Below are 46,073 nucleotides of genomic sequence, written 5' to 3'. Positions count from 1 at the left end.
GATGAACCCCGGCCCCGCCCCCCGCCGCAGGAAGACCCGCGCCCTGCTCGCCGCCGTGGCCGTCACCGTCGCCCTCGCAGCGGCCGGCACCACGGTCGCCCTGCTCAGAGACTCGGACGGCACGGACCCGGGTGACCGGACCGACGCTGCCCGAGTGGATGCCGCGGACTCCGCGTCCGAGTCCGGACGTACCGACGACGGCTCGAACGCTCCCAGGCCCGAAGGCAAGGGCGACGAGAAAGGCAAGGCCCCGTCGAAGAAGCCCCGGGACAAGGAGCCGGAGCCCACCGGCCGGGCGACCACCCCCGCCCCCGCCAAGTCCGCCGGCGGCACCACCGGCGACACGAGCGGTGGACGCGGCGCCACCACCGGCGGCGCCACCAGTGGCGGTTCCGGCGACGGCGGCACGGCAGGCGGCGGAACCACCACGCCCGCACCGGTCTGCCACGCCATCGGCGGCGGCAAGTACAACTGCCAGGTCTGGAAGACTGCCGCGTCGTACACCGCCTCCGGCGCCGAGGCCGGCGTCCTCAAGGCCGGCACCAACTACTTCTACTGCCAGCAGAACCTCGGCCGGCGAGAGACCGACGGCCGGTGGACCAACGTCTGGTGGGCCAGGACCGACGACGACAGCGGCAACACGGACGTCTGGGTCAGCGACGTCTACATCAAGGGCGGCGACAACGACGCGCCCGTCCCCGGGCTCCCGGTCTGCTGAGCGCGCAGCGACACCGCCGCGTACCGCTCCAGCCCGGACGCCGTCACCAGCTTCTCCTCGACGAACAGCCGCGTGCCCCGCTCGCACAGCCGCCGGTCGGAGCGGGCCCGTACGCAGAACTCCTCGGGCACCACACCGAACAGCTCCCGGAAGCGCGGCAGGCCGACGAGCAGCTCGGTGAGCAGCACCCGCTGGCCCGGGTGGGTGCGCGGCACGCCGGTGCCGTCGTGCAGGACGCCGTGCCGGTTGACGTACGCGTAGGCGCCGGGCAGGCGGGTGCCGTCCGCGAGGTCGATGCGCACGTCGGGCGAGGGAAGCCAGGCGCGGTCGTAGTTGCCGGCCGGCAGCGGCACGCCCTCGCTCGCGTCGATCACGGCGAGCTGCTCGGCGTCGAGCCAGATGACGAACAACTCCCGCACGGTGTCCGGGGCGCTGACCGGCGAGGCCGACACATACCCCATGCGGCTCACATGCGCCGACACACCGGCGTCGACACCCGTCACCCGGGCCTTCACCATCGGGATCGGCGACATGATCCCGAACTCCACCATCTTGTGCCGCAGTTGCCCGGGGCAGGCGTTGGAGCCGATGGCGAGAACCGGGGCGCGGTCCTCGAACACGAGCCGGTCCAGCGGCAGGAAGCGGTCCCCGTCGAGGAGCCCGGAATCGGCGGGCCACGCGCCCGGGTAAAGCAGGGGATGCTCGCGCGGGGCCTCGGCCAGGCCGAGTGCTCGCAGCGTGCGATCGGCCAGGTGCTCCATAGGCTCCGTATGTTCCGTGTGGTCTGTATGTTCAGTATGTTCCGTGGGATGGTCCATGGGCCGCTCAGTCCGCCGGGGGCAGCTCGCCCGAGCCGCGGGTGATCAGCCGGGTCGGCAGCTCGATGCGTTCGGGGGCGACGAGAGTGCCGTCCAGCTGCCGGAAGAGGCGTTCCGCGGCGGTCCGGCCGATGGCCGCCGCGTCCTGGGCGACGACGGTGACACCCGGCTGGAGCAGGTCGGCCAGCTCGATGTCGTCGAAGCCGACCAGGGCGACCCGGCGGGCCTGCTCGGCGAGCACGCGGATCACGGTGACGGTCACCCGGTTGTTGGCGGCGAAGATCGCGGTGACGGGGTCCCGGCCGGTCAGCATCTCCTCGGCCGCCCCGCGCACCCGCTCGGGGTCGGTGACACCGAGGGACATCCAGGAGTCCGCCACCGGTATGCCGGCGTCCTCCATCGCGGCCCGGTAGCCGCGCAGCCGCTCGGCGGCGGTGTGGATACGGGGCATGTCGCCGATGAAGCCGATCCGGCGGTGCCCGTGGGCGATGAGGTGGGCGACGCCGTCCCGGGCGCCGCCGAAGTTGTCCGACAGCACCACGTCGGCGTCGATGTGCCCGGCCGGCCGGTCCACGAACACCGTGGCGACACCCGCCTTGAGCTCCGGCTCCAGATACCGGTGGTCGTCACCGGCCGGGATCACCACCAGCCCGTCCACCCGCCGCGCGCACAGGGCCAGCACCAGCTCCTGCTCGCGGTCCGGGTCCTCCGCGCTGGAGCCGTTGATCAGCAGGGCGCCGTGCGCGCGGGCCACCTCCTCGACCGACCGGCTCAGCGGCCCGTAGAACGGGTCCGCGAGGTCCTCCAGGACCAGGCCGATGCTCGCCGTCCGGCCCTTGCGCAGCACCCGCGCGCTGTCGTTGCGGCGAAAACCGAGTGCCTCGATCGACTCCTGGACACGCCGCTCCGTCTCCGGGGTCACGCCCGGCTCCCCGTTCACGACGCGGGAGACCGTCTTCAGCCCGACCCCGGCACGGGCCGCGACGTCCTTCATGGTCGGCCGGGTGCCGTAGCGCGCTGCGGAGCGGAGGTTGGTCTGGGGCACGGTGCGGTGTCCTGTCCTGTCGTCCACGGGGGTGCGTCGGTCCTGGGTTTGTATGAGGATGTGGCGTCGAGCATAGAGCCTGGACAACGTTGTCAGGCTCGGGGGAGACTGTCCACCGCAATCTCCGGACCGTGCTCCGCCGCTGGCCGGCCAGTCCTTTCACCGTAGACGGGGAGTCCCGACACTCATGCACACCGACCTCGTGGCCGCGCTCGACATCGGCGGCACCAAGATCGCCGGCGCTCTGGTGGACGGCCAGGGACGGATCCTCGTCCGCGCCCAGCGGCCGACGCCCGCCCGGGAGGACGGTGACACCGTGATGCGGGCCGTGGAGCAGGTGCTCGGTGAACTCACCGGGGCGCCGCTCTGGGCGCGCGTCACGGCCGTGGGGATCGGCAGCGCCGGCCCTGTCGATCGGTCGGCGGGCACGGTGAGCCCGGTGAACGTGCCCGGCTGGCGCGACTACCCGCTCGTCGGGCGCGTGCGGGCCGCGGCCGGGGACCTGCCCGTCGAGCTGATCGGCGACGGTGTGGCGATCACGGCGGCCGAACACTGGCAGGGTGCCGCCCGTGGCCATGACAACGCGCTGTGCATGGTCGTCTCCACGGGCGTCGGCGGCGGCCTGGTGCTCGGCGGCCGGCTGCACGCCGGGCCCACCGGGAACGCCGGCCACATCGGCCACATCAGCGTGGACCTCGACGGCGATCTGTGCCCGTGCGGCTCGCGCGGCTGCGTGGAGCGCATCGCGAGCGGCCCGAACATCGCCCGGCGCGCCCTGGAGAATGGCTGGCGGCCCGGTCCCGACGGCGACCCGTCCGCCGCCGCGGTGGCCGCCGCGGCCCGGGCCGGCGACCCGGTCGCCGTCGCCTCCTTCGAGCGTGCCGCCCAGGCTCTGGCCGCCGGGATCGCCGCGACCGCGACCCTCGTGGAGATCGACATCGCCGTGATCGGCGGGGGAGTGGGCAAGGCGGGCGACGTCCTGTTCGCCCCCCTGCGCAAGGCCCTGAGCACCTACGCGACGCTGTCCTTCGTCCGGCACCTGACCGTGGCTCCGGCCCAGATGGGCACCGACGCCGGTCTGGTGGGCGCGGCGGCGGCAGCGTTGGCCAGGCGGACGGACGCGGCCGCGGCGGGGGTGTGAGAGGTAGGAACGTCGAGGCGGGGCAGGTCCTCGACATGTACCGCACCTGACGCGCTGCACCGGGGGCGCCGGTCCGGGATACCGGGTTTTCCCCCGGAAAGCGACCGAATGTCAGTGCGATGTGGCACGATCGCGCATGTGAGCAGCAGACCCGCCCCCGCGCAGCGCCTGCGCGATCTCGCCCTCCTGCGCCAGGTCAAGGACCGGATCGACCGGGAGTACGCACGGCCGCTGGACGTCGAGGCGCTGGCCCGGGGTGTGCACATGTCGGCCGGGCATCTCAGCCGCGCGTTCAAGTCGGCGTACGGCGAGTCGCCGTACAGCTATCTCATGACGCGCCGCATCGAGCGCGCCATGGCGCTGCTGCGCCGTGGGGACCTCAGCGTGACCGACGTGTGTTTCGAAGTCGGGTGCTCGTCGCTGGGCACGTTCAGCACCCGCTTCACCGAACTGGTCGGCATGCCGCCCAGCGCCTACCGGCGCCAGGCGGTCCTCGCCACCGCGGGCATTCCGTCGTGCGTGGCGAAACAGGTGACCAGACCGATCAGGAATCGAGAAGCGCCCACCCCGGACCGAAACTAGCGTGAAGGCCATGGACCTCACCATTCACGCCAGCTTCCTTCCGCACGACGACCCGGACGCCGCCCTGGCGTTCTACCGCGACACCCTCGGTTTCGAAGTCCGCAACGACGTCGGATACCAGGGCATGCGCTGGATCACGGTCGGCCCCGTCGGCCAGCCCGGCACGAACATCGTGCTGCATCCGCCGGCCGCCGACCCCGGCATCACCGAGGACGAGCGCAAGACCATCGCCGAGATGATGGCCAAGGGCACGTACGGCAGCATCCTGCTGGCCACCCGCGATGTCGACGCCGTATTCGAACAGGTGCAGGCGGGCGACGCCGAGGTGGTCCAGGAGCCCGTGGACCAGCCGTACGGCGTTCGCGACTGTGCCTTCCGCGACCCCGCGGGCAACATGGTCCGCATCCAGCAGCTCAAGCCGTGACGGCCCGGTAGCAGCCGGCCCACCGATCCGCACTCCACACGCAACACCCCCGTGCCGCGCCTCAGGGCCGGCGCGGGGACCCAGATCGTCCGACCGCGGCAGCCCCGCCCGACAGATGGAGACCGATGAGCATGGCCACGAGGACGGACAGACAGTCGTCCGGACCGCACGTCGCCGACAGCCACGATGTGATCCGTGTGCACGGCGCGCGCGAGAACAACCTCAAGGACGTCAGCATCGAGATCCCCAAGCGCCGGCTGACGGTGTTCACCGGCGTCTCCGGCTCGGGCAAGAGCTCGCTCGTGTTCGACACGATCGCCGCGGAGTCGCAGCGGCTGATCAACGAGACCTACAGCGCCTTCCTCCAGGGCTTCATGTCCAACCGGGCCCGGCCCGAGGTCGACGTGCTCGACGGGCTGACGACCGCGATCGCCGTGGACCAGCAGCGGATGGGCGGCGACCCCCGCTCCACGGTCGGTACCGCCACCGACGCCAACGCGATGCTGCGCATCCTCTTCAGCCGGCTCGGCAAGCCGCACATCGGCCCGCCCAGCGCGTACTCCTTCAACACCGCCTCGGTCCGGGCGAGCGGCGCGATCACCGTCGAGCGCGGCGCCAAGACCAAGGCGCAGAAGGCGACCTACGAGCGCACCGGCGGCATGTGCAACCGCTGCGAGGGCCGCGGCAAGGTCTCCGACATCGACCTCACCCAGCTCTACGACGACTCCAAGTCGCTGTCCGAGGGCGCGTTCACCATCCCCGGCTGGAAGTCGGACAGCCAGTGGACCGTGCAGGTCTACGCCCAGTCGGGCTTCGTCGACCCGGACAAGCCGATCCGTGAGTACACCAAGAGGGAGCTGCACGCCTTCCTCTACGGGGAACCGGTCAAGGTCAAGGTCAACGGCGTCAACCTCACCTACGAGGGACTGATCCCCAAGATCCAGAAGTCGTTCCTGTCCAAGGACAAGGAGGCGATGCAGCCGCACATCCGGGCGTTCGTGGAGCGGGCGGTCACCTTCACCGTCTGTCCCGAGTGCGACGGCACCCGGCTGAGCGAGGGCGCCAGATCCTCGAAGATCGACGACATCAGCATCGCCGACGCCTGCGCGATGGAGATCAGGGACCTGGCCGAGTGGGTCCGGGGGCTCTCGGAGCCGTCCGTGGCGCCGCTGCTCACCGCGTTGCAGGGGACGCTCGACTCCTTCGTGGAGATCGGCCTGGGGTATCTCTCGCTCGACCGGCCGGCGGGCACGCTGTCGGGCGGCGAGGCGCAGCGCGTGAAGATGATCCGCCACCTGGGCTCCTCGCTCACGGACGTCACCTACGTCTTCGACGAGCCGACCATCGGCCTGCACCCGCATGACATCCAGCGGATGAACGGCCTGCTGCTGCGGCTGCGGGACAAGGGCAACACGGTGCTCGTCGTGGAGCACAAGCCGGAGGCGATCGCGATCGCCGACCACGTCGTCGACCTGGGCCCCGGCGCCGGCACGGCGGGCGGCACCGTCTGCTTCGAGGGCACGGTCGAGGGGCTGCGGGCCGCGGACACCGTCACCGGCCGGCACCTCGACGACCGGGCCACCCTCAAGGAGACGGTCCGCAAGGCCACCGGCGCGCTGGAGATCCGGGGCGCGACGGCGAACAACCTCCGGGACGTCGACGTCGACATCCCGCTCGGAGTGCTCACCGTCGTCACCGGTGTCGCCGGCTCCGGCAAGAGCTCCCTGCTGCACGGGTCGGTCCCCGCCGACGCGGGCGTCGTCTCGGTGGACCAGAGCCCGATCAAGGGCTCGCGGCGCAGCAACCCCGCGACCTACACCGGGCTGCTCGACCCCATCCGCAAGGCGTTCGCCAAGGTCAACGAGGTGAAGCCGGCCCTGTTCAGCGCCAACTCCGAGGGCGCCTGCCCCACCTGCAACGGCGCGGGCGTCATCTACCTCGACCTCGGCATGATGGCCGGCGTCGACACCCCCTGCGAGGACTGCGAGGGCAAGCGGTTCCAGGCCTCGGTGCTGGAGTACCACCTCGGCGGCCGGGACATCAGCGAGGTCCTCGCGATGTCGGTGGCCGAGGCCGAGGAGTTCTTCGGCGCCGGCGAGGCACGCACCCCGGCCGCGCACAGGATCCTGGAGCGGCTCGCCGACGTCGGCCTCGGCTACCTCACCCTCGGCCAGCCGCTCACCACGCTCTCCGGCGGCGAGCGGCAGCGCCTCAAGCTGGCCACGCACATGGCGGACAAGGGCGGCGTCTACGTCCTCGACGAGCCGACGACCGGCCTCCACCTCGCGGACGTGGAGCAGCTCCTGGGCCTGCTCGACCGGCTCGTCGACTCCGGCAAGTCGGTCGTCGTCATCGAGCACCACCAGGCGGTCATGGCGCACGCCGACTGGATCATCGACCTCGGTCCCGGCGCCGGCCACGACGGCGGCCGGATCGTCTTCGAGGGCACGCCGGCCGACCTCGTCGCGGCCCGCTCCACCCTGACCGGGGAGCACCTGGCGGCGTACGTGGGCGCCTGACGGCGTTCGCGGGGGTGGTGAGACGGGCACGCCGAAGGCTCGTCTCACCACCCACGATTTTGGACATAAGGCGCAAAAGTGTGAATATCGCCCGCCTTCGAGGGCACTCCGTTCCCTGACCTCCCACAGAACGGAGCCGCTGATGATCATCAAGAAGATGCACGAAATGGGCGTCCGCAGCGAGCACGCCTACATGGCCGCCATGGCATCCATCGGCCTCAGTGTGGCCGCCTGGGTGGGCTCCCTGAAGATCGAACCCGGCACCAACGTCGCCCGTGCCGACCGCTGGGGCATCTTCGTCGGCGAGTGGGCGCCCACGTTCTTCGGTCTCGGACTCGCCCTGTCCCACTACGAACAGCAGGACGGCACGCTCACCGCCGACGTCCACGAGTTCCGCCAGACGCAGAAGGCCGGCTGAACGGCCCGCTCCGGCGAGCGCCCGGCGCCGTTCCCGCGCACCCTGGTGCCATGGCGTCCGTGAAACCCGTCGTGGTCTACCCGCCCGCCACGGACGGTGGCCGGCGGGTACGCGTGGACGACCAGTTCCTGGGGATCGCGTACGGGCTGCTGGACGTCGCCGAGTTCCTGCGGCGGGCGGGCATCGAGGACGCGGACCAGGCGTACGTGGCGGCGTCGGGCCTGATCGAGTGGCGCGGCGGCGGGCCGGGCACGTGGGGTACGGGGCCCGGGTGAAGCCGGCGCTTCCCCCGAACGGCCCAGCAGCGTGACCCCGGAGCGGGTCCGGCAGTTGAGTCGGGCATGAAGAAGCGCAGCATGCTCGCCATCGCCTCCCTGGCCACCGGCTTCGTCGTCGCCGCGGTCACTCCGTCGCACGCCATCGGGGAGCAGCTCCCCTCCATCAACGTGGACGAGACCCTCAAGACGCTCGACCAGGCCGTCGGCAAGGACGGCCTCTCCGTGGCCGGTAAGGATGGCGTCCAGAAGAAGAAGGGCGTCCAGAAGAAGGGCACCCCGAAGAAGAAGGGCTGACGAGCCGCTCCGGCCCCCGGCCCAGGCGCCGGCGCTCCCCGACCGAGGGGGGCGTCGGCGCCGTCGTCATGCGCCCTCAACTGCGGCTGGTTTCCGTGGCAGGGTGGAGCGGGCAAGCCTCAGGGGGCCAACAGAAGAGGGGGACCTGTGACCGTCGTCTGGATCAACGGCGCGTTCGGTGCGGGGAAGACCACCACCGCACAGGAACTGATCGAACTGATCCCGAACAGCGCGCTCTTCGACCCCGAGGTCATCGGCGGAGCGCTCCGGTATCTGCTACCGCCCAAACGCCTCGCCGAGGTCGGCGACTTCCAGGACCTGCCGATGTGGCGACGGCTCGTGATCGACACGGCGGCCGCGATGCTCGCCGAGCTCGGCGGGACCCTGGTCGTTCCCATGACCCTGCTGCGCCAGGAGTACCGCGACGAGATCTTCGGGGGCCTGGCCGCCCGCAGGATTCCGGTCAGGCACATCCTGCTCGCTCCGGCCGAAACGATACTGCGGGAGCGGATAGCGGGCCGCGAGGTTCCGCCGGACCTGACCGACGGCGAGATGCGAATACGCCAGTGGTCCTTCGACCACATCGAGCCGTACCGCGCCGCCCTCGCCTCCTGGCTCACCACCGACGCCCACCCGGTCGACACCAGCGACCTCACGCCCCACGAGACCGCCGCCCGGATCGCCGAGGCGGTCAACAGCGGCTCCGTGCCGGTCTGCGACATCGTGCAGACGCCCGAGCCCACCGCCGAGACACTCGCCGCCGGGGTGCTCCTCTTCGACGAACAGGACCGGGTGCTGCTCGTCGACCCCACCTACAAGGCCGGCTGGGAGTTCCCCGGCGGGGTCGTCGAACCCGGCGAGGCGCCCGCGCGCGCCGGTGTCCGGGAGGTCGCCGAGGAGACCGGCATCCACCTCGACGAGGTACCGAGCCTCCTCGTCGTCGACTGGGAACGCCCCTCGCCCCCCGGGTTCGGCGGACTGCGGCTCCTCTTCGACGGCGGCCTCCTCGACTCGGCGGAGGCCGGACGGCTGCTGCTGCCCGGGCCGGAGCTGCGCGACTGCCGCTTCGTCACCGAGGAGGAGGCCGCCGACCTCCTGCCACCGGTGCGCTACGAGCGGCTGCGCTGGGCCCTGCGGGCCCGGGAACGCGGAGCGGCGTTCTATCTGGAGGCCGGGGTGCCGGTCGGCTGACGCCGAGTTCTCCGTCCGTGCCCTTTACCCGGCGCGGGGGATTCCGAGGGAAAAGCAAAAGGAAACGTCCAGGCAGCCACTGCCAATCGCTGCCCAAGGAATCTCCCGCACTCCCTCACGCGGCGGGTAATCAAATTCCCCGCGCTCGTCAACACTTTTCCATGAGCGCAAACAATCCCTTTTCCGGCCCCTGCTCGGCTTGACCGGACTCGCACGTCATTGCGAAAGTCCGCAGAGTCTCACGGCGGCACTTCCGACCGCCACTCAATTTCCTTGCCTCAGGGGCAGATCCGGGATGTCCGTACGATGACCACGCAACACCAGTCGGCCGACGCCGGCGGCGCCACCGCGCTGCTGACCGAGCCGTCGACGCAGGACCCCCGCCCCGCCGACACGGTCGTCGCCGGCCGCTCACCGGCCCGCATGGCCTGGAAGCGGATCAGGCGGGACAAGGTCACCCTGGCCGCCCTGGCGGCCACCCTCCTGTTCATCGCGATCGCCCTGCTCGCGCCGGTCCTCACCGCCCTGACCAGCTGGGGACCGATCACTCCCGACAACAGGGCGATCAACCCCGACACGGGCAACTTCCCCTACGGATCGCTGGGCGGCATCAGCGCCCAGCACCTCCTCGGTGTCGAACCGGGCACCGGCTACGACCTGTTCGCCCGCATCGTCTACGGCCTGCGCACCTCCCTCTACGTGGGGTTCGCCTCGGCCGTGCTGTCCACCGCGGTCGGTGTCGTGGCGGGGCTCGCGGCCGGCTACTTCGGCGGCTGGGTCGACTCCCTGCTGTCCCGGGTCATGGACGTCATGCTGGCCTTCCCGCAGCTGCTGTTCATCATCGCGCTCACCCCGGTGATCCAGAACGCCCTGCAGACCAACACCCACGGCGGCACCGACGAGAACCTCCGCCTCCTCGTCCTGGTCCTCAACATCGCCGTCTTCGCCTGGGCGTACACCGCCCGTCTGGTGCGCGGACAGGTACTGTCCCTGCGCGAGCGGGAGTTCGTCGACGCCGCGCGGCTGATGAGCGCCGGGCGGCGGCACATCCTCTTCCGGCAGCTGCTGCCCAACCTGTGGGCGCCGATCCTGATCTCCTTCGCCCTCGCCGTCCCGCAGAACATCACCACCGAGGCGGCCCTGTCGTACCTGGGCGTCGGCGTCATCCCGCCCAACCCCGACTGGGGAGCGCTGCTGTCGGACGCCTCCCAGTTCTTCCTCCAGGACCCGATGTACCTCTTCGTACCCGGTGTCCTGCTCCTCCTGCTGGTCCTGGCGCTCAATCTCCTCGGGGACGGCGTCCGGGACGCCCTGGACCCCCGCGCCCGGCGCGGCTGACAAGCCACCACCCCCCGAGTGTCGGCCCGGCGGCCCCACGAACGGCCGCCGAGCCCGTAGCAAGAACGGAGTTTCCTCAATGACGCGCAGCACGCGCAGATCGCGCACGGTCGCTCTCACGGCCTCCGCCGTGATGATCGCCCTGGGGGCCACCGCATGCGGAGGTTCCTCCGGCAACAGCGCCGGCGGCGCTCCCGGAAAGGGCGGCACCCTCACCGTCCTGAACAAGGCGGACTTCGACCACCTCGACCCCCAGCGCGTCTACACGACCGAGGGTTCGAGCATGGACCAGGAGATCGTCCGGGACCTGACGGGCTGGGACGAGACGGGCTCCAAGCCGAAGCTCGTCGGCGACCTGGCCACCGACACCGGGACACCGTCCAAGGGCGCCACGGTCTGGACCTTCCACCTGCGGCACGGCATCAAATACCAGGACGGCACCGAGGTCACCGCACCCGACGTCAAGTACGGCGTCGAGCGGTTCTTCTCCTCCGACATCAACGGCGGCCCGCCCTACGCAGCCCAGTGGCTCGTCGGCGGCGCCGACTACAAGGGCCCGTACCAGGGCAAGCAGCTCGACTCCATCCAGACGCCGGACAAGTACACGATCGTCTTCCATCTGAACCAGCCGGTGGCCGACTTCAACGAGACCACCACGATGACCGGCTGGGCGGCCGTGCCCAAGGCCCACGACACCGGCTCGACCTACGACACCAAGGTCTGGTCCGACGGTCCGTACATGATCAAGTCCTACACCAAGAACAAGGAACTCGTCCTCACCAGGAACACGCACTGGTCCCAGGCGACCGACCCGATCCGGCAGCAGAACGTCGACGAGATGGACGTCAGGTTCGGCCAGGACGAGTCGGCCATCGACCAGCAGATCAAGTCCGACGCCGGAACCGCCCAGACCTCGATCCAGCAGTGGCCCATCGCAGGATCCGACCTGGCCCAGCTCGCCGGCGACCCGTCCCTGAAGAGCCGTTACTACAAGATCGCCGCGCCCGGCATCAACTACCTGGCCATCAACACCACCCGCGTCAAGGACCCCAAGGTCCGCCAGGCGATCGAGTACGCCGTCGACAAGACGACGGTCCGCGGCGCCTTCGGCGGCTCCGCCTACGGCGACTACGCCACCACCATGCTGAGCCCCGGCATCGGCGGCTACAAGAAGTTCAACCTGTACAGCGCCAACCCGGCGGGCAACCTCACCAAGGCCAAGGCCCTGATGAAGCAGGCGGGCGACCCGAAGCCCACCATGTCGATCGCCGTGGAGAACACGCCCACCCAGGAGCACTTCGCCGACGCGGTGAAGACCGCGCTGGAGCACATCGGCATCCACGTCAACATCTCCCCGATCGACGCGGCGAACTACTTCAGCACCGTCAACAACACGAAGAACCAGTACGACCTGACCTGGGGCGACTGGATCGCCGACTGGCCGAACGCCTCCACGGTGCTGCCGACCCTCTTCGACGGCCGGCTGATCAAGAAGAACCCGCAGGCCAACCAGGACCTGTCGTACCTGAACGACCCCAAGGTCAACGCGCTGATCGACAAGGCCGCCAAGATGACCGACGTCCAGCAGCGCAACGCCGCCTACGGACGGATGGACGAGCAGATCCTCAAGGACGCCGCCGTGGTCCCGCTGACGTACATGAACTTCAGCGACATGTCCGGCTCGAAGGTCGGCGGTGTCATCCCCGACACGATCCTGGCCGAGCCGAGCCTGGTCCACGTCTACGTCAAGCACTGACGGACCCCACTCCTTCGAACCCCGCCGGCGGCCCCGGCCGCCGGCGGGCATCCCCCTCACGTCAGGTCCCGGCACCCCATGTTTCGTTACCTCATCAGACGCCTGCTGGCAGCGGCCGTGATCATGCTGGTGATCACCACGATCACCTTCTTCATCTTCTTCGCGCTGCCGTCCGACCCCGCCCTCCTGGCCTGCGGAAAGACCTGCTCCCCCTCCCGGCTCGCGGAGATCAAGCACTCGCTGGGCCTGGACCGGAGCTACCTGACGCAGTACTGGGAGTTCTTCAAGGGCCTGTTCATCGGCCGCGACTTCGGCGACCAGAGCGTCCGCATCCACTGCGGAGCGCCCTGCCTCGGCGTCTCCTTCCAGACCGACACCCCCGTACTCACCACGCTCCTGCAGGACTTCCCGGCGGACCTCTCCCTCGGCGTCGGCGCCGCGGTGGCGTTCCTGGTCCTGGGCGTCGGCCTCGGTACGGTGGCCGCGGTCCGCAGGGGCAGGGCCGCCGACAAGGCGGCGGTCGGACTGGCCCTGTTCGGCGTCTCGGTGCAGATCTACTTCATCGGCCTGCTCCTGCTGTACCTCTTCGTCGACAAGTTCCAGATCCTGCCGGCCTCCGGCTACACGCCGATCACCGAGGACCCGGCCGGCTGGTTCAAGGGGCTGGTCCTGCCGTGGATCACCCTGGTCATCGTCTACCTCGCGATGTACACCCGGCTCACCCGCTCCTCCATGCTGGAGGTCTTCGCCGAGGACTACATGCGCACCGCCCGCGCCAAGGGCCTGCCGGCCGCCACCGTCGTCCTCAAGCACGGGCTGCGGGCCGCCATCACCCCGATCATCACCATCTTCGGCATGGACCTCGGCTCCCTGATCGGCGGCTCCGCGGTCATCACCGAGTCCGTGTTCGGCATCAACGGCATCGGCAAGCTCGCGGTCGACTCCGTCCAGAACTCCGACCTGCCGGTCATCCTCGGCACCACGCTCTTCGCCGCGACATTCGTCGTCCTCGCCAACGTGGTCGTCGACCTGGTGTACGGCCTCGTCGACCCCCGCGTGCGCCTCGCCTGAGCCCCTCTTTTCGTCCTTAGGAACACCCGTGTCCGTTCAGACCTCACCGCAGCCCGCAGACGTCACGCCCGCACCCGCGCCCTTCCTCGACGTACGCGACCTGAGGGTGCACTTCCCGACCGAGGACGGCCTCGTCAAGTCCGTCGACGGCGTCTCCTTCACCCTGGAGAAGGGGAGCACCCTCGGTATCGTCGGCGAGTCCGGCTCCGGCAAGTCGGTGACCTCACTGGCCCTGCTCGGACTGCACAAGGGCACCCGCGCCCAGGTCAGCGGCGAGATCCGGCTGGAGGGCAGGGAACTCGTCGCCCTGCCCGAGGCCGAGATGCGCGCACTGCGCGGCCGCACGGTCTCCATGATCTTCCAGGACCCGCTCTCCGCGCTGCACCCCTTCTTCACCGTCGGCTCCCAGATCGCCGAGGCCTACCGCGTCCACCACAAGGTCACCAGGAAGGAGGCCAGGGACCGCGCGGTGGAGATGCTGAAGCGGGTCGGCATCCCGCAGCCCGAACGCCGGGTCAGGGACTACCCGCACCAGTTCTCCGGCGGCATGCGCCAGCGCGCCATGATCGCCATGTCCCTGGTCTGCGACCCCGCTCTCCTCATCGCCGACGAGCCCACCACCGCCCTGGACGTCACCGTCCAGGCACAGATCCTGGACCTGATCCGCGACCTCCAGGAGGAGTTCGGCTCCGCCGTCGTCATCATCACGCACGACCTCGGGGTGGTCTCCGACATCGCCGACGACATCCTCGTGATGTACGGCGGCCGCCGGATCGAGTACGGCACCACCCGCGAGGTCCTCAAGCAGCCTCAGCACCCCTACACCTGGGGCCTGTTGCAGTCGATGCCGCACCTCACCGGCGACGTCGGCGCACGGCTGAACCCGATCCCCGGCACCCCGCCGAGCCTGATCAACCTGCCGGACGGCTGCTCCTTCCACCCGCGCTGCGCCTACAAGGGCTGGGCCCCCGAGGGCCGTTGCACCGTGGAACGACCCGAATTGCGCCTCGTCCCCGGCACCGCAGGGCACCTCGCGGCGTGCCATCTCAGCGATGAGGCCAAGCACGAGATCCGTGACGGCGTACGAAAGGGAGCATGACGTGAGCACCCCCCAGTCCCTCGCCGGGCCGACCACCGACCGTCCCACCGGCGAGAACCTCCTCGAAGTACGCGGTCTCCAGAAGCACTTCCCCCTCCGGCAGGGCATCATCTTCCAGCGGCAGATCGGAGCCGTACGAGCCGTCGACGGCATCGACTTCTCCGTCGGGCCGGCCGAGTCGCTGGGCCTGGTCGGCGAGTCCGGCTGCGGCAAGTCCACCACCGGCCGCCTGATCACCCGGCTGCTCGAACCCACCGGCGGCTCCGTCGTGTTCGACGGCGAGGACATCACCCACCGGCCTCCCGGACGGATGCTCCAGGCCCGCCGCAACCTCCAGATGATCTTCCAGGACCCGTACTCCTCGCTGAACCCCCGGCACACCGTCGGCACCATCATCGAGACGCCGATGCGGCTCAACGGCATCAACCCGCCCCAGGGCCACAAGCGGCGAGCCCAGGAACTCCTGGAGACGGTCGGGCTCAACCCCGAGCACTACAACCGCTACCCCAACGAGTTCTCCGGGGGCCAGCGCCAGCGCATCGGCATCGCCCGCGCCCTCGCCCTGCGGCCCAAGCTGATCGTGGCCGACGAACCCGTCTCCGCGCTGGACGTCTCCATCCAGGCGCAGGTCGTCAACCTGCTCCAGGACCTCCAGCGGGAGTTCGGCATCGCCTTCGTCTTCATCGCCCACGACCTCGCCGTCGTACGGCACTTCTCCGAACGCGTCGCCGTGATGTACCTCGGCAAGATCGTCGAGGTGGCCGACCGGGAGTCCCTCTACACCGAGCCACGGCACCCCTACACGCACGCGCTGCTGTCCGCCGTGCCCGAGGCCGACCCGGACGCCACCGAGCGGCGCGAGCGCATCCGGCTGGCCGGCGACGTGCCCTCACCGATCGACCCGCCCTCCGGCTGCCGCTTCCGCACCCGCTGCTGGAAGGCCCAGGACAAGTGCGCCACCGAGGAACCGCGACTGGTCAGCGTCGAGGGCAGCCCCGCGGGCCATCTGACCGCCTGCCACTTTCCCGAGGAGCCGACGGTCGCGGCGCGCGAGGAGGACATCGTCCTCGATCCGGCGCTCAGCTAGGGCCGGTCGTGTGGATCACGCCGCAGACGGCGCGGCTACCCCCGCGCCGCGTTCCTCAGCGCCCGGGACGCCTGCCTCAGGGCCGGATCCCCGTGACCGAAGCAGGCCACGTCCGCGTCGAGTTCCGCCAGTCGCCCGCAGGCGGCGAGGACCTGGCCGCGATCGAGGTTGAGCACACCGGGGATCACCGAGCCGTCCACGGGTGACGCCGCGACCGTGTCGCCCGCGAACAGCACGCCGTGCTCCGGGAGATGGAGCGCGATGCTGCCGTACGTGTGCCCCGGCACGTGGACGACGTGCGCCCCGCCGCCCCAGTCCAGGACCTCGCCCCCGGCCAGTTCCAGGACCTGCGCCGGCCGCACGAGGTCACCCTCGGGCCGGAGCTTCGCAGCCTGCTCGTACAGCGGCCGCTCCCCGTCCTCGAACACCGGCTCCGGGCCCGGTGCTTCACCCCGTACGACGGGCGCGTCCAGCCGGTGCGCCAGCACCTCGGCACCGCTGAGCGCGGCGAACTCGGCCGCCCCGCCCGCGTGGTCCCAGTGGAAGTGGGTGAGCACGATCCGCCGTACGTCCCGCGGATCCCGGCCGAGCGCGGTCACCGCCTCGGCGATCGGGGCACCGGAGCCGGGCGGACCGGCGTCGATCAGCGTCAGCTCGGCGTGGTCGTCGCCGTCGCGCCAGAGGTAGGCCTGGCCGACCGGGAAGCGCAGTAAGTGGAGGCGGGGGAGGAGCTCGATGACGTCCATGGGACGACCGTAGGCAGGGCCCCCGTCCGCAGACGAGGGCCTTTGCCGAGGGCAGAGCCGTCAGCTCGCCGCGTAGTTGCGCAGGAACAGCGCCTCCGCCACCGACAGCCGCTCCAGCTCCTCGGGGGACACGCTCTCGTTCACCGCGTGGATCTGGGCCTCCGGCTCGCTCAGCCCGATGAGCAGGATCTCCGCCTGCGGATAGAGCGCGGCGAGCGTGTTGCACAGCGGGATGGAGCCGCCCTGGCCCGCGTACTGCATCTCCTGCCCGGGGTACGCCACCGCCATCGCGTCCGCCATGGCCTGGTACGCCGGGCTGGTGGTGTCGGCGCGGAAGGCCTGGCCCTGGCCGATCTGCTCGGTGCTCACCCGCGCACCCCACGGCGTGTGCGCCTCCAGGTGCGCCTGGAGCAGCTTGGTCGCCTCGGCCGCGTCCACGCCCGGCGGCACCCGCAGGCTGATCAGCGCCCGGGCGCTCGCCTGCACGGACGGCGTGGCGCCGACGACGGGCGGGCAGTCGATGCCGAGGACCGTCACGGCCGGGCGCGCCCAGATGCGGTCGGCGACCGTCCCGGAGCCGATCAGCCCGACGCCGTCCAGCACCTTGGCGTCCTGCCGGAACCGCTCCTCGTCGTACTGGAGCCCCTCCCAGGCCGAGTCCCCGGCGAGTCCGTCGACGGTCGTCGAACCGTCCTCGGCGCGCAGCGAGTCCAGGACCCGGATCAGCGCGGCCAGCGCGTCGGGCGCGGCACCGCCGAACTGGCCCGAGTGCAGGTTTCCGGCGAGCGTGTCGATCCGCACGCGGACGAGCGTCATACCGCGCAGGGTGGACGTGACGGTCGGCAGCCCGACCCGGAAGTTGCCCGCGTCGCCGATGACGATCGTGTCGGCCTCCAGCAGGTCCTGGTGCGCCTCCGCGTACCGCTCCAGGCCGCCCGTGCCCTGCTCCTCCGAGCCCTCGGCGATCACCTTCACGTGGACCGGCACGCCGCCGTTCGTCTTCAGCGCGCGCAGCGCCAGCAGGTGCATGACGACACCGCCCTTGCAGTCGGCGGCCCCGCGCCCGTACCAGCGCCCGTCCCGCTCGGTCAGTTCGAACGGCGGGGTCGTCCAGCCGGCCTCGTCCAGCGGCGGCTGCACGTCGTAGTGGGCGTACAGCAGGACGGTCTTCGCGCCCTCGGGGCCGGGCAGGCAGCCGTAGACCGACTGCGTGCCGTCGGGGGTGTCGAGCAGGGCCACGTCCTGGAAACCCTCGGCGGCGAGCGCGTCCGCGACCCAGCGGGCGGCGCCCTCGCTCTCGCTCCTCGGGAACTGGTCGAAGTCCGCCACCGACCGGAAGGCCACCAGTTCGGTGAGCTCTTCCTTCGCCCTGGGCATCAGCGAGGCGACGGTCTCGGCGACCGGATTCGACGACATGGGCACGCTCCTTGTGGGTGCGACGTTGTACCAGTGAGTGCCGTAGATCCTCCCACAGCGGCTTGCGGCCGGGTCCGCCGTAGGATGCGGGAGACAGCAGGGGCAGGCGGCTTGATCGGGAGCAGTAGACCATCGTGAGCAGCGAGAACTCTTCGGCGGACGACGTGCGACAGGTGTGGGACGTCGTCGTGGTGGGCGCGGGACCCGCGGGCGCTTCGGCCGCGTACGCGGCGGCGGTCGCCGGCAGACGCGTGCTGTTGCTGGAGAAGGCGGAGCTGCCGCGGTACAAGACGTGCGGCGGCGGCATCATCGGGCCCTCGCGCGACGCCCTCCCGCCCGGCTTCGAGCTGCCGCTCAGGGACCGGGTGCACGCGGTGACGTTCTCGAACAACGGCCGCTTCACGCGCACCCGCCGGTCCAAGCAGATGCTGTTCGGGCTGATCAACCGGCCCGAGTTCGACCAGCAGCTCGTCGAGCACGCGCAGAAGGCGGGCGCCGAGCTGCGTACGGGTGTCACGGTCCAGCGGGTCGAGCAGCACGGCTCGGCGGTGCCCGACCGGCGCACGGTCGCCGTGCTCCTCCAGGGCGGCGAGGTCCTGCTCGCGCGGGCCGTGGTCGGCGCGGACGGCAGCGCCAGCCGCATAGGGGCGCATGTCGGGGTCAAGGTCGACCAGGTGGACCTCGGCCTGGAGGTGGAGATCCCGGTGCCGGAGACCGTCGCCGAGGACTGGAAGGGGCGGGTGCTCCTCGACTGGGGCCCCATGCCCGGCAGTTACGGCTGGGTCTTCCCCAAGGGCGACACCCTGACGGTCGGGGTGATCTCGGCGCGGGGCGAAGGCGCGGCGACGAAGCGGTACTTGGAGGAGTTCGTCGGGCGGCTCGGCCTCGCCGGCTTCGAACCGAGCATCTCCTCCGGGCACCTGACCCGCTGCCGGGCCGACGACTCGCCGCTCTCACGCGGGCGGGTGCTGGTGTGCGGCGACGCGGCGGGGCTGCTGGAGCCGTGGACCCGCGAGGGCATCTCCTTCGCGCTGCGGTCCGGGCGGCTCGCGGGGGAGTGGGCGGTGCGGATCGTCGAGGCGCACGACGCCGTGGACACGCGCCGGCAGGCCCTCAACTACGCGTTCGCCGTCAAGTCCGGGCTCGGCGTGGAGATGAGCGTCGGCAAGCGGCTGCTGACCGTGTTCGAGCGCCGCCCCGGGCTGTTCCACGCGGCGCTGACGAGCTTCCGCCCGGCCTGGAGGGCGTTCAAGGAGATCACGCAGGGCGCGACGTCGCTGGGCGAGATCGTCCGCACGTATCCGGTGGCCCAGCGGGCCCTGGCCGCACTGGACCGCCGCCCCGCCGTGACGGGCGACGAGGTCAGCCCGTCACAGTGATCTCGAAGACCGGGTGGTCGGGGGCGATGCGGCGCAGTTGGTCATCCGGGGAGTCGGGGCCGACACCGTTGAAGAAGACCCCGACCTCCGCCTTCCAGCGCTTGAGGTAGGCGCGCAGGATCGGGGTCTTGTCGTCGTCGGCCACCTCGGTCGCGGTGAAGGTGTCCACGCGCTTGCCGAGGTGCAGTTCGCCGCCGCCCGCCGCGCGCATGTTGTGCGTCCACTGGACGTGGCCGCGGGGTGCGACCAGGTACTGGCGGCCTTCCAGGGTCAGTACGTTGACCGGGGTGGTGCGCCACTGGCCGCTCTTGCGGCCGCGGACGGCGAGGACACGGGAGCCCCAGACGCTGATGCCGCGGCGCGTCAGCCAGGCGACGAGCCGGTTGAAGACGTTGATCGTGAACCAGCCGGGCTTGCGGACGTGCGTGGACATGGGTCCCCCTGGTGGGTGTGTGAGCGATGCTCTTATTTGTGAGCACCGCTCTCGCTCTGTGGTCTCAGTCTGCATGGGTCGGCGCTCTCAAGCAAGAGCAGTGCTCTCGTTTGTGTGCACTGCTCTGCTTTCATGGCACACTTCCCGCATGAGCACCGCACACGGCGCCCGTGCCCGGGCCAGGATCGAAGTCACCGCGGCCATCAAGGACGAGGCCCGCAGACAGCTCGCGGCCGACGGCGCCGCCCGGCTCTCGCTGCGGGCCGTCGCCCGCGAGCTCGGCATGGTCTCCTCCGCGCTCTACCGCTACTTCCCCAGCCGTGACGACCTGCTGACCGCCCTCATCATCGACGCCTACGACTCCCTCGGCGAAACCGCCGAGGCCGCCCACGAGGCGGCCGCCGGCTCCGGTCCCCTGCACCGCTGGATCGCGGTGTGCGAGGCGGTGCGGCGCTGGGCGCTCGGCCATCCGCACGAGTACGCCCTCATCTACGGATCGCCCGTCCCGGGCTACACCGCCCCCGACACCACCGTCCCGGCCGCCGCCCGCGTCGGTCTCCTGCTCATCGGCATCGTCCGCGACGCCTACCGCGGCCTCGGCCTGGCCCGGCCCCCGCTCCCGGCGGACCTGCGCCCGGAGGCCGAACGGATGGCCGCCGACCTCGCGCCGGACCTGCCGCCGGAGACGGTGACGGTGCTCATCGCGGCCTGGGCCCAGCTGTACGGGCTGGTCGGCTTCGAGCTGTTCGGGCAGTTCAACCGGGTGGTGGAGGACCGGGAGGCGTTCTTCCGGCACGCGGTGGGGCAACTCGCCCACGGGGTCGGGCTGGTGTATCCCCAGAAGGGCTGACCAGGACGCTCAGGCCACCGGAACCGGCGGCCCGGGCAGCAGTGCCGGATCCTGGCGCAGGACCCGGGCGTGCAGGGCCCGCAGGCCGGGCCCCGGGTCCGCCCCCATCGCGTGGGCGAGCCGCCGCCGGGCCTCCTCGTACACCGTGAGCGCGTCCGCCGGCCGGCCGGTCCGGCACAGGGCGAGCATCAGCAGTTCGGCGAGGCGTTCGCGCAGCGGGTGGGCCGCGACGAGCCGGACGAGTTCATGGACGTACTCGAAGGAACGGCCCAGTTCGATCTCGCCCTCCAGCCGCGCTTCGAGGACCGTGAGCCGCTTCTCCGTCCAGCGCAGCCGTTCCGCGGCGAGGTACGGCGCCCGCAGGCCCTCGGCGAAGTCGCCGCGCCACAGTTCCTCGGCGTGGTGGGCCAGTTCGACCGCACGCCGCACCTCGCCGGCCTGCCGTGCCGCGAGCGCCTCGTCCACCAGCAGCCGGCGCTCCGCCAGATCGTCGACGCGGACGCCGGTCAGCCGGTAACCGGAGCCGGTCCAGGACAGCTCAGGTCCCTCCCCGAGCGCGCGGCGCAGCCCGGAGACGTACTTCTGCACGAGATTGCGCACATGCACCGGCGGCGCGCCGCCCCACACCGCCTCGACGAGACCGTCGTACGACAGGGGGCGCCCCTCCTGGAGCAGCAGGACGGCGAACACCGCCCGCTGCTTGGGCGGGCCGAGCGGGATCTCCGCGCCGTCGCGCAACGCGCGCAGCGGGCCGAGCAGTTCGATGCGCACGGCGTGCGAGGTCCCGGATGTCTGCTCGGCCATGCGTCGAGCGTATCCCGAGCCCCGCGTTCCAGTGGATCTTCCAGCGGGCCTTCCAGCGGCCGGGCCGACGCTGTTCGCACCCGCCGAAGTCATCGCGACTTCCTTCGGACTCGCTGCGAAAGGCCACCTCATGCTGACCCGGCTCGGCCGTCGGTCCGCGCGGCACAGCCGTGCCGTGCTGCTCGGCTTCCTCCTGCTCTTCCTCGGGCTCGCCGGCTACGGCGCCGGCGCCCAGGACGCCCTCGACCTGTCCCGCTGGAGCTCCCCCGGCACGGAGTCGGTGCGTGCCGCCGACGCCCTGCGCGACGGCTTCCGCACCGGCAACCCCAACCTCGCCCTCCTGGTCACGGCGCGCGACGGCGACGTGGACAGCCCGCGCACAGAGCGGGCGGCGAGGCAACTCACCGACGAGATCGAGCGGTTGCCCCTCGTCACGGACGTCACCGCCTACTGGAACGCCGACAGCCCCGCCCTGCGCGGCAAGGACGGCCGCCGGGCCCTGATCCTCGTCCGCCTGGAGGGCACGGCCACCGACACCCGCGAGGAACTCGCCTCCCTGTCACCCCTGTTGACCCGCACCACCGCCGACATCGAGGTCCGCGTGGGTGGCCAGGAGGAGATCTCCCGGCAGGTCGGCGAGCAGGCCCGCGCCGACTTCCTGCGCGCGGAGGCGTTCGCGCTCCCCGTCGTCCTGCTCCTGCTGATCCTCGTCTACCGGCGCACCGTCGCCGCCCTGCTGACCCTGGCGGTCGGGCTGTTCTCCGTCGTCGGCACGCTCGCCGGGCTGCGGGTGATCGCGCAGTTCACCCAGGTGTCGACGTTCGCCGCCAACCTCGCGCTGGTCCTCGGACTGGGACTGGGCGTCGACTACAGCCTTTTCGTGATCAACCGGTACCGCGAGGAGCGGGCCGCCGGACACGACCAGCGGGCCGCCGTGCCCCGCGCCACCGCCGCGGCGGGACGCACGGTCCTCTTCAGCGGCGTCACCGTCGCGGTGTCGCTGTGCGCGCTGCTGGTGTTCCCGTTCTTCTTCCTCAGTTCGTTCGCCTACGCGGGCGTGCTCGTGGTGGTGACGGCGGTCGCCGGCGCGGTGCTGTTCCTGCCCGCCGCCCTCGCCCGCTGGGGGCACCGGGTGGAGCGTGCCGCCGTGCCCGCCTCCGGTTTCTGGCACCGGTCCGCGCTCATCGCCATGCGCCGCCCGTTCCTGGCCGGCGCCGGGGTGCTGACCGTCCTCCTCGTCGCCGCCTCGCCCCTGCTCGGACTGCGCTTCGGCCTGCCCGACGAACGCACGCTGCCCGAGGGCACCTCCTCGCGCACCACCGCGGAGATCGTGCACCGGGAGTTCGCCGCCGAACCCACGGACACCGTCCAGGCCGTCCTCACCGCACCCCCTGCCCAACCGGCCGGCACGCGCGCGTACGCCGCCGAACTCTCCCGCCTGCCCGGTGTGTTCCAGGTCGACGCGCCCGAAGGGGCCTTTCAGGACGGCCGGCGTACCGGCCCGTCCGGCCAGGACCGGCTGACGGCGTCCGACGGACGGGTGCGCCTGGCCGTCGTGCCCACACAGGAGGCCTTGTCCGGCGATGTGCCGGCGTTCGTCGAACGCGTCCGGCAGGCCCCGGCCCCGGCGCCCGTCCTGGTGGGCGGCTACCCCGGCGAGACCACCGACTTCCGGTCCACGCTCCTGGACCGGCTCCCGTACGCCGTGGGGCTCGTGCTGGTGGCGACGTACGTGATCCTCTTCCTGATGACGAACAGCGTGCTGCTGCCGGCGAAGGCGACCGTGCTGAACCTGCTCAGCCTGTCGGTCATGTTCGGCTGCCTGGTGTGGGTCTTCCAGGACGGGCACCTGTCCGGAGCGCTCGGCTTCACTCCCACCGGGTCGATCGAGCCGAGCATCCCGGTCCTGATGTTCTGCGTGGCCTACGGGCTGTCGATGGACTACGAGGTGTTCCTGGTGGCCCGGATCAAGGAGGAGCACGACCGCACCGGCGACACCCGGCGCGCGGTCGGGGAGGGCATCCGGCGCAGCGCCCCGCTGATCACGGCCGCCGCCGGGATCCTGGCGCTGTCGTTCCTGTCGTACGCCACCGGAGGGGTCGTCTTCCTCAAGGAACTCGGCCTCGGCACGGCCCTGACGATCCTCGTCGACGCCACCCTGATCCGGGTCGTGCTGCTGCCGGTGACCATGCGGCTGGCCGGGCGGGCGAACTGGTGGGCGCCGCGGCGGCTGCGCCGGCTGCGGGTCAGGGAGGGTGAGGGGGTCCCGGCGGACGACGTACTTCCCCGGGAGTACGTGTGATCACCGCGTCTGGCTGACGCCCCCGCGGGCCGGCGGCGTCTAGCGTGGCCGGTATGGATGAGCAGCGGGTGCGGGGCGGTCCGCCGCAGTGGTGGCGGCACGGACCTCCCTGGTGGGACCGGTGGGGCGAGGGGGAGCGCGTGCCCCGGTGGCCCTGGCGGTCCACCGTCGTCGTCACGGTCTTCGTGCTGGTCGGCTCGAACTTCGCCGCTCACGGCCAGGCGGGCGAGCGGGCGGCACTGGACGTCTTCGCGCGGGTGCTGCTGCTGGTGGCCGGGGCGCTGCTGCTGTGGCGCAAGCGGTACCCGGTGGCCGTGGTCTTCGGCACCGCTGGTGCCGTCATGGTCTACCTGGGGGCCGGGTATCCGTACGGGCCGGTGTTCCTCACCGTCGCGCTGGCGTGCTTCAGCGCGATCGTCGCCGGGCATCGCCGGGCGGCATGGGCGGCGATGGGAACGCTCTGGGCCGGGCACGTCCTGGTGGCGCACTGGCTCTACCAGTGGCTGCCGCCGTCGGGGGACTCCGCCGCCTCCTGGGGCGAGGAGCTGGTGGTCGCCACCTGGGTGGTGGCGATCGCGGCGGTGTCGGAGCTGTTCCGGGTCCGGCGCGAGCAGTGGGCCAGGGAGCGGGCCGAGCGCGCCGAGGCCGCGCGGCGGCGGGCCGACGAGGAGCGGCTGCGGATCGCGCGGGAGCTGCACGACGTGCTCGCCCACAGCATTTCCGTGATCAACGTGCAGGCGGGTGTCGGCCTCGCGCTCCTCGACTCCGATCCCGAGCAGGCCCGTACCGCGCTCACCACGATCAAGGAACAGAGCAAGGAGGCGCTTGGCGAGGTGCGCCAGGTGCTCGACACGCTGCGCGCGCCCGGTGCCGCGCCGCGCGCGCCCGCGCCCGGGCTGGACCGGCTGCCCGAGCTGGTGGAGCAGGCGGCGAGCGCGGGCCTCACGGTGGAGGTCGAGGGGGAGCCGCCCCGGCTCGCTCCCGGCACGGACCTCGCCGCCTTCCGGATCGTCCAGGAAGCCCTCACCAACGTCGTGCGGCACTCGGGTTCGCGGCACGCGCGCGTGCACCTCGCGCACGACGCGGACGTGCTGCGGCTGCGCGTCGACGACGACGGGCCCGCCACCGGCGCCGACGCCGGCGGCAGCGGCAACGGGCTGGCCGGTATGCGGGAGCGGGCCGCCGCGCTGGGTGGCACCATCGAGGCGGGGCCCCGGCCGGACGGCGGTTTCCGGGTGCTCGCCGTACTTCCGTTGAGGGCTTCCGTCGGCCGTTGAGCCGTATCCCAGAACCACGTCAGGAGGACGACGGTGATCCGCGTACTGCTCGCCGACGACCAGTCACTGGTCCGGGCCGGGTTCCGGGCGCTGCTCGACGCGCAGCCCGACATCGAGGTGGCCGCGGAGGCCGCCGACGGGGAGGAGGCCGTGCGCGGGATCCGCGAACTGCGGCCCGACGTCGTCCTGATGGACATCCGCATGCCCGTGCTCGACGGCCTGGCCGCGACCCGGCGGGTCACCGGGGACCCGGACCTGAAGGAGGTCAAGGTGGTCATGCTCACCACCTTCGAGCTCGACGAGTACGTCTTCGAGGCGATCCGCTCGGGCGCCTCCGGCTTCCTGGTCAAGGACACCGAGCCGGAGGAACTCCTGCGCGCCGTACGGGCGGTGGTCGCGGGTGACGCGCTGCTCTCGCCGGGGGTGACGCGCCGCCTGATCGCCGAGTTCGCGGCCCGCTCCAAGGAACCCGCGGCGGCCGGCGCGCTGGCGGGGCTCACCGAGCGGGAGCGGGAGGTGATGGCCCTGGTCGGCATCGGACTGTCCAACGAGGAGATCGCCCGCCGCCTGGTCGTCAGCCCGCTCACCGCGAAGACCCACGTCAGCCGCACGATGGTGAAGCTGGGCGCCCGCGATCGGGCCCAACTGGTCGTGCTCGCCTACGAGTCCGGGCTGGTGCGGCCGGGCTGGCTGGGCTGAGCCGCCGAGCGGAACCGGACCAGCACACTGACGACCCGGGCGACGAAGAGGACGGGCGTGAGCACCAGCCCGGCGCGCAGCAGCAGACGCTCCGGCGTGTCCGGGAGGTCGAAGAGCAGCGCGGGACCGGCCACGGCCCCGAAGACGACCGCCGCGGCGAAGGCAGCACTGCACAGCGCGTACCCGATCTCGACGGTGATCGCATCCCGCTCGGCCTGCGTACGCCGTCCCCCGTGACTGGTCATACGGCGAGTCAAACAGCGGTGTGCCCGGCGGGCAAGGCAGCCCGCCGGGCACACGCTCGGAGACGGTCCCCCTAGTCGCGTACGGCGACGCGCTCCGTCTCCTTCGGGGTGGACTTGGCGACCACGACGGACGGCCGCTCCGGCCGGGTCCGCAGGCCCGTGAGGGTGATCAGCAGGCCGGCGAGGGCGATGAGCGTCACGACCAGCAGGCCGGGCCGGTAGCTGTCGAGGACGGCCTGCGGGGAGGCGTCGCCCCGCTCGGGGGCGTTCGCGGTCACCACCGCCGTCACCACCGCGAGGAAGATCGCGCCGCCCACCTGGACCGAGGTGTTGAGCAGTCCGGAGACCATGCCCTGCTCGTGCTCGTCGACACCGTTGGTCGCCTGGACGTTGAGGGACGGGAAGGTGAGCGCGAAGCCCGAGCCGACCAGCAGCATCGTCGGCAGGATCACCGCCGCGTAGACCGGGTCGAGGTCGATGCGCAGGAACAGCACGTAGCCGGTCACCATCAGGGCGAAGCCCAGCACCATCAGCCGGGCCGTGCCGAACCGGTCGATGACGGCGCCCACCTTCGTCGCGGACAGTGCCACCAGCGCGCCCGCCGGCAGGAAGGCCAGGGCCGTGTGCAGCGCCGACCAGCCGAGCAGCTGCTGCATATAGAGGGTCACCAGGAACTGGAAGCCGATGTAGCTGCCGACGAACGTCAACGCGCCCAGCTGCGCCCGCACTTGCGGCCCCGAGCGCAGTACACCGAGCCGGATCAGCGGGCTGGGGCTGCGCCGCTCGACGGCGACGAAGGCCGCCAGCAGGACGGCGACGGCGGCGAAGGACAGGACGGTCCGGGCCGACCCCCAGCCCACCTCGGGCGCCTCGACGACGGTGAAGACGAGCAGCAGCATCGAGGCGGTGCCGAGGACGGCGCCGGGGACGTCGTAGCCGCCCTGGCCGCGCTCGCGCTCGGTGCGCGGCAGCAGCTTCAGGCCCACGAGCAGGGCGATCAGTGCGATGGGGGCGGGCAGGAGCATCGTGAGCCGCCAGCTGGCCTCCGTGAGCAGGCCGGAGAAGACCAGGCCCATCGAGTAGCCGGTGGCGCCACAGGTGGTGTAGATGGCGAGGGCCCGGTTGCGCAACGGGCCTTCGGGGAACGTCGTGGTGATGATCGACAGGCCGGCGGGGGCCGTGAAGGCCGCGCTCAGGCCCTTGATGAAGCGGCTGGCGATGAGCAGCGGACCCGAGTCGACAAGGCCGCCGAGCAGCGAGGCCAGCGCGAAGACGCCCAGCGCCACCAGGAAGACCTGGCGCCGGCCCAGCAGGTCGGCGGCGCGTCCGCCGAGCAGCAGCAGCCCGCCGTAGCCGAGGATGTAGCCGCTGACGATCCATTGCAGCGCCGAGGTCGACAGGCCGAGGTCGGCGCCGATGGAGGGCAGCGCGACGCCGACCATGGACACGTCCAGGGCGTCCAGGAACATCGCGGCGCAGAGCAAGCAGGGTGCCCCAGAGCCGGGGAGTCCAACGCCCGTCGGACGTGGGAGTGGTGAGCGGAGAGGTCATGCCGAGAGATTACATGCACATGCATGTAATGCAAGCGCATTTAATTCAGGTGCAACAATCAGGGTTCTCTGTTACGGTGCGGCGCATGGCGGCGAAGCAGGCCGAGCAGGCGCTCGTGGAACAGTGGCGCGACATTCTGGCGCTGCATGCGCGAACACAGTGTGAACTCGACCGGGTTCTGCACGAACACGGCCTGTGCGCCAGCGACTTCGAGGTGCTCGACGTTCTCGCCGGGTGCCGGACGGCGAACGGCACGCCCTCCTACCGCGTCCAGGAGATCTCCGAGCGGGTCCACCTGAGCCAGAGCGCGCTGTCGCGGCTGATCGCCCGGCTGGAGAAGGACGGACTCGTCGAGCGCTGCATGTGTCCGGAGGACCGGCGGGGCGTGCGCGTCGCGCTCACGGCGAAGGGGCGCGCGCTGCACGGTGAGGTACTGCCCGTGCAGCGTGCGGTGCTGGCGCGGATGCTGGCGGACGGCTGAGCCCGGTCGGATGCCCTGAGGCGGGTCAGATTCCCGAGGTCTCCCGCCACAGTGCGGCGAGCTCCTGGTCGCCCGTGACCGACGGCAGGGGAGCCCGGTTCCACAACGCCAGGTACAACCGCTCGGCCGGGCCGGACAGTTCGCACTCGGCGTCCCCGGAGCCGCCCGGCGTGGTCACGGGCGGCTCGGACGACAGCCGTACGGTCCACACCGCGCCGGTGTCGTCCGTGCGCACGCGCAGGACGCGCGGCTCGGGCGTGCGGACCCGGCTCCTGGAGCGGGCGTGGAAGCCGCGCAGCAGTTCGTCGATGCCGTCGGTCGCGAACTCCGGAGTGACGGCCGTGATGCCGGCTCCGCGCGCGGACTCCGCGTCGACCCGGTGCACGGCCGTCTCGTGTGCCTGCCGCCGGGTCCAGAAGGCCAGCGGGGACGGGGCGGGCAGGAAGAACCAGCACTCCACGTCCGGTGCGGCGGCGGCCAGCGTGTCGACGAGACGGCGGTGGCCGTCGCGGTACCAGGCCACGAGCTCCGCGCCGTCGAGGTCCGGGGCGTCACCCAGCGGACGGCGCTCGCCGTACCCCTCGGCGACGTACGACGCGGCCCAGCGGTGCACGGCGCCCGTGTGCCGCAGCAGATCGCGTACGTGCCAGTCGGGGCACGTCGGCACCTTTGCGTCGGTCCCGGCCTCCTCGGCGGCCGCGGCCAGCAACCGGCCCTCTGTCTCCAGCGCTTGAAGGAACTCGGCGGTCTCCATGGCGCGAGTCTGCCGTACGGGGCGCGTTCAGGCGCCGGAATTTCCGCGGGGCGCTACGGCAGCGGTGTGCCGCCCGTGGCGTTGACGATCTCGGCGGTGATGTACGACGCCTCCTGGGAGGCGAGGAAGACGTACGCCGGTGCCATCTCGGCCGGCTGCGCGGGCCGCCCGATGGGCGCCTGCTTGCCGAACTTCCGGGTGTCCGGCATCGTCGCCGGGATCAGCGGCGTCCACACCGGGCCGGGCGCCACGGCGTTGACGCGGACGCCCTTGTCGATCACCATCTGCGCCAGCCCCTGCGTGAACGTGACGATCGCGCCCTTGGTCGTCGCGTAGTCCAGCAGATGCGGACTGGGCTTGTAGGCCTGCACCGACGTGGAGTTGATGATGCTGCCGCCCTCCGGGATGTGCGGCAGGGCCATCTTGCACAGCCAGAACATGCCGTACAGGTTGGTGCGCAGCACCCGGTCGAACTGCTCGGTGGAGATCGCCTCGATGCCGTCGGGCTGCGACATCTGGTACGCCGCGTTGTTCACCAGGACGTCGATCCGGCCGAACTCCTTGACGGCACGGTCGATCAGCGCGCGGCAGTTCTCCTCCTCCCGTACGTCGCACGAGACGGGCACGGCACGCCGCCCGGCATCCTCGACCAGCCGCGCGGTCTCGGCGGCGTCGTCCTTCTCGTCGTCCAGGTGAGTGAAGAGCACATCGGCCCCCTCCCGGGCGAACGCCAGGGCGACCGCGCGGCCGATCCCGGAGTCCCCGCCGGTGATCACGGCCTTGCGGCCGTCCAGCCGGCCGCTGCCCCGGTAGGACTGCTCGCCGTGGTCCGGGGGCGGGTCCATGGGGCCGGTCCAGCCCGGGTGCGGCTGGTCCTGGGAGGGAAACTCCGGGGTGGGGTGCTGGTCGCCGGGGTGCTGTTGATCGGTCACGGGTCTGCCTCCTTGTCCATGGCGTACGGCCCGGTGATCGCAACCGGTGATCACAACGGACGAGGCCCCGGGTACCCCGATGCCGGGGCGCCGATCACCTGGTTGTCCGGCTGGTTGTTCGCCGGACGTCCGGCAGGCCGGCCTGCCGGATCAGCCCGCCGCGGCGCGCCGTGTCGCGAAACCGATGAGCGCGGCCACGGCGGCCAGGATCGCCACGCTGGTGAGCGCGGCCGGGAGGGAGAACCAGTCCGCCATGAACCCGATGGCGGGCGGCCCCAGCAGCATGCCGCCGTAGCCCAGCGTGGAGGCCGTGGCGACTCCGCCGGGACCGGCGAGCGCGCCCGCGCGTTCCACGGCCACGGGGAAGAGGTTCGCGAGGCCGATGCCCGTGATCGCGTACCCGAGCAGGGCCGCCCACAGGGCGGGGGCGAGCGAGCCGAGCAGCATCCCGGCCGCCGCGGTGGCACCGCCCGCCACGACGGTCCGGGTCCGCCCCAGGCGCTCCAGGAGCGTGGTGCCGGTCAGGCGGCCCACCGTCATGGCGAGCGCGAAGCAGGAGTAGCCGATGGCCGCGGCCCCCGGCGAGGCGGCCAGGTCCTCTTCCAGGTGCAGGGCACCCCAGTCGGCCAGCGCCCCCTCGCCGTACGCGGTACAGCCCGCGATCAGGCCGAAGACGAGCACGAGTCCTCGGGTACGGCCGTCCAGGCGGCGCGGGGCGTCCTCCGTCGGCCGTTGCTGCTCCGGCGGCGTCGGCGGCTCGTGCCGGAGCAGAACCGGGCCCGCCACGGCGGTCACGAGCAGTCCGGTGACGGTGAGCAGCAGCAGGTGCCGGGTGGGGGAGAGGGACCCCGCGACCAGGGCGCCCAGCCCGGCGCCGACCATGCCGCCCAGGCTGAACGCGGCGTGGAAGCTCGGCATGATCGGCCGCCGCATCGCGCCCACGAGATCCACGGCGGCGCTGTTGAAGGCGACGTTGATCCCGCCGTACGCGGCGCCGAAGACCAGCAGGACGAGGCCGAGCGCGAGGGCCGAGTGGGTCAGCGGGGGCAGGGCCACGCTGAGGGAGAGCAGCACCGCGCAGGCGACGGTGACCCGGTGGTTGCCGAAACGGCGGCACAGGCGGCCGGTGAGGATCATCGTGACGACGGCTCCGGCGGAGACGCCCAGGAGGGCGAGGCCGAGGGCGCTGGCGGAGGCGTCGGTCTGCTCCTTGATGGCGGGGATGCGCACGACCCAGCCGGCGAAGACGAAGCCGTCGAGGGCGAAGAAGACGGTGATCACTGTGCGGAGTGTGGTGAGGGAGTTGCCGTCGCCCGGCACGGCACTGTGCGTTCGGGGTTTGTTTATTTGCGGCACAAACTCAGGTTAGGTGGGTGCGGGCACCCCGACAAGGTGCGACGCTGGGACGAGAGCCATCCGCCGAGGGACCTCGGGAGCGTACATGGGACGTGACGTGCCGGCCCTGGTGTTCACACGGGAGGACCGCCGTCGGTACCGGGCCAAGATGCAGACCGGCCTCGAAGTGCTGGCCCGGATGCTGCGCGAGTCCAGCTTCGAGAGCGAGCGCCCCCGGGTCGGGCTGGAGATCGAACTCAACCTGGTGGACGACCAGGGGCTGCCCGCGATGCGCAACACCGACGTCCTCCAGGCGATCGCCGACCCCGCCTGGTCCAGCGAGCTGGGCCGCTTCAACCTGGAGATCGACATCCCGCCGCGGGAACTGACGACCGGCGGCCCCGGCGCCTGGGAGCAGACGATCCGGGACGCCCTGAACCACGCCGAGGACCGCGCCGCGGCCGTGGGCGCCCACCTGATCATGGTCGGCATCCTGCCCACCCTGGACGAGGCGGACGTCAGCGAGTCCGCCCTCTCCGGCGACCCGCGCTACCGGCTGCTCAACGAGCAGATCTTCGCGGCGCGCGGGGAGGACCTGCGCATCAGGATCGACGGCGCGGAGCGCCTGTCGACGTACGCCGACACCATCACCCCCGAGGCCGCCTGCACCAGCACCCAGTTCCATCTCCAGGTCGCCCCCAAACAGTTCGCGGACTACTGGAACGCGGCCCAGGCCATCGCGGGCGTGCAGATCGCCCTCGCGGCGAACTCGCCCTTCCTGTTCGGCAAGGAGCTGTGGCGCGAGACCCGTATCCCCCTGTTCGAGCAGGCCACCGACACCCGCCCGGAGGAGATCAAGGCCCAGGGCGTACGGCCCCGGGTGTGGTTCGGGGAGCGGTGGATCACCAGCGTCTTCGACCTCTTCGAGGAGAACGTGCGCTACTTCCCGGCCCTGCTGCCGCTGTGCGAGGACGAGGACCCGCAACAGGAGCTCGACCGCGGCGGCGTTCCGCAACTGGGCGAACTGACCCTGCACAACGGCACCATCTACCGCTGGAACCGCCCCGTCTACGCCGTCACCGACAGCGGCCCGCATCTGCGCATCGAGAACCGGGTGCTGCCCGCCGGCCCCACCGTGGCCGACATCATCGCCAACGGCGCCTTCTACTACGGCCTCACCCGCGCCCTCGTCGACGAGGACCGGCCGGTGTGGACGCGGATGTCCTTCGCGGTCGCCGAGGAGAACCTGCACACGGCGGCCCGCGACGGCATCGACGCCCGCCTGTACTGGCCCGGCGTGGGCGAAGTACCGGTCACGGAACTGGTGTTGCGGCGTCTGCTGCCGCTGGCCCACCGGGGTCTGGAGCTGGCCGGCATGGACGCGGCCTGGCGCGAACCCCTGCTCGGCATCGTGGAGCAGCGCTGTGTCACCGCGCGCAACGGCGCCCTGTGGCAGGCGGAGACGGTCCACCATCTGGAGAAGGCCGGCGTCTCCGACCGGCGGGAGGCGCTGCGGCAGATGACCGCCACGTACATGGACTACATGCACATGAACGCGCCCGCGCACACCTGGCCCGTGGACTGACCGCAGGGACGTCACCGGGTCACGCCGGGCTCGGGGCGGCCTGGCCTCCCCACTCCTCGGCGGCGGTCAGCGGGACGGGAGCGGGCGGCTCAGCCGACGTCGTCAGCTCGATCCGCCGCCCCTCGGCCGACGAACGCAGGAGCGCGGTCATGGTCTCCAGTACGTGCAGGGCGAGTTCGCCGTTCGCGCGCGGTGCCCGCCGCCCGTCGGCGGCGACGAAGTCCAGCAGCCCGACGCCCCGCGCACCGTCGATGTAGCCCGCGGACGGCGGGAGCGTGCGCCACTGGGTGTCGCCGAGACCGAAGAGCCGTACGTCGCCGTCGAAGCGGTTGGGATCCGGGACGGCGAGGGTTCCCGCCTCGCCGTGGACCTCGATCGGGGACGCCGTGGTGGCCACCCCGTCGAAGCTCGTCGTGATCGTCGTCAGCGTCCCGCCCACGTGCTCCAGCACACCGGAGACATGGCTGTCCACCTCCACCGGTATCCGCTCGCCCGTACGCGGACCGGAACCGATGACCCGCTCGGCGCGCAGCCGGCTGGACGCCCCCGTCACGGCCCGCACCGGGCCCAGCAGGTGAATCAGGGACGCGAGGTAGTACGGCCCCATGTCCAGCAGGGGGCCGCCGCCCTCGGTGTAGTAGAAGTCGGGATGCGGATGCCAGCGTTCGTGGCCCGGCGTGACCATCACGGCCGAGGCGAACAGGGGGCGTCCGATGCGTCCCGCCGCCACGGCCGCCCGCGCCGTCTGGACCCCGGTGCCCAGCACGGTGTCCGGCGCGCACCCCACCCCGACGCCCGCCCGCGCGGCGGCCGCCATGACGGTGTGGGCCTCGGCGAGCGTGGCGGTGAGCGGCTTCTCCCCGTAGACGTTCTTGCCGTGGCCGATGGCCCCGAGGGCGATCGCGGCGTGCGCCCCGGGAGTGGTGAGGTTCAGCACCGTGTCCACGTCCGGGCTGCTCAGCAGCTCCTCGACGGTCAGCGCCCGTACGCCGGGCAGCTCGGCGGCGACCGCGGCCGACCGGGAGGCGTCGAGGTCGGCGACCGCGGTCACCCGCACGGCGGAACGGCCGGCGAGCGTGTCCAGGTACGCGCGGGAGATGACGCCGAGCCCTACGACGCCGATGCGGTGCGCGTCGCCCACAGCATGCCCCTCTCGATGATGGTGCGGACGCTCGGATTCTCGAGCACGTCGACGCTGTGCCCCGGTGTCGTCACCACGATCCGCCCGGCGCCCCACCGGCGGGTCCAGACCGCCGGCGAGGTGACCGGCCGGTGCCAGGGCTCCCACGCCCTGGTGGGGTGCGTGGTGGTGGCCAGGACGTCGATGAGGTCGTCGTGCAGCACCCAGTACTGCTCGGTGTGCAGCTCGAAGTCCTCGATGCCCGCGGTGACGGGATGCTCGCGGCCGGCCTCGGTGAGGGCGATCGTGTGCGGCAGGAAGTTGTCCTCCGCCCCGCCCTGGCGCTCGCACGGTTCCTTGCCCGGGTGCGTGGCGAACTGCCCTCCCACCAGGTGGAGATAGTCGGAGGAGGCGCGGAACGAGTCGGCGATGCCGCCGTGCCAGCCGGTGAACCCGGTGCCGGCCACGATCGCCGAGCTCAGCCCCGCGAGCTGCTCCCGCGTGATCTCCGACATCGTGACGCACTGCACGATCAGGTCGGTGCCGGCCAACTCGGCGGTGTCGGCGTAGACGTCGGTCGACTCCTCGACCCGGACGGCGTATCCGTTGCTCCGCAGGAAGGGCAGGAACAGTTCCGTCGCCTCGACCGGCTGGTGCCCCTCCCAGCCGCCGCGGACCACCAGTGCTCTCTTCTGCGTCATCGTGATCTCACTATGCGGGGGCGTCCGCGCTCACGAAAGGGGGCCGGGCCTCACGAAAATTTCGCTGCCGAGGCCCGGGCGCCGACCGTCCAACAGGCCGCGGTGAAGCGGACTTCCGAGCCGTGCACGAAGGGGTCGAAGGCGGCCCGGACCGTCTCGACGACCCGGTCGCGGGTCTGCTCGTCCACCTCGGGCAGGTGCATGCCGACCGCACCGAGCCGGGTGAAGTAGCGGACCAGTTCCTTCTCGGGCAGGGTGCAGACCACGTCGACCGGCCGGATGTCGATCCCGGCCCACCCGCTCCCGGTCAGGATCCGCCGGACCTTGTCCGGGTCCGCGAAGGCGAACTGTCCCGGCTCGTCCGGCCCCCGGACGGGCAGGTCCGGGAGCAGCGGCGCGGCGGCGCGCTGGGCCGTCGTCATGAACGGGTTCTCGGCCGGATCGCGCCAGACGACGCACCGCAGCGCGGCCTCGTCCCGGGCCGCGCGCCGGAGGTTGGCGAAGGCCCGGACGGGATCGCTGAAGAACATGACACCGAACCGAGAGATGACGGCGTCGAAGGTGCCGGATTCGAAGGGGTGGTCCTGGGCGTCGGCGCAGAGGAAGGACGCCGGGACGTCCTCCTGCCCGGCGTACTCCCGGGCGGTGGAGATCATCGCCTCGGAGATGTCGACGCCGACACAGCGGCCGGCCGGGCCGAGCCGTCGCGCGACGGCCAGTGTGACGCCGCCCGTACCGCAGCCGACCTCCAGCACGTCCCGCGCCTGTTCGGCGGCGACGGCGTCGACGAGGAGCTCCTCGAAGGGCCTGAACATGTCGTCCAGCACGCCCTTCAGATCGCCCCAGGCATGACCGGCGCGCCCCTTCCAGCGGGCTGCCTGCTCGTCCTCGGCCCTGCGCGCAGCGTCCATGACTGTCTCTCTTTCTGGTTGCCTTCGTCGTCCCGGGGTGACAGCGTTCTACTTCAAGTCGACTTGAGGTCAATGCAGAATGACAGAGCTGGACATCGCGGAAGTGTCGCACCGCGCCGGGGTCCCGGCATCGACCCTGCGCTATTACGAGGAGAAGGGGCTGATCTCCTCGACGGGCCGGCGCGGCCTGCGCCGGCAGTACGACCCGGGCGTACTGGAGCGGCTGGCGCTGATCGCGCTGGGGCGGACCGCCGGGTTCTCGCTCGACGAGATCGCGCAGATGTTCGCGCCGGACGGGCGGCCGCGGATCGACCGGCGGAAGCTGGCGGCCAAGGCGGACGAACTCGACCACCGGATCCGCGAACTGGGCGTGCTGCGCGACTCCCTGCGGCATGCCGCCGCGTGCCCCGCGCCGAGCCACCTGGAGTGCCCGACCTTCCGCCGCCTCCTCGACGCGGCGGCCTCCGGCGGTGTCGCGGCGCCGGGAAGGCGGGTTCCGCTCCGCTAGTGCCCCGACAGGCAACGTTCGCCCCGTCGCGACGCCCGGCACGCCCTCTCGCCGCACCGGCCGAAAGCCCAAGATCCAGTACGAGGACGTCCGGCCGGCCCGCCGAGAGGACGCACCGGACGCCGCTCCTTGACGGGCAAACGTTGCCTGCCGGGGCACTAGCCAGGGCCGTCGGTGCTCTTGGTTCAATCGTGGTTCGCGCTTTGCCCGATTCCCCGTGGGCCGTGCCTAGCCTCGACGGCGAACTTCGGGAGGCCGCAGTGCTGAACACCGTGAAAGGGCAGGCAGCGGGTCTGACGAAAGACCAGCGCAACGCGTTCGTGGCCGCCTATCTCGGCTGGGCGATGGACGCGTTCGACTATTTCCTGGTCGTGCTCGTCTACAGCGAGATAGCCGACGATTTCCATGTCTCCCTGACCGACATGGCCTTCCTCACCACCGCGACGCTGGTGATGCGGCCCGTCGGCGCGTTGCTGTTCGGCGTCTGGGCCGACCGGCGCGGCCGTCGCGTCCCGCTCATGGTGGACGTCGTCTTCTACTCGATCGTCGGTTTCGCCTGCGCCTTCGCGCCCAACTACACCGTGCTGCTGGTGCTGCGCCTGCTCTACGGCATCGGCATGGGCGGCGAGTGGGGCCTGGGAGCGGCCCTGGCCATGGAGAAGATCCCGGCGGCGAGGCGTGGCTTCTGGTCGGGGCTGTTGCAGAGCGGCTACTCGCTGGGGTACCTGCTGGCCGCCGTGGCGTTCTTCGTCATCGAGCCCGCCTTCGGCTGGCGGGGACTGTTCGCCTTCAGCCTGCTGCCCGCGCTGGTCGCGCTGTGGGTGCGCAGCCGGGTGGAGGAGAGCGAGGTGTGGGAGAAGACCGTCCGGCTCAACCGCACCCCCGCGCACCAGGTGTTCAAGAACCCCGCGGTGCTGCGGCGTTTCGTCTACCTGGTCGCGCTGATGACCGCCTTCAACTGGATGTCGCACGGCACGCAGGACATCTACCCGACCTTCGTGAAGAAGGGCCTGGAGCTGTCCGCGAACACCTCGATCGCGATCGCCGTGGTGTACAACATCGGCGCCATGATCGGTGGTGTGCTGCTCGGCGCGTACTCCGAACGGCTGGGCCGCCGTCGGACGATCATGATCGCGGCGGCCGGGGGCCTGGTCGTGGTGCCGTTCTTCGTGCTGTCCACGACCGTCGGCTGGCTGATGCTGTCGTCCTTCCTGATGCAGGTGTGCGTGCAGGGAGCCTGGGGCGTCATCCCGGCCCATCTGACCGAGATGAGCCCGGACGCCGTCCGGGGCTTCTACCCGGGCGTCACCTACCAGCTCGGCAACCTGATCGCCGCGCTGAACCTGCCGATCCAGGAGGCGATCGCCGAGCGCCACGGGTATCCGTCGGCGATGGCGTGGACCGTCGTGCCCACCCTGGTCGTGGTGATCCTGCTCAGCGCGATCGGCAAGGAGGCCAAGGGCATCCACTTCGGAACCAGCGGCTCACAGGCCCCGAGCACGGCGGCGACGGGCACGGTCCACCCCTGACGTCCCGCACGCGGCGCGAGGCCCCGGCCCCGCGCAAGCCCTACCCGTCGCCGTTCCTCCTCGGTCCGGCCGGTGTCGGGTCCGGTGTCGTCGTCACCGTCGTCACGCCCCGGGTCCGCAGCTCGCCGAGCACGGTCGGGTCGGCCGTGTCGTCGGTGATCAGGGTCCAGCCCTCGCGCAGGGCCGTCCAGGCGTGGAACGGGCGGCGGCCCAGTTTGGCCGCGTGGGCGAGGACGTAGACGTGGTCGGCGCGGCGGGCCATCAGTTCCTTGAGGCGGGTCTGGCGCAGGTCGGCCTCGCAGATGCCGAGTTCGGGGGAGATGCCGTCCGTGCCGAGGAAGACCCGGTCGAACGTCATGCGTTCCAGTGCGGCTTCCGTGAGCGGGCCGACGAAGCCCTGGCTGAGCGGGCGCAGCGTGCCGCCGAGGCACTCGACGTGCACCGTCTCGACGTCGGACAGGGCCTGGAGGGCGGTGAGTCCGGTGGTCGCCACGGTGATGTCCTCGGCCGTGCGCAGCTCGTGGGCGAGCGCGCCGACCGTGGACCCGGCGTCGAGCAGCAGCGTCTCGCCGGGCCGTACCTGCGCCGCCGCCCAGCGCGCGATCGCCTGCTTGGCCTCGAAGGCCTCGCCGACCCGCTGCCGCAGCGACGCCTCGGGATGCGCGGCCAGTGCCATGGCACCGCCGTACGTACGGGCCAGCCGGCCGTCCGTGGTGAGCTTGGCCAGGTCGCGGCGGATGGTCGAGGCCGTCACCCCGAACAGCTGGGAGAGCTCCTCCACGCTCGCCAGACCCGTGGTGGTGGCGAGGTGGACGATGCGGTCGCGCCGCGCCTTGGATCCGATCACAGACATCGGTTCTTGGTGTCCTTAAATGTCCTGGGCGGCCGGAGCGGTCGACATCTCGGCGGCCTGGCGCAGAGCCTCGACCATGCTACCGGCCTCGGCCCGGCCGGTACCGGCGATGTCGAAGGCCGTGCCGTGGTCGACGGAGGTGCGGATGACCGGCAGCCCGACGGTGAGGTTGACCCCGGCCTCGATGCCGAGGACCTTGACGGGCCCGTGTCCCTGGTCGTGGTACATCGCGACGATGAGGTCGTAGTCGCCCCGCGAGGCCAGGTAGAACGCCGTGTCCGCGGGCAGCGGGCCCCGCGCGTCGATGCCGTCGGCGCGGACCGCCTCCAGCGCCGGCACGATCTTCGTCTCCTCCTCGCCGTAGCCGAACAGGCCGTTCTCGCCCGCGTGCGGATTGATGCCGCACACGCCGATCACCGGCTCGGCGGTCCCGGCCCGCACCATCGCCTCGTGACCGCGGCGCACCGTGCGTTCCACCAGTCCGGGCTCGATGCGGTTCACCGCGTCGATGAGCCCGATGTGGGTGGTGACGTGAATGACCTTCACCCTGGGCGTGGACAGCATCATCGACACCTCCTCGACGCCTGTGAGGTGGGCGAGGAGTTCGGTGTGGCCGGGGTAGAGATGGCCGGCGGCGTGCAGGGCCTCCTTGTTGAGGGGGGCGGTGCAGATGCCGTCCACCTCGCCGCGCAGCGCCAGCTCGGCGGCGACGCGTACGTAGTGGTATGCGGCGTCGCCCGCGACGGCGGACAGCTCGCCCCAGGGCAGGTCGGCGGGGAGCAGTCCGAGGTCGATGACGTTGACGCGGCCGGGCGTGAACTCCGCCTGTGCGGGGTGCTCGACGGCCACGATCTCGCAGCTGACACCGAGGATGCCGGCCGCCTGCCGCAGGCGCTCGGCGTCCCCCACGACCACCGGTCGGCAGTCGCGCAGGGTGTCGGGGTGCAGCAGCGCCGGCACGATGACCTCGGGCCCGATGCCTGCGCCGTCGCCCATGGTGACCGCGATGACCGGGAGCGGCCGTGCGGAGGCCGCGTTCTGGCCGGCGGTGGCGGCGGAGGGGGCTGCGTTCACGGGGCTACTCCTGTGGGGTCGGTCGGAACGGGGCGTACGGGGGCGGGGCGCAGCGCCCGGACGATGCGTCGCAGGGAGTCGGCCTCGCCGTAGCTGCCGGGCCGGGTGACGACCGAGCGGCCGTCGGGTGTGCGGGAGAGGACCGCACCGTGGTGGATCTGGCCCACGGGGCGCAGGTCGGTGACGCGCAGGACGTCCAGGACACGGCGGGCCGTCTCGCCGCCGGTGAGGACCAGGTCGCAGCCGTGCGCCGCGTCGGCGACGGTGTCGGCGAGCGCGGCGACGAGGCGGCGCGCCATGGCGGGGCCGGTCTCTCCGGTGATGCGGACGACCGTGACGGCGGCGACGGGAGGGGGCAGCCGTCGCGGGGAGCGCAGGAGTTCGCTGGTGCTGAGGGAGACCTGGTGGGCGCCGTCCGCGAGGACGTGCGCGACCTGTCTGCGCGCCGACGGCTCGGCGGTGCCGACGACGAGCAGCAGCGGCCGGACGACTTCGCCGGGCGCGAGGGCGTTCTCCCCGGACGTGCCCAGGAGCCGTCCCAGTGCGCCGGCGAGTCCGCCCGTGCCCAACAGCCGTATCCCGGGGCCCAGTTCGAGGGCCGCCGCGGCGATCGCGTCGAGGTCGGCCTCGGTCTCGGCGTCGCACACCGGGTGCCGGCCCTGCGCGAAACGCGCACGAAGCTCATCACGCAGTGTGCCGGGCGCGCCGCGCACGACCGTGAGCGGCACCGGCGCCGACGGCAGATCGCCGAGCGCGGCGGCGACCGACCGCGGCGCGGGCCGGGTCTCGGCACGCCAGGCACTCGTCTCGTGCAGCGGGGTCCCGTCGAGGTGGACGACCCCGTCCCGGACCGTGCGCCGGGCCGGCGGCAGCGCGGTCGCGATCACCACGCCCGCGCTGCCTCGCGCATAGGCGGCGGCCTCGGCGGCGAGGTTGCCCCGCAGCAGCGAGTCGACCTTCTTGAACAGCACCGTTCCGGCGGGGACCGACCGCGTGGCGTCCCGTACCGCGCCCGCCGCCCGGTCGCCGGGCAACTGCCGGGAGTCGAGGTCGAGGACGAGCGACTCGCCGGGCGCCGACGCCACCGGTCCGGGGACCGGCCCCAGCAGGATCCGGGCGGGCGAGCGCAGCGCCACCGCGGTCTCGGCCGCACCGGACAGATCGTCGGCCAGCGCGAGCACAGGCCGGGCAAGGCCGGCTGCGGAGAGGGACACGAGCACCTCCTCGGGCGGCCCGGTCGGGCTGCCTCGGGAACCGATGATGACACGGCTTGCGCGAAATGCGCGAGACCCCTTGCGCACTTCGCGCAGTCGTGCCACCTTTTCCGGCGCGACACCTGTTCGTATCCCGCCGGCCGGACCCCCCAACCGGCCCGAGGCGAGAGCCGCGCGAACACCACGAGCCGGTCGCCCCCGGAACGCGAGAAGGTCGACGATGACCCCAAGCCCTCACCACGCACCCCCGGACCGTCCCTCTCCGCGAGAGCCCCTGCGCCGCCGCACCCTGCTCCGCCTGGGCGCCCTCGGCGGCACGGGCCTCGCCCTCGGTCCCCTGTCCGCCTGCGCCGGACCCACCGGAGCCCCCGGCCCCGGCACCCTCACCCTCGGCCTGAACCGCTCCCTGGTGAGCCTCGACAACAAGCTCAACCAGTTCGACGCGGCCGTCACCGTGCAGCGCGCGGTCCGCGAGGCCCTCACCCGCATCGGCCCCGGCATGAGGGTCCAGCGCGTCCTCGCCGACCGGTTCGAGATGACCGGGCCGACGGCCTGGAGCGTGCGGCTGCGCCAAGGCGTGCGCTACTCCGACGGCAGCCCCGTCACCGTCGAGGACGTCGCGACCGCCCTGAAGATGTACGGCAAGGTCAACGGCTCCTTCCTGCTCGGCCTCTTCCCGGAACTGCCCACCGTCGAGAAGACCGGCGAGCGCACGTTCACGCTGCACACCGAGCGCCCCGTGCCCGTCCTCGACCGGCTGATGGCCAACATCCACATCACCCCGGCCGCCGCCAACCGCCCCGAGGAACTCCAGAGCGGCGTCGGCTCCGGCCCGTACAAGGTGATCGAGGCCAACAGCGGCGCCGGCGAGTACACCCTCGCCCGCAACCCCCGCTACTGGGGCCGCCCGGCCCACGTCGACACCGTCCGGGTGCGCTTCGTGCCCGAGGAGTCCAGCCGGGTCATCGCCCTGCGCAGCGGCGAACTCGACGTCGTCGACACCCTCACCCCGGACTCGGCCGAGCAGCTCACCGGGCTGCCGGGCGTCACCGTCCAGGAGACCTCCGGCGTCCGCATCTCCCAGCTCTTCTACAACTTCCGCAAACCCGACGACCACCCCCTGGCCGACGCCCGCGTCCGCCGCGCCCTCACCTACGCCATCGACGGCGAGGCACTGATCCGGGACGTCCTCACCGGCTCCGCCGAAGCCGCCGAAGGGGTCGTCCCCCTCGCCCTCGAAGGCGCCGTGCGCACCGGCGCCTACACCTACGACCCGCGCAAGGCCAGGGCGCAGCTGAGGCAACTGGGCGCCGAAGGCCTGCGGATCCGCGTCATCTGGGAGTCGGGCGAGTTCGCCGCCGACAACTCCGTCATGGAAGCCGTCGCCGACATGTTCCGCGACATCGGCGTACGCGCCTCCCTGCTCCAGTTCGAACCGGGCGGCGACATCCTGAAGTGGCGCCAGGGCCGGGGCGGCGACTGGGACGTCATCGGCAACGGCTTCCCCGGCACCACCGGCCAGGCCCTCACCTCCCTCCAGGGCATGTACGGCGGCACCCCCGAACGGGAACGCACCCGCGACACCTACATGGGCTACGTCGTCCCCGACATCCAGCGCCGCCTGGAGGACGCCGCCACCGAGACGGACGCCGCCGCCCGGGACCGCAAGCTGGCCGCCGTGCAGCACGCCATCTGGAACACCTGGCCCAGCCTGTGGGCGTTCGCCCCCAAGACGATGCTCGCCCGCCGCGACCGCGTGCACGACCTGGGCCTGCTCCAGCTCAACTCCTACGACCTGTCCGCCGTGCGGCTGGAGGGCTGAGCCGTGGCCACCTACCTCGTCCGCCGCATCGGCCAGAGCCTGCTGGCCGTCTTCCTCACCCTGACCACGGTCTTCCTGCTGCTGCGTCTCGCCCCCGGCGACCCGGCCGCCGCCTACGCCGCGCCCAGCGCCACGGCCGCCGATCTCGCCCGCATCCGCGCCCAGTTCGGCCTCGACGAACCGCTGATCGCCCAGTACGGGATCTTCCTGCGCGACCTGTGCACCGGGAACCTCGGCACCAGCTACTCCTTCCACGCCTCCGCGTTCGACGTGGTCATGGACCGGCTGCCGTACACCATCACCCTCGCGGTCTCCGCCATCGCGGTCACCACCGTCGTCGCCGTGCCGCTCGGCGTGTGGATGGCCCGGCGCGCCGACACCAAGCGGGAGCTGGGCGCGAACGTGCTCACCATCGCCGGGCAGTCGATGCCGGACTTCTGGACCGGCGTGATGCTGCTGACCGTCTTCTCCGTGCTGCTCCCGGTGCTGCCCGCCTCCGGATTCACCTCCTGGAACGGCCTGGTCCTGCCCACCGTGACCGTCGCCGTCCTCCAACTCGCGCTGATCTCACGCCTGGTGCGCCGCGAGATGACCACCGCGCTCGCCGCCCCCTACACCACGGTCGCCCGCTCCCGAGGCGTCTCCGAGCGCGCGCTGACCTGGCAGTACGGACTGCGCAACTCCGCCGTGCCGCTCGTCACCGCCCTCGGCACCCGGTTCGCGGCGCTGCTCAACGGTGTCGTGGTCGTCGAGGTCGTCTTCGGCTGGCCGGGCGTCGGCTCGCTCGTCGTCCGCGCCCTGGAGACCCGCGACTACCCCCTCATCCAGGCCACCGTCCTCGTCACGGCCACCCTCGCGATCCTCGTCCAGCTCCTCGTCGACCTCGCCTACCCGCTGTTCGATCCGCGCGTACGACTCGGAAAGGCGGCCTGACCCATGGCCAGTGTCACGTCCACCCCGGCCGCCGGAACCGAGCGGCCCAGCGCCGTCACCGCCCGCGACCTGGCCCGGGCCACCGCGACCCGGCAGCGGCGCGGCTCCCGCTTCAAGATCTGGGCCGGATCCGTCTGCACGGCCCTCGTCGTCCTGCCCGTCGCCCTGGCGGGTCTGCTGCCGCTGCCGGACGCCAACGCCCAGGACCTGTCGGAGCGCAGACTGCCGCCGCTCAGCGACGGGCACCTGCTCGGCACCGACCAGCTCGGCCGCGACCTGCTGTCGCGCATCCTGCACGGCGGCCAGGTCTCCCTGTCGGTCGGTGTCCTCGCGGTCCTGGTGTCCGGGCTGATCGGCATCGTCGCCGGATCGGCGGCCGGGTTCTTCGGCGGCTGGGTCGACGCGCTCGTCTCCCGCTTCCTGGAGGCCCAGCTCGCCCTGCCGCTGCTGATGATGCTGCTGCTCGTGGTCGCCCTCTTCGGGCCGTCGGTCACCGTCATCACCTGCGTGATCGCCGTCGCACAGTGGCCCGAGGTGGCACGGCTGACCCGCTCCCTCGTCCTCGTCGAGCGCGAGAAACCGTACGTCGCCGCCGCGCGCGTGCTGGGCCTGCGCGGCTGGTCGGTCCTCACTCGGCACGTCGTCCCCAACGTCGTACGGCCCGTGAGCCTCGTCGTGCTGCTCCTGCTCGCCCAGGCCGTCCTGCTGGAGAGCGCGCTGAGCTTCCTCGGCGCCGGACCGCAGCGGCCCTTCGCCACCTGGGGCCGGATCATCTCCGACGGCCAGGCCTACCTCACCACCTCGTGGTGGCTGGTCACCCTGCCCGGCCTGGTCATCGCCGTCCTCGTGGTCGGCGTCAACCTGCTGGGCGACGGGCTGCGGGACCGCACCCGCCGCCGGAAGGGAGCGGGCGCATGACACCGCAGGAAGGGAGCGCGAGCATGACGTCCCCGGAAGGGAGCGCGAGCATGACACCGCTGCTCGATGTCCGTGACCTCCAGATCGAACTCGTCACCGCCCACGGCGTCGTCCGGGCCGTCGACGGGGTGAGTTTCACCGTCGGCCGCGGTGAGACCGTGACCCTCATCGGCGAGTCCGGATCCGGCAAGTCGACCACCGCGATGGGCGTCCTGGGCCTGCTGCCGGAGGGACTGGCCGTGCTGTCGGGCAGCGTCCGCATCGGCGGCCGGGACGTCGTCGCCGACCCCGGCGCGGCCCGCGCGGTACGCGGCCGGACCGTCTCCCTGATCCCGCAGGACCCGATGACCGCCCTCAGCCCCGTCCACACCGTCGGCCGGCAACTCGGCGACGCCATCCGCCTGCGCCACCCCGGACTGTCCCGGGCACAAGCCCGGGACAAGGGCATCGACCTGCTCGGACAGGTGCGCATCACCCGGCCGGAGACCCGCTGGAAAGCCTACCCGCACCAGTTCTCCGGCGGCATGCTGCAACGCATCCTCATCGCCATCGCCCTGGCCGGCGACCCGGAACTGCTCGTCGCCGACGAGCCCACCTCGGCCCTGGACGCCACCGTGCAGGCGAGCGTCCTCGACCTGCTGATGGAACTGCAGGAACGCACCGGCATCGGGATGCTGATGATCACCCACGACCTGGGCGTGGCCCGGCTGGTCTCCGACCGCATCCACGTCATGAAGGACGGCCGTTTCGTCGAGTCGGGCCCGGCCGAACGGATCGTCGACAAGCCCGCCGAGCCCTACACCCGCGCCCTCCTCGCCGCGGTGCCCCGGCTGGGCGCCTGGGACGAGGACGAGACCGCCGTACCGGGAGCCGCCACATGACGCTGCTGTCCGTAGAGGACCTGGTCGTCGAATACCCGACACCGAGCGGCCCCTTCCGGGCCGTCGACCAGGTCGGCTTCCAGCTCCACAAGGGCGGCTCGCTCGCCGTCGTCGGCGAGTCCGGCTGCGGCAAGTCCACCCTCGCCCGCGCCCTCGTCCGGCTGCTCACCCCACGGTCCGGCCGTATCGTCCTCGACGGCACGGACATCGCCGGCCTGCCCGAACGGAGACTGCGACCGCTGCGGCGCCGCGTGCAGATGGTCTTCCAGGACCCCTACGGCTCCCTCGACCCGCATCTCACCGCCCAGCAGATCGTCGCCGAGCCGCTGCGCCTCGCGGGCGTGTCCGACCGTGCCGAACGGGCCCGCCGCGCCGCCGAACTGCTCGACCAGGTCGGCCTGCCCCCGTCCGCGCTCCAGCGCCGCCCGGCCGACTTCTCCGGCGGCCAGCGGCAGCGCATCGGCATCGCCCGCGCGCTCGCCTCCCGCCCCGACCTGCTGGTCTGCGACGAGGCGACCTCCGCGCTCGACGTCTCCGTACAGGCCCAAGTGCTCGCGCTGCTCAGGGAGTTGCAGGAGGAGACCGGCATCGCCTACCTCGTCATCGCGCACAACCTGGGCGTGGTGCGCGAGATGAGCACGGACGTCGTGGTCATGCGGGCCGGGCGCGTCGTCGAGGCCGGGCGGACCGAGACCGTCCTCGCCGCCCCGGCCGACCCCTACACCCGGGCCCTGCGCCGGGCCGCGCTCGACCCGACCGCCATCCAGGGCGTGAAACCGCGCCGCGTACCGGAAGGAAGCCCCTCGTGACGACCGGCATCACCCTGCCGACCACCACCGTCCCGCTCTCGCGGCTGGTGCTCGGCACCATGACCTTCGGCGACACCGTCGACCGCGGGGGAGCGGCGGCCATGCTGGACGCCGCGCTCGACGCCGGACTCACCGGAGTGGACACCGCCAACGGCTACGCCGGAGGCGACAGCGAGCGGCTGCTCGGGGAACTGCTGCCCGGCCGCCGCGACCGGATCGTGCTGGCCACCAA

General features: G+C 71.9%; 44 protein-coding genes and 2 pseudogenes. 29 read left to right on the top strand and 17 right to left on the bottom strand.

From position 1 onward, the window contains the following. A pseudogene (locus tag CCL05_RS11370) lies at positions 1–718 on the top strand (serine/threonine protein kinase); the annotation flags it as partial. On the opposite strand, the gene CCL05_RS11365 reads toward CCL05_RS11370, so the two are convergent. Together CCL05_RS11365 and CCL05_RS11360 are read right to left on the bottom strand one after the other, a co-directional pair. Next, positions 664–1,479: a hypothetical protein gene (locus CCL05_RS11365; RefSeq protein WP_086560375.1), complete on the bottom strand. Its 816-nt coding sequence runs from the start codon at positions 1,477–1,479 to the stop codon at positions 664–666. The pseudogene CCL05_RS11370 and the gene CCL05_RS11365 overlap by 55 nt on opposite strands. Positions 1,480–1,543: 64 nt before the next feature. Next, positions 1,544–2,608 (bottom strand): LacI family DNA-binding transcriptional regulator, encoded by a 1,065-nt coding sequence (locus tag CCL05_RS11360; RefSeq protein WP_086560374.1) that lies wholly within the window; start codon positions 2,606–2,608, stop codon positions 1,544–1,546. Positions 2,609–2,768: 160 nt separating this feature from the next. Between CCL05_RS11360 and CCL05_RS11355 the strand changes: the two genes are divergently transcribed. The 13 genes from CCL05_RS11355 to CCL05_RS11295 all read left to right on the top strand — a co-directional run bounded on the left by CCL05_RS11355 (position 2,769) and on the right by CCL05_RS11295 (position 15,779). Further along, a complete protein-coding gene (locus CCL05_RS11355; RefSeq protein WP_086560373.1) occupies positions 2,769–3,722 on the top strand; it encodes an ROK family protein in 954 nt (317 codons plus the stop codon). Positions 3,723–3,830: 108 nt separating this feature from the next. Then, positions 3,831–4,304, top strand: a complete 474-nt coding sequence (locus tag CCL05_RS11350; RefSeq protein WP_107400449.1) for a helix-turn-helix transcriptional regulator — start codon at positions 3,831–3,833, stop codon at positions 4,302–4,304. A 10-nt stretch (positions 4,305–4,314) separates the two neighbouring features. Further along, entirely contained in the window at positions 4,315–4,728 is a 414-nt protein-coding gene (locus tag CCL05_RS11345; RefSeq protein ID WP_086560378.1) for a VOC family protein, read from the top strand. Between the two features lie 125 nt (positions 4,729–4,853). Next, positions 4,854–7,247: an ATP-binding cassette domain-containing protein gene (locus CCL05_RS11340; RefSeq protein WP_086560371.1), complete on the top strand. Its 2,394-nt coding sequence runs from the start codon at positions 4,854–4,856 to the stop codon at positions 7,245–7,247. A gap of 142 nt (positions 7,248–7,389) precedes the next feature. Next, the gene (locus CCL05_RS11335; RefSeq protein ID WP_086560370.1) at positions 7,390–7,665 is read left to right on the top strand and encodes a hypothetical protein; all 276 of its coding nucleotides are present in this window, start codon (positions 7,390–7,392) and stop codon (positions 7,663–7,665) included. A gap of 50 nt (positions 7,666–7,715) precedes the next feature. Further along, on the top strand, positions 7,716–7,940 hold the full coding sequence (locus CCL05_RS11330; RefSeq protein ID WP_086560369.1) for a hypothetical protein: 225 nt from the start codon (positions 7,716–7,718) through the stop codon (positions 7,938–7,940). Positions 7,941–8,006: 66 nt separating this feature from the next. Continuing rightward, positions 8,007–8,237 carry a hypothetical protein gene (locus tag CCL05_RS11325; protein ID WP_086560368.1) on the top strand — a complete coding sequence of 77 codons (231 nt, stop codon included), beginning with the start codon at positions 8,007–8,009 and terminating at the stop codon, positions 8,235–8,237. 147 nt (positions 8,238–8,384) lie between these two features. Next, entirely contained in the window at positions 8,385–9,428 is a 1,044-nt protein-coding gene (locus CCL05_RS11320) for an NUDIX hydrolase (protein ID WP_086560367.1), read from the top strand. 306 nt (positions 9,429–9,734) lie between these two features. Further along, positions 9,735–10,766 (top strand): ABC transporter permease, encoded by a 1,032-nt coding sequence (locus tag CCL05_RS11315; RefSeq protein ID WP_086560366.1) that lies wholly within the window; start codon positions 9,735–9,737, stop codon positions 10,764–10,766. Between the two features lie 79 nt (positions 10,767–10,845). Further along, complete coding sequence (locus CCL05_RS11310; protein WP_086560365.1) at positions 10,846–12,522, top strand: ABC transporter substrate-binding protein; 1,677 nt, start codon at positions 10,846–10,848, stop codon at positions 12,520–12,522. A gap of 78 nt (positions 12,523–12,600) precedes the next feature. Further along, complete coding sequence (locus CCL05_RS11305; RefSeq protein ID WP_086560364.1) at positions 12,601–13,593, top strand: ABC transporter permease; 993 nt, start codon at positions 12,601–12,603, stop codon at positions 13,591–13,593. A gap of 28 nt (positions 13,594–13,621) precedes the next feature. Then, a complete protein-coding gene (locus CCL05_RS11300; protein ID WP_086560363.1) occupies positions 13,622–14,692 on the top strand; it encodes an ABC transporter ATP-binding protein in 1,071 nt (356 codons plus the stop codon). Further along, positions 14,646–15,779: an ABC transporter ATP-binding protein gene (locus CCL05_RS11295; RefSeq protein ID WP_425275907.1), complete on the top strand. Its 1,134-nt coding sequence runs from the start codon at positions 14,646–14,648 to the stop codon at positions 15,777–15,779. The genes CCL05_RS11300 and CCL05_RS11295 overlap by 47 nt, the downstream gene beginning before the upstream one ends. A 35-nt stretch (positions 15,780–15,814) precedes the next feature. Here the strand turns inward: CCL05_RS11295 and CCL05_RS11290 are convergent, their stop codons facing one another. Both CCL05_RS11290 and CCL05_RS11285 read right to left on the bottom strand, forming a co-directional pair. Continuing rightward, positions 15,815–16,525 (bottom strand): MBL fold metallo-hydrolase, encoded by a 711-nt coding sequence (locus CCL05_RS11290; protein WP_086560361.1) that lies wholly within the window; start codon positions 16,523–16,525, stop codon positions 15,815–15,817. Positions 16,526–16,585: 60 nt separating this feature from the next. Then, positions 16,586–17,941 carry a dipeptidase gene (locus tag CCL05_RS11285; RefSeq protein WP_086560360.1) on the bottom strand — a complete coding sequence of 452 codons (1,356 nt, stop codon included), beginning with the start codon at positions 17,939–17,941 and terminating at the stop codon, positions 16,586–16,588. 134 nt (positions 17,942–18,075) lie between these two features. Here CCL05_RS11285 and CCL05_RS11280 point away from each other — a divergent pair, with 134 nt between their 5' ends. Further along, positions 18,076–19,320: a geranylgeranyl reductase family protein gene (locus CCL05_RS11280; RefSeq protein ID WP_086560359.1), complete on the top strand. Its 1,245-nt coding sequence runs from the start codon at positions 18,076–18,078 to the stop codon at positions 19,318–19,320. Here the strand turns inward: CCL05_RS11280 and CCL05_RS11275 are convergent. Beyond that, a complete protein-coding gene (locus tag CCL05_RS11275) occupies positions 19,304–19,753 on the bottom strand; it encodes a nitroreductase family deazaflavin-dependent oxidoreductase (protein ID WP_086560358.1) in 450 nt (149 codons plus the stop codon). The genes CCL05_RS11280 and CCL05_RS11275 overlap by 17 nt on opposite strands. Before the next feature lie 148 nt (positions 19,754–19,901). Here CCL05_RS11275 and CCL05_RS11270 point away from each other — a divergent pair, with 148 nt between their 5' ends. Further along, on the top strand, positions 19,902–20,603 hold the full coding sequence (locus CCL05_RS11270; protein WP_086560357.1) for a TetR/AcrR family transcriptional regulator: 702 nt from the start codon (positions 19,902–19,904) through the stop codon (positions 20,601–20,603). A gap of 9 nt (positions 20,604–20,612) precedes the next feature. Here the strand turns inward: CCL05_RS11270 and CCL05_RS11265 are convergent, their stop codons facing one another. Beyond that, positions 20,613–21,407 (bottom strand): AfsR/SARP family transcriptional regulator, encoded by a 795-nt coding sequence (locus CCL05_RS11265; protein WP_158102445.1) that lies wholly within the window; start codon positions 21,405–21,407, stop codon positions 20,613–20,615. Positions 21,408–21,537: 130 nt separating this feature from the next. Here CCL05_RS11265 and CCL05_RS11260 point away from each other — a divergent pair, with 130 nt between their 5' ends. The 3 genes from CCL05_RS11260 to CCL05_RS11250 are packed head-to-tail and all read left to right on the top strand — an operon-like array spanning position 21,538 to position 25,685. Continuing rightward, a complete protein-coding gene (locus CCL05_RS11260; protein ID WP_086560355.1) occupies positions 21,538–23,709 on the top strand; it encodes an MMPL family transporter in 2,172 nt (723 codons plus the stop codon). 53 nt (positions 23,710–23,762) lie between these two features. Beyond that, complete coding sequence (locus CCL05_RS11255) at positions 23,763–24,986, top strand: sensor histidine kinase (protein WP_086560354.1); 1,224 nt, start codon at positions 23,763–23,765, stop codon at positions 24,984–24,986. A gap of 33 nt (positions 24,987–25,019) precedes the next feature. After that, entirely contained in the window at positions 25,020–25,685 is a 666-nt protein-coding gene (locus CCL05_RS11250) for a response regulator transcription factor (RefSeq protein WP_086560353.1), read from the top strand. On the opposite strand, the gene CCL05_RS11245 is transcribed toward CCL05_RS11250, so the two are convergent. Further along, positions 25,646–25,930 (bottom strand): DUF6332 family protein, encoded by a 285-nt coding sequence (locus CCL05_RS11245; protein WP_086560352.1) that lies wholly within the window; start codon positions 25,928–25,930, stop codon positions 25,646–25,648. The genes CCL05_RS11250 and CCL05_RS11245 overlap by 40 nt on opposite strands. 71 nt (positions 25,931–26,001) lie before the next feature. Beyond that, a pseudogene (locus tag CCL05_RS11240) lies at positions 26,002–27,481 on the bottom strand (MFS transporter). A gap of 85 nt (positions 27,482–27,566) precedes the next feature. Between CCL05_RS11240 and CCL05_RS11235 the strand changes: the two are divergent. Further along, positions 27,567–27,962 carry a MarR family winged helix-turn-helix transcriptional regulator gene (locus CCL05_RS11235; RefSeq protein ID WP_086560351.1) on the top strand — a complete coding sequence of 132 codons (396 nt, stop codon included), beginning with the start codon at positions 27,567–27,569 and terminating at the stop codon, positions 27,960–27,962. A gap of 25 nt (positions 27,963–27,987) precedes the next feature. Here CCL05_RS11235 and CCL05_RS11230 read toward each other — a convergent pair whose 3' ends face one another. The 3 genes from CCL05_RS11230 to CCL05_RS11220 form a co-directional block, all read right to left on the bottom strand. Continuing rightward, positions 27,988–28,716 (bottom strand): maleylpyruvate isomerase family mycothiol-dependent enzyme, encoded by a 729-nt coding sequence (locus tag CCL05_RS11230; protein WP_086560350.1) that lies wholly within the window; start codon positions 28,714–28,716, stop codon positions 27,988–27,990. Between the two features lie 53 nt (positions 28,717–28,769). Then, positions 28,770–29,648: an SDR family oxidoreductase gene (locus CCL05_RS11225; RefSeq protein WP_086560349.1), complete on the bottom strand. Its 879-nt coding sequence runs from the start codon at positions 29,646–29,648 to the stop codon at positions 28,770–28,772. Between the two features lie 150 nt (positions 29,649–29,798). Then, positions 29,799–30,968 carry an MFS transporter gene (locus CCL05_RS11220; RefSeq protein WP_086560348.1) on the bottom strand — a complete coding sequence of 390 codons (1,170 nt, stop codon included), beginning with the start codon at positions 30,966–30,968 and terminating at the stop codon, positions 29,799–29,801. A gap of 121 nt (positions 30,969–31,089) precedes the next feature. Here CCL05_RS11220 and CCL05_RS11215 point away from each other — a divergent pair, with 121 nt between their 5' ends. Continuing rightward, positions 31,090–32,568 (top strand): glutamate-cysteine ligase family protein, encoded by a 1,479-nt coding sequence (locus CCL05_RS11215; protein ID WP_086560347.1) that lies wholly within the window; start codon positions 31,090–31,092, stop codon positions 32,566–32,568. 19 nt (positions 32,569–32,587) lie between these two features. On the opposite strand, the gene CCL05_RS11210 is transcribed toward CCL05_RS11215, so the two are convergent. From CCL05_RS11210 to CCL05_RS11200, 3 genes are read right to left on the bottom strand one after another with little or no spacing between them, the layout of a single operon-like run. Continuing rightward, on the bottom strand, positions 32,588–33,709 hold the full coding sequence (locus CCL05_RS11210; RefSeq protein ID WP_086560346.1) for a Gfo/Idh/MocA family protein: 1,122 nt from the start codon (positions 33,707–33,709) through the stop codon (positions 32,588–32,590). After that, positions 33,679–34,389 (bottom strand): ThuA domain-containing protein, encoded by a 711-nt coding sequence (locus CCL05_RS11205; protein ID WP_086560345.1) that lies wholly within the window; start codon positions 34,387–34,389, stop codon positions 33,679–33,681. The genes CCL05_RS11210 and CCL05_RS11205 overlap by 31 nt, the downstream gene beginning before the upstream one ends. 50 nt (positions 34,390–34,439) lie before the next feature. Continuing rightward, positions 34,440–35,300, bottom strand: a complete 861-nt coding sequence (locus tag CCL05_RS11200; protein WP_086560344.1) for a class I SAM-dependent methyltransferase — start codon at positions 35,298–35,300, stop codon at positions 34,440–34,442. 79 nt (positions 35,301–35,379) lie between these two features. Between CCL05_RS11200 and CCL05_RS11195 the strand changes: the two genes are divergently transcribed. Together CCL05_RS11195 and CCL05_RS11190 are read left to right on the top strand one after the other, a co-directional pair. Next, on the top strand, positions 35,380–35,808 hold the full coding sequence (locus tag CCL05_RS11195; protein ID WP_086560343.1) for a helix-turn-helix domain-containing protein: 429 nt from the start codon (positions 35,380–35,382) through the stop codon (positions 35,806–35,808). A 260-nt stretch (positions 35,809–36,068) separates the two neighbouring features. Next, the gene (locus tag CCL05_RS11190; RefSeq protein ID WP_086560342.1) at positions 36,069–37,337 is read left to right on the top strand and encodes an MFS transporter; all 1,269 of its coding nucleotides are present in this window, start codon (positions 36,069–36,071) and stop codon (positions 37,335–37,337) included. Positions 37,338–37,377: 40 nt separating this feature from the next. Here CCL05_RS11190 and CCL05_RS11185 read toward each other — a convergent pair whose 3' ends face one another. Genes CCL05_RS11185 through CCL05_RS11175 form a run of 3 tightly spaced genes read right to left on the bottom strand, consistent with a single transcriptional unit; the run spans position 37,378 to position 40,478 of the window. Continuing rightward, a complete protein-coding gene (locus CCL05_RS11185; RefSeq protein ID WP_086560341.1) occupies positions 37,378–38,190 on the bottom strand; it encodes a DeoR/GlpR family DNA-binding transcription regulator in 813 nt (270 codons plus the stop codon). 15 nt (positions 38,191–38,205) lie between these two features. Then, on the bottom strand, positions 38,206–39,264 hold the full coding sequence (gene pdxA / locus CCL05_RS11180; RefSeq protein WP_244204246.1) for a 4-hydroxythreonine-4-phosphate dehydrogenase PdxA: 1,059 nt from the start codon (positions 39,262–39,264) through the stop codon (positions 38,206–38,208). After that, entirely contained in the window at positions 39,261–40,478 is a 1,218-nt protein-coding gene (locus CCL05_RS11175) for a four-carbon acid sugar kinase family protein (RefSeq protein WP_244204245.1), read from the bottom strand. Before CCL05_RS11175 ends, pdxA begins: the two co-directional genes overlap by 4 nt. Before the next feature lie 220 nt (positions 40,479–40,698). On the opposite strand from CCL05_RS11175, the gene CCL05_RS11170 reads away from it, so the two are divergent. From CCL05_RS11170 to CCL05_RS11145, 6 genes are all read left to right on the top strand, one after another. Next, the gene (locus CCL05_RS11170) at positions 40,699–42,300 is read left to right on the top strand and encodes an ABC transporter substrate-binding protein (RefSeq protein WP_086560340.1); all 1,602 of its coding nucleotides are present in this window, start codon (positions 40,699–40,701) and stop codon (positions 42,298–42,300) included. A gap of 3 nt (positions 42,301–42,303) precedes the next feature. Then, positions 42,304–43,233, top strand: a complete 930-nt coding sequence (locus CCL05_RS11165) for an ABC transporter permease (protein ID WP_086560339.1) — start codon at positions 42,304–42,306, stop codon at positions 43,231–43,233. Positions 43,234–43,236: 3 nt separating this feature from the next. Beyond that, the gene (locus tag CCL05_RS11160; RefSeq protein ID WP_086560338.1) at positions 43,237–44,151 is read left to right on the top strand and encodes an ABC transporter permease; all 915 of its coding nucleotides are present in this window, start codon (positions 43,237–43,239) and stop codon (positions 44,149–44,151) included. A 23-nt stretch (positions 44,152–44,174) separates the two neighbouring features. Beyond that, a complete protein-coding gene (locus CCL05_RS47140) occupies positions 44,175–45,032 on the top strand; it encodes an ABC transporter ATP-binding protein (RefSeq protein WP_279629930.1) in 858 nt (285 codons plus the stop codon). After that, entirely contained in the window at positions 45,029–45,841 is an 813-nt protein-coding gene (locus CCL05_RS11150) for an ATP-binding cassette domain-containing protein (RefSeq protein ID WP_086560336.1), read from the top strand. Before CCL05_RS47140 ends, CCL05_RS11150 begins: the two co-directional genes overlap by 4 nt. After that, positions 45,838–46,073: aldo/keto reductase (locus tag CCL05_RS11145; RefSeq protein ID WP_143589869.1), on the top strand; the 236-nt coding region annotated here is incomplete at its 3' end. The genes CCL05_RS11150 and CCL05_RS11145, both read left to right, overlap by 4 nt.

The sequence above is a fragment of the Streptomyces africanus genome, from assembly GCF_002150735.1.
GTDB lineage: Bacteria > Actinomycetota > Actinomycetes > Streptomycetales > Streptomycetaceae > Streptomyces > Streptomyces africanus.
Note: the sequence above shows the minus strand (reverse complement) of the source record. Positions and strands in the feature narration are given on the sequence as shown.

Excerpts from the sequence above, each read along its gene's own strand:
- CCL05_RS47140 (WP_279629930.1), top strand. The coding sequence starts at position 44,175 with ATGACGTCCCCGGAAGGGAGCGCGAGCATGACACCGCTGCTCGATGTC.
- CCL05_RS11255 (WP_086560354.1), top strand. The coding sequence starts at position 23,763 with ATGGATGAGCAGCGGGTGCGGGGCGGTCCGCCGCAGTGGTGGCGGCAC.
- CCL05_RS11345 (WP_086560378.1), top strand. The coding sequence starts at position 4,315 with ATGGACCTCACCATTCACGCCAGCTTCCTTCCGCACGACGACCCGGAC.
- CCL05_RS11355 (WP_086560373.1), top strand. The coding sequence starts at position 2,769 with ATGCACACCGACCTCGTGGCCGCGCTCGACATCGGCGGCACCAAGATC.
- CCL05_RS11150 (WP_086560336.1), top strand. The coding sequence starts at position 45,029 with ATGACGCTGCTGTCCGTAGAGGACCTGGTCGTCGAATACCCGACACCG.
- CCL05_RS11365 (WP_086560375.1), bottom strand. The coding sequence starts at position 1,479 with ATGGAGCACCTGGCCGATCGCACGCTGCGAGCACTCGGCCTGGCCGAG.
- CCL05_RS11275 (WP_086560358.1), bottom strand. The coding sequence starts at position 19,753 with ATGTCCACGCACGTCCGCAAGCCCGGCTGGTTCACGATCAACGTCTTC.
- CCL05_RS11265 (WP_158102445.1), bottom strand. The coding sequence starts at position 21,407 with ATGGCCGAGCAGACATCCGGGACCTCGCACGCCGTGCGCATCGAACTG.
- CCL05_RS11325 (WP_086560368.1), top strand. The coding sequence starts at position 8,007 with ATGAAGAAGCGCAGCATGCTCGCCATCGCCTCCCTGGCCACCGGCTTC.
- CCL05_RS11230 (WP_086560350.1), bottom strand. The coding sequence starts at position 28,716 with ATGGAGACCGCCGAGTTCCTTCAAGCGCTGGAGACAGAGGGCCGGTTG.
- CCL05_RS11270 (WP_086560357.1), top strand. The coding sequence starts at position 19,902 with ATGAGCACCGCACACGGCGCCCGTGCCCGGGCCAGGATCGAAGTCACC.
- CCL05_RS11245 (WP_086560352.1), bottom strand. The coding sequence starts at position 25,930 with ATGACCAGTCACGGGGGACGGCGTACGCAGGCCGAGCGGGATGCGATC.
- CCL05_RS11235 (WP_086560351.1), top strand. The coding sequence starts at position 27,567 with ATGGCGGCGAAGCAGGCCGAGCAGGCGCTCGTGGAACAGTGGCGCGAC.
- CCL05_RS11260 (WP_086560355.1), top strand. The coding sequence starts at position 21,538 with ATGCTGACCCGGCTCGGCCGTCGGTCCGCGCGGCACAGCCGTGCCGTG.
- CCL05_RS11315 (WP_086560366.1), top strand. The coding sequence starts at position 9,735 with ATGACCACGCAACACCAGTCGGCCGACGCCGGCGGCGCCACCGCGCTG.
- CCL05_RS11195 (WP_086560343.1), top strand. The coding sequence starts at position 35,380 with ATGACAGAGCTGGACATCGCGGAAGTGTCGCACCGCGCCGGGGTCCCG.
- CCL05_RS11305 (WP_086560364.1), top strand. The coding sequence starts at position 12,601 with ATGTTTCGTTACCTCATCAGACGCCTGCTGGCAGCGGCCGTGATCATG.
- CCL05_RS11200 (WP_086560344.1), bottom strand. The coding sequence starts at position 35,300 with ATGGACGCTGCGCGCAGGGCCGAGGACGAGCAGGCAGCCCGCTGGAAG.
- CCL05_RS11205 (WP_086560345.1), bottom strand. The coding sequence starts at position 34,389 with ATGACGCAGAAGAGAGCACTGGTGGTCCGCGGCGGCTGGGAGGGGCAC.
- CCL05_RS11290 (WP_086560361.1), bottom strand. The coding sequence starts at position 16,525 with ATGGACGTCATCGAGCTCCTCCCCCGCCTCCACTTACTGCGCTTCCCG.
- CCL05_RS11170 (WP_086560340.1), top strand. The coding sequence starts at position 40,699 with ATGACCCCAAGCCCTCACCACGCACCCCCGGACCGTCCCTCTCCGCGA.
- CCL05_RS11310 (WP_086560365.1), top strand. The coding sequence starts at position 10,846 with ATGACGCGCAGCACGCGCAGATCGCGCACGGTCGCTCTCACGGCCTCC.
- CCL05_RS11335 (WP_086560370.1), top strand. The coding sequence starts at position 7,390 with ATGATCATCAAGAAGATGCACGAAATGGGCGTCCGCAGCGAGCACGCC.
- CCL05_RS11295 (WP_425275907.1), top strand. The coding sequence starts at position 14,646 with ATGAGGCCAAGCACGAGATCCGTGACGGCGTACGAAAGGGAGCATGAC.
- CCL05_RS11340 (WP_086560371.1), top strand. The coding sequence starts at position 4,854 with ATGAGCATGGCCACGAGGACGGACAGACAGTCGTCCGGACCGCACGTC.
- CCL05_RS11185 (WP_086560341.1), bottom strand. The coding sequence starts at position 38,190 with ATGTCTGTGATCGGATCCAAGGCGCGGCGCGACCGCATCGTCCACCTC.
- CCL05_RS11160 (WP_086560338.1), top strand. The coding sequence starts at position 43,237 with ATGGCCAGTGTCACGTCCACCCCGGCCGCCGGAACCGAGCGGCCCAGC.
- CCL05_RS11350 (WP_107400449.1), top strand. The coding sequence starts at position 3,831 with ATGTCAGTGCGATGTGGCACGATCGCGCATGTGAGCAGCAGACCCGCC.
- CCL05_RS11285 (WP_086560360.1), bottom strand. The coding sequence starts at position 17,941 with ATGTCGTCGAATCCGGTCGCCGAGACCGTCGCCTCGCTGATGCCCAGG.
- CCL05_RS11215 (WP_086560347.1), top strand. The coding sequence starts at position 31,090 with ATGGGACGTGACGTGCCGGCCCTGGTGTTCACACGGGAGGACCGCCGT.
- CCL05_RS11330 (WP_086560369.1), top strand. The coding sequence starts at position 7,716 with ATGGCGTCCGTGAAACCCGTCGTGGTCTACCCGCCCGCCACGGACGGT.